This is a genomic window from Ruegeria aquimaris (assembly GCF_025751555.1).
In the GTDB taxonomy this organism is placed as follows: domain Bacteria; phylum Pseudomonadota; class Alphaproteobacteria; order Rhodobacterales; family Rhodobacteraceae; genus Ruegeria_B; species Ruegeria_B aquimaris.
In genome coordinates this window covers 390,099-446,061 of sequence record NZ_JAOWLB010000001.1, presented here as the reverse complement: position 1 = coordinate 446,061, position 55,963 = coordinate 390,099, and the positions used below count along the sequence as shown (strand labels likewise).

At 65.6% G+C, this 55,963-nt stretch carries 54 protein-coding genes and 1 riboswitch (2 of these 55 only partly in view); of the genes, 33 read left to right on the top strand and 21 right to left on the bottom strand.

The genetic code is table 11. The features are described 5' to 3' along the window. A protein-coding gene (locus OE747_RS02225; RefSeq protein ID WP_263826974.1) for a thiamine diphosphokinase crosses the window boundary here: on the top strand, positions 1-674 show its 3' portion. The gene continues 19 nt to the left of window position 1, outside the view; 674 of the gene's 693 nt are visible here — the last part of the coding sequence; its start codon lies off the left edge, out of view; its stop codon occupies positions 672-674. Here the strand turns inward: OE747_RS02225 and OE747_RS02220 are convergent. The 5 genes from OE747_RS02220 to OE747_RS02200 form a co-directional block, all read right to left on the bottom strand. Further along, positions 619-1,533: a DMT family transporter gene (locus tag OE747_RS02220; RefSeq protein ID WP_263826973.1), complete on the bottom strand. Its 915-nt coding sequence runs from the start codon at positions 1,531-1,533 to the stop codon at positions 619-621. The genes OE747_RS02225 and OE747_RS02220 overlap by 56 nt on opposite strands. Positions 1,534-1,668: 135 nt before the next feature. Further along, complete coding sequence (locus OE747_RS02215) at positions 1,669-3,042, bottom strand: L-serine ammonia-lyase (RefSeq protein WP_263826972.1); 1,374 nt, start codon at positions 3,040-3,042, stop codon at positions 1,669-1,671. A 1-nt stretch (position 3,043) separates the two neighbouring features. Beyond that, a complete protein-coding gene (locus tag OE747_RS02210) occupies positions 3,044-3,745 on the bottom strand; it encodes a glutathione S-transferase family protein (protein ID WP_263826971.1) in 702 nt (233 codons plus the stop codon). Between the two features lie 82 nt (positions 3,746-3,827). Further along, positions 3,828-4,604: a methyltransferase domain-containing protein gene (locus OE747_RS02205; protein WP_263826970.1), complete on the bottom strand. Its 777-nt coding sequence runs from the start codon at positions 4,602-4,604 to the stop codon at positions 3,828-3,830. 81 nt (positions 4,605-4,685) lie between these two features. Further along, on the bottom strand, positions 4,686-5,132 hold the full coding sequence (locus tag OE747_RS02200; RefSeq protein WP_263826969.1) for a hypothetical protein: 447 nt from the start codon (positions 5,130-5,132) through the stop codon (positions 4,686-4,688). 75 nt (positions 5,133-5,207) lie between these two features. Here OE747_RS02200 and OE747_RS02195 point away from each other — a divergent pair, with 75 nt between their 5' ends. The 9 genes from OE747_RS02195 (at position 5,208) to OE747_RS02155 (ending at position 13,714) form a co-directional block, all read left to right on the top strand. Further along, positions 5,208-5,639, top strand: a complete 432-nt coding sequence (locus OE747_RS02195) for a MarR family winged helix-turn-helix transcriptional regulator (RefSeq protein ID WP_263826968.1) — start codon at positions 5,208-5,210, stop codon at positions 5,637-5,639. Between the two features lie 81 nt (positions 5,640-5,720). Next, positions 5,721-6,509 carry a ribose-5-phosphate isomerase RpiA gene (gene rpiA / locus OE747_RS02190; protein ID WP_164132394.1) on the top strand — a complete coding sequence of 263 codons (789 nt, stop codon included), beginning with the start codon at positions 5,721-5,723 and terminating at the stop codon, positions 6,507-6,509. Between the two features lie 133 nt (positions 6,510-6,642). Further along, positions 6,643-8,001, top strand: a complete 1,359-nt coding sequence (gene gor / locus OE747_RS02185; protein ID WP_263826967.1) for a glutathione-disulfide reductase — start codon at positions 6,643-6,645, stop codon at positions 7,999-8,001. Positions 8,002-8,075: 74 nt separating this feature from the next. Next, positions 8,076-9,221, top strand: a complete 1,146-nt coding sequence (hflK, locus tag OE747_RS02180) for an FtsH protease activity modulator HflK (protein ID WP_263826966.1) — start codon at positions 8,076-8,078, stop codon at positions 9,219-9,221. Continuing rightward, a complete protein-coding gene (hflC, locus tag OE747_RS02175; RefSeq protein ID WP_263826965.1) occupies positions 9,221-10,096 on the top strand; it encodes a protease modulator HflC in 876 nt (291 codons plus the stop codon). The genes hflK and hflC overlap by 1 nt, the downstream gene beginning before the upstream one ends. Positions 10,097-10,224: 128 nt before the next feature. Next, positions 10,225-11,454 carry a hypothetical protein gene (locus tag OE747_RS02170; RefSeq protein ID WP_263826964.1) on the top strand — a complete coding sequence of 410 codons (1,230 nt, stop codon included), beginning with the start codon at positions 10,225-10,227 and terminating at the stop codon, positions 11,452-11,454. Continuing rightward, positions 11,451-11,648 carry a DUF2065 domain-containing protein gene (locus tag OE747_RS02165; RefSeq protein WP_263826963.1) on the top strand — a complete coding sequence of 66 codons (198 nt, stop codon included), beginning with the start codon at positions 11,451-11,453 and terminating at the stop codon, positions 11,646-11,648. Before OE747_RS02170 ends, OE747_RS02165 begins: the two co-directional genes overlap by 4 nt. A 136-nt stretch (positions 11,649-11,784) precedes the next feature. Continuing rightward, a complete protein-coding gene (locus OE747_RS02160; protein ID WP_263826962.1) occupies positions 11,785-13,275 on the top strand; it encodes a DegQ family serine endoprotease in 1,491 nt (496 codons plus the stop codon). 70 nt (positions 13,276-13,345) lie between these two features. Beyond that, entirely contained in the window at positions 13,346-13,714 is a 369-nt protein-coding gene (locus OE747_RS02155) for a nuclear transport factor 2 family protein (RefSeq protein WP_263826961.1), read from the top strand. Positions 13,715-13,886: 172 nt separating this feature from the next. On the opposite strand, the gene OE747_RS02150 is transcribed toward OE747_RS02155, so the two are convergent. The 5 genes from OE747_RS02150 to OE747_RS02130 all read right to left on the bottom strand — a co-directional run bounded on the left by OE747_RS02150 (position 13,887) and on the right by OE747_RS02130 (position 18,222). Continuing rightward, entirely contained in the window at positions 13,887-14,555 is a 669-nt protein-coding gene (locus tag OE747_RS02150; protein WP_263826960.1) for a Crp/Fnr family transcriptional regulator, read from the bottom strand. 163 nt (positions 14,556-14,718) lie between these two features. Then, complete coding sequence (locus OE747_RS02145) at positions 14,719-15,330, bottom strand: inner membrane-spanning protein YciB (protein WP_263826959.1); 612 nt, start codon at positions 15,328-15,330, stop codon at positions 14,719-14,721. 19 nt (positions 15,331-15,349) lie between these two features. Beyond that, a complete protein-coding gene (locus tag OE747_RS02140) occupies positions 15,350-16,252 on the bottom strand; it encodes a DMT family transporter (protein WP_263826958.1) in 903 nt (300 codons plus the stop codon). Between the two features lie 94 nt (positions 16,253-16,346). Then, entirely contained in the window at positions 16,347-17,522 is a 1,176-nt protein-coding gene (gene ftsY, locus OE747_RS02135; protein WP_263826957.1) for a signal recognition particle-docking protein FtsY, read from the bottom strand. Positions 17,523-17,583: 61 nt separating this feature from the next. Continuing rightward, positions 17,584-18,222 (bottom strand): lysoplasmalogenase, encoded by a 639-nt coding sequence (locus OE747_RS02130; RefSeq protein WP_263826956.1) that lies wholly within the window; start codon positions 18,220-18,222, stop codon positions 17,584-17,586. Between the two features lie 112 nt (positions 18,223-18,334). Between OE747_RS02130 and OE747_RS02125 the strand changes: the two genes are divergently transcribed. Together OE747_RS02125 and OE747_RS02120 are read left to right on the top strand one after the other, a co-directional pair. Further along, positions 18,335-19,333: an alkane 1-monooxygenase gene (locus OE747_RS02125; protein ID WP_263826955.1), complete on the top strand. Its 999-nt coding sequence runs from the start codon at positions 18,335-18,337 to the stop codon at positions 19,331-19,333. 33 nt (positions 19,334-19,366) lie between these two features. Continuing rightward, complete coding sequence (locus OE747_RS02120) at positions 19,367-19,759, top strand: hypothetical protein (protein ID WP_263826954.1); 393 nt, start codon at positions 19,367-19,369, stop codon at positions 19,757-19,759. Between the two features lie 74 nt (positions 19,760-19,833). Here the strand turns inward: OE747_RS02120 and OE747_RS02115 are convergent, their stop codons facing one another. The 3 genes from OE747_RS02115 to OE747_RS02105 form a co-directional block, all read right to left on the bottom strand. Further along, positions 19,834-20,475 (bottom strand): glutathione S-transferase family protein, encoded by a 642-nt coding sequence (locus OE747_RS02115; RefSeq protein ID WP_263826953.1) that lies wholly within the window; start codon positions 20,473-20,475, stop codon positions 19,834-19,836. Beyond that, positions 20,475-21,956: an exodeoxyribonuclease VII large subunit gene (gene xseA, locus OE747_RS02110; protein WP_263826952.1), complete on the bottom strand. Its 1,482-nt coding sequence runs from the start codon at positions 21,954-21,956 to the stop codon at positions 20,475-20,477. Before xseA ends, OE747_RS02115 begins: the two co-directional genes overlap by 1 nt. 210 nt (positions 21,957-22,166) lie before the next feature. After that, entirely contained in the window at positions 22,167-22,553 is a 387-nt protein-coding gene (locus tag OE747_RS02105; RefSeq protein ID WP_263826951.1) for a lysozyme inhibitor LprI family protein, read from the bottom strand. 199 nt (positions 22,554-22,752) lie between these two features. Here OE747_RS02105 and OE747_RS02100 point away from each other — a divergent pair, with 199 nt between their 5' ends. The 4 genes from OE747_RS02100 to OE747_RS02085 all read left to right on the top strand — a co-directional run bounded on the left by OE747_RS02100 (position 22,753) and on the right by OE747_RS02085 (position 27,277). Beyond that, complete coding sequence (locus OE747_RS02100) at positions 22,753-24,513, top strand: adenylate/guanylate cyclase domain-containing protein (RefSeq protein ID WP_263826950.1); 1,761 nt, start codon at positions 22,753-22,755, stop codon at positions 24,511-24,513. Positions 24,514-24,625: 112 nt separating this feature from the next. Then, positions 24,626-25,045 (top strand): nuclear transport factor 2 family protein, encoded by a 420-nt coding sequence (locus OE747_RS02095; RefSeq protein WP_263826949.1) that lies wholly within the window; start codon positions 24,626-24,628, stop codon positions 25,043-25,045. Between the two features lie 164 nt (positions 25,046-25,209). Next, positions 25,210-26,472, top strand: coding sequence for a phosphoribosylamine--glycine ligase (gene purD, locus OE747_RS02090; RefSeq protein ID WP_263826948.1), 1,263 nt, complete (start codon positions 25,210-25,212; stop codon positions 26,470-26,472). Between the two features lie 190 nt (positions 26,473-26,662). Beyond that, positions 26,663-27,277, top strand: coding sequence for a LuxR C-terminal-related transcriptional regulator (locus OE747_RS02085; protein ID WP_263826947.1), 615 nt, complete (start codon positions 26,663-26,665; stop codon positions 27,275-27,277). A gap of 5 nt (positions 27,278-27,282) precedes the next feature. Here the strand turns inward: OE747_RS02085 and OE747_RS02080 are convergent, their stop codons facing one another. Both OE747_RS02080 and OE747_RS02075 read right to left on the bottom strand, forming a co-directional pair. After that, positions 27,283-28,215, bottom strand: coding sequence for an FG-GAP repeat domain-containing protein (locus tag OE747_RS02080; protein ID WP_263826946.1), 933 nt, complete (start codon positions 28,213-28,215; stop codon positions 27,283-27,285). Next, a complete protein-coding gene (locus OE747_RS02075; protein WP_263826945.1) occupies positions 28,215-28,538 on the bottom strand; it encodes a 2Fe-2S iron-sulfur cluster-binding protein in 324 nt (107 codons plus the stop codon). The genes OE747_RS02080 and OE747_RS02075 overlap by 1 nt, the downstream gene beginning before the upstream one ends. 250 nt (positions 28,539-28,788) lie before the next feature. Between OE747_RS02075 and OE747_RS02070 the strand changes: the two genes are divergently transcribed. After that, positions 28,789-29,319 carry a peptidoglycan-binding domain-containing protein gene (locus OE747_RS02070; protein WP_263826944.1) on the top strand — a complete coding sequence of 177 codons (531 nt, stop codon included), beginning with the start codon at positions 28,789-28,791 and terminating at the stop codon, positions 29,317-29,319. A 110-nt stretch (positions 29,320-29,429) separates the two neighbouring features. On the opposite strand, the gene OE747_RS02065 is transcribed toward OE747_RS02070, so the two are convergent. Then, entirely contained in the window at positions 29,430-30,128 is a 699-nt protein-coding gene (locus OE747_RS02065) for a glutathione S-transferase N-terminal domain-containing protein (RefSeq protein ID WP_263826943.1), read from the bottom strand. Between the two features lie 28 nt (positions 30,129-30,156). Next, positions 30,157-31,086 carry a hypothetical protein gene (locus OE747_RS02060; RefSeq protein WP_263826942.1) on the bottom strand — a complete coding sequence of 310 codons (930 nt, stop codon included), beginning with the start codon at positions 31,084-31,086 and terminating at the stop codon, positions 30,157-30,159. A gap of 145 nt (positions 31,087-31,231) precedes the next feature. Beyond that, positions 31,232-31,309, top strand: a riboswitch (SAM riboswitch). Positions 31,310-31,376: 67 nt separating this feature from the next. Between OE747_RS02060 and metZ the strand changes: the two genes are divergently transcribed. Beyond that, on the top strand, positions 31,377-32,561 hold the full coding sequence (gene metZ, locus OE747_RS02055) for an O-succinylhomoserine sulfhydrylase (protein ID WP_263826941.1): 1,185 nt from the start codon (positions 31,377-31,379) through the stop codon (positions 32,559-32,561). A 5-nt stretch (positions 32,562-32,566) separates the two neighbouring features. Here the strand turns inward: metZ and OE747_RS02050 are convergent, their stop codons facing one another. Then, the gene (locus tag OE747_RS02050) at positions 32,567-34,330 is read right to left on the bottom strand and encodes an adenylate/guanylate cyclase domain-containing protein (protein WP_263826940.1); all 1,764 of its coding nucleotides are present in this window, start codon (positions 34,328-34,330) and stop codon (positions 32,567-32,569) included. Positions 34,331-34,412: 82 nt separating this feature from the next. Further along, entirely contained in the window at positions 34,413-35,198 is a 786-nt protein-coding gene (locus tag OE747_RS02045) for a HalD/BesD family halogenase (RefSeq protein WP_263826939.1), read from the bottom strand. 222 nt (positions 35,199-35,420) lie between these two features. Here OE747_RS02045 and folE2 point away from each other — a divergent pair, with 222 nt between their 5' ends. The 3 genes from folE2 (at position 35,421) to OE747_RS02030 (ending at position 38,835) form a co-directional block, all read left to right on the top strand. Then, a complete protein-coding gene (folE2, locus tag OE747_RS02040; RefSeq protein WP_263826938.1) occupies positions 35,421-36,524 on the top strand; it encodes a GTP cyclohydrolase FolE2 in 1,104 nt (367 codons plus the stop codon). 282 nt (positions 36,525-36,806) lie between these two features. Beyond that, positions 36,807-37,334 (top strand): hypothetical protein, encoded by a 528-nt coding sequence (locus OE747_RS02035; RefSeq protein WP_263826937.1) that lies wholly within the window; start codon positions 36,807-36,809, stop codon positions 37,332-37,334. A 52-nt stretch (positions 37,335-37,386) separates the two neighbouring features. Further along, complete coding sequence (locus OE747_RS02030) at positions 37,387-38,835, top strand: TrkH family potassium uptake protein (protein WP_263826936.1); 1,449 nt, start codon at positions 37,387-37,389, stop codon at positions 38,833-38,835. A gap of 93 nt (positions 38,836-38,928) precedes the next feature. On the opposite strand, the gene OE747_RS02025 is transcribed toward OE747_RS02030, so the two are convergent. Then, positions 38,929-40,674: a serine protease gene (locus tag OE747_RS02025; protein ID WP_263826935.1), complete on the bottom strand. Its 1,746-nt coding sequence runs from the start codon at positions 40,672-40,674 to the stop codon at positions 38,929-38,931. Between the two features lie 206 nt (positions 40,675-40,880). On the opposite strand from OE747_RS02025, the gene OE747_RS02020 reads away from it, so the two are divergent. The 12 genes from OE747_RS02020 (at position 40,881) to glmM (ending at position 55,838) form a co-directional block, all read left to right on the top strand. Further along, positions 40,881-41,816 (top strand): glycine--tRNA ligase subunit alpha, encoded by a 936-nt coding sequence (locus OE747_RS02020; protein ID WP_263826934.1) that lies wholly within the window; start codon positions 40,881-40,883, stop codon positions 41,814-41,816. A 24-nt stretch (positions 41,817-41,840) separates the two neighbouring features. Beyond that, positions 41,841-42,527: an FkbM family methyltransferase gene (locus OE747_RS02015; protein WP_263826933.1), complete on the top strand. Its 687-nt coding sequence runs from the start codon at positions 41,841-41,843 to the stop codon at positions 42,525-42,527. Between the two features lie 144 nt (positions 42,528-42,671). Continuing rightward, entirely contained in the window at positions 42,672-43,250 is a 579-nt protein-coding gene (locus tag OE747_RS02010) for a plasmid pRiA4b ORF-3 family protein (protein ID WP_263826932.1), read from the top strand. Positions 43,251-43,393: 143 nt separating this feature from the next. After that, positions 43,394-43,918: a DUF6446 family protein gene (locus OE747_RS02005; protein ID WP_263826931.1), complete on the top strand. Its 525-nt coding sequence runs from the start codon at positions 43,394-43,396 to the stop codon at positions 43,916-43,918. A 19-nt stretch (positions 43,919-43,937) separates the two neighbouring features. Further along, entirely contained in the window at positions 43,938-45,149 is a 1,212-nt protein-coding gene (gene gltS, locus OE747_RS02000) for a sodium/glutamate symporter (protein ID WP_263826930.1), read from the top strand. A 9-nt stretch (positions 45,150-45,158) separates the two neighbouring features. Continuing rightward, a complete protein-coding gene (glyS, locus tag OE747_RS01995; protein ID WP_263826929.1) occupies positions 45,159-47,366 on the top strand; it encodes a glycine--tRNA ligase subunit beta in 2,208 nt (735 codons plus the stop codon). Positions 47,367-47,523: 157 nt separating this feature from the next. Next, positions 47,524-50,142, top strand: a complete 2,619-nt coding sequence (gene ppdK, locus OE747_RS01990) for a pyruvate, phosphate dikinase (RefSeq protein ID WP_263826928.1) — start codon at positions 47,524-47,526, stop codon at positions 50,140-50,142. A gap of 176 nt (positions 50,143-50,318) precedes the next feature. Next, positions 50,319-50,957: a cell wall hydrolase gene (locus OE747_RS01985; RefSeq protein WP_263826927.1), complete on the top strand. Its 639-nt coding sequence runs from the start codon at positions 50,319-50,321 to the stop codon at positions 50,955-50,957. Between the two features lie 95 nt (positions 50,958-51,052). Further along, positions 51,053-52,429, top strand: coding sequence for a multicopper oxidase family protein (locus OE747_RS01980; protein ID WP_263826926.1), 1,377 nt, complete (start codon positions 51,053-51,055; stop codon positions 52,427-52,429). A gap of 101 nt (positions 52,430-52,530) precedes the next feature. Continuing rightward, positions 52,531-53,451 (top strand): dihydroneopterin aldolase, encoded by a 921-nt coding sequence (locus tag OE747_RS01975; protein WP_263826925.1) that lies wholly within the window; start codon positions 52,531-52,533, stop codon positions 53,449-53,451. Continuing rightward, the gene (gene folP / locus OE747_RS01970; protein WP_263826924.1) at positions 53,448-54,446 is read left to right on the top strand and encodes a dihydropteroate synthase; all 999 of its coding nucleotides are present in this window, start codon (positions 53,448-53,450) and stop codon (positions 54,444-54,446) included. Before OE747_RS01975 ends, folP begins: the two co-directional genes overlap by 4 nt. A gap of 39 nt (positions 54,447-54,485) precedes the next feature. After that, the gene (glmM, locus tag OE747_RS01965) at positions 54,486-55,838 is read left to right on the top strand and encodes a phosphoglucosamine mutase (protein WP_263826923.1); all 1,353 of its coding nucleotides are present in this window, start codon (positions 54,486-54,488) and stop codon (positions 55,836-55,838) included. Between the two features lie 72 nt (positions 55,839-55,910). On the opposite strand, the gene OE747_RS01960 is transcribed toward glmM, so the two are convergent. Further along, a protein-coding gene (locus OE747_RS01960) for a DMT family transporter (RefSeq protein WP_263826922.1) crosses the window boundary here: on the bottom strand, positions 55,911-55,963 show its 3' portion. Its footprint extends 862 nt past the window's final position; 53 of the gene's 915 nt are visible here — the last part of the coding sequence; its start codon lies off the right edge, out of view — the gene reads right to left on this strand; its stop codon occupies positions 55,911-55,913.

The following is a 55,963-nucleotide window of genomic DNA, read 5'->3' as shown; positions in this document are numbered from 1 at the left end:
AGGCATCGGAACCAGTAACCCTGGTGGGCGGCGGTGAGGTCGGCGCTGGCGACCTGGAACTGGCGCTGGAGCGCGCCAGCACGCTGGTCGCGGCCGATAGTGGTGCGCTGGCGGCACTGGCGCAAGGGCGGATGCCCGACGCGGTGATCGGGGACATGGACAGCCTGCCGGCGCTGCACCGGGTGCATATCCCCGAGGAGCGTCTGCACCGGGTGGCCGAACAGGACAGCACCGATTTCGACAAGGCCCTGCGCCATATCGCGGCGCCGCTGGTGCTGGGCGTGGGGTTTCTGGGGGGACGCGTGGATCACCAGCTGGCGACGTTCAATGCGCTGGTGCGGCATGCGGATCGGCCTTGCGTGCTGATCGGCGCGGTCGAGGTGGTCTTTCATCTGCCGCCCCGGCTGGAGCTGGACCTGGTGCCCGGCGATGTTGTGTCCTTGTTTCCGCTGGCGCCGGTGACGGCGCGGTCCGCGGGACTGTTCTGGCCGCTGGAAGGGCTGAGGATGGCGCCCGACGGCCAGATCGGCACCTCGAACCGGGCGACCGGGCCGGTGGTGATCGAGGCGGACGGGCCGGGATTGCTGGCGATGGTGCCGCGCGGCGCGCTGGACGGGGTTATCCGCTGGTTCCTGTCGCCGCGCTGCGGGCGGTGGCCTGTTCGCGCAGAATGACATAGAGGCCCGCCGCCATGGTGATCAGGATGCCGAGCGCCGCCAGCCCGTTGGGCAGGTCACGGAAGATCAGCCAGCCGATGGCGGTGGCAACCGGGATTTCCAGATATTGCATCGGTGCCAGCGTGGCCGAGGGCGCATAGCGCAGCGACCAGGTCATCAGGAGATGCGCCGCCGTGCCGAGTACGCCGATGGCCAGAAGCAGCCAGAGTGTCGTGCCCGAGGCTGTTACCAGGGTCAGCGCCTCGACCCCGGCGGCGTGACCGATCAGCAGCACCGGCGTCAGCACCACGCAGGCCATGACGCCCGAGACCGCCTGAAGCGCGATCGGGTCGGTGTCCTTGGCCAGTTGCCGTGTGACCAGCATGAAAAGGGCAAAGACCACCGCCACTACAAGCGGCAGCAGGGCGGGCAGGCCGACCTCGGCAAAGCTGGGCTGGATCACCAGAAGCGTGCCGACAAAGCCCACGATACAGGCGCCAAGGCGGCGGGGGCCGACCTCTTCGCCCAGAACGTATTTGCCCAGCAGAAGCATGATGAAGGGCATGACAAAGGCGATGGCGATGGCATCGGCGAGTGGCAGATAGCGCAAGGCGGTGAACATCGCCCAGATGCCGGTGATATGCAGCGCGGTGCGCAGGGCGGTCAGGCGCAGGAGTCGCCCGCGCAACTGCCAGGGCCGCCCGGTGGCCTGGACCAGCGGGATCAGGACCAGCGCCTGAATGGCAAAGCGCACCAGCAACAGCTGCATGGTGGGCATGGTGCCGCCCAACAGTTTGGCCAGCGCATCGCCCATCGGGGCGAGCACGCAGAAGCCAAGCATCAGGACGATGCCCAGAAGGGGGCGGTCGGCGGTCATTGTGCGACGCTAGTTTCCCGGTCCGGGGGATACAAGCGCAACGTTTCTCACAGGAAGCGGAATTTTTGCAAAATTCCGCAACAGAAAATCTCAGATTTTCTGAGACATTTTCTGTTCCAGAAAATGGTGCCCGGCTCAGCAGTTGGGCACGTTGACCGCCAGTCCGCCCAGAGAGGTTTCCTTGTATTTCTCGTGCATGTCGGCGCCGGTCTGGCGCATGGTCTCGATCACCGCATCGAGCGGCACGAAATGCTTGCCGTCGCCGCGCAGGGCAAGGCTGGCGGCTGACACCGCCTTGATCGCGGCCAGACCGTTGCGTTCGATACAGGGCACCTGCACCAGACCCTTGACCGGATCGCAGGTCATGCCGAGGTGATGTTCCAGCGCGATCTCGGCCGCGTTTTCCACCTGTTCGGGCGTGCCGCCCATCACCGCGCAGAGACCCGCCGCCGCCATGGCGGCGGCGCTGCCGACCTCGGCCTGACATCCAGCCTCGGCGCCCGAGATCGAGGCGTTGTACTTGACCAGCCCGCCGATGGCGGCGGCGGTCAGCAGGAAATCCTCGACATGGCTGGGCGAGGCACCCGGCACGTGGTCGAGATAATAGCGCAGCACCGCGGGCAAGGTGCCCGCCGCGCCGTTGGTGGGGGCGGTCACCACCTGGCCACCGGCGGCGTTTTCCTCGTTCACCGCCATGGCATAGACGCTCATCCAATCGTTGATAGTGTGCGGCGCGTTCAGGTTCATGCCGCGTTCGGCCAAGAGTGAGTCATGGATGCCCTTGGCACGGCGGCGCACGTTGAGGCCGCCGGGCAGGATACCGTCGGTGGCCAGCCCACGTTCGATACAGTTGTTCATCACTTCCCAGAGCCGCGCGGTGCCCTTGGCGAAGGAGGTCTCGCAACCGCGCGCAATCTCGTTGGCGCGTTTCATCTGGGCGATGGATTTGCCCGAGGCGGCGGCCATCTCCAGCATCTCGGCGGCGGATTTGAACGGATAGGGCACCGGCGGGCCGTCATTGCTGTCCTTTCCTTGGGCCAGTTCTTCTTCGGTCAGGACAAAGCCGCCGCCGACCGAATAGAACACCTGCCGCAGGATCACGTCGCCCTGTGCGTCGGTGGCCATCAGGATCATGCCGTTGGCATGGCCCGGCAGGGCGTGGTCGTAGTCGAAGACCAGGTCGCGCTTGGGATCGAAGGCCAGCACCGGCAGCCCCTCGGGCGTCACCGTATGGGTGGCGTGGATCGCGGCCAGCGCCGCTTCGGCCTTGTCGTTGTCATAGCTGTCGGGGACAAAACCCGCGAGGCCGAGGATGGTGGCGCGGTCGGTGGCGTGACCCACACCCGTAAAGGCCAGCGAGCCATGCAGCGAGCCCTTGACCCCGTGGAAGGCGAAGGGCGACGCGCGCATCATGTCGAGAAAGCGCGCGGCGGCCACCATCGGCCCCATGGTGTGCGACGAGGACGGGCCGATGCCCACTTTGAACATGTCGAAGACGGAGAGGAACATATCAGGTAGCCGAACCTTCTGGCGGGTTTGCGTGACGGGGTGCGGTGAAGGGGGTGTCGCCCAGCCCCTCGGCCACTTGCGCGGCACGGGTGGCGGGACGGGTTTCCAGTGTCGCAAGGATGCGGTGCAGATGTGGCGTGTCGGTGGCGGCGAACCAGGAGCGGCCGCTGTCCTGGGGATAGAGCGCCAGCCAGCGCATCAGGCAAGCCAGATACCAGCTCAGAATGGATGGGGTGGCGGGCGACAGCCAATCCGGCGCCTCGGCGGCCACCGCGTCGAGCAGGGCCAGATGAGCGCGCAGGCGCGGGCGCAGGCCCGCGCGCAGGGTCTCGGTCTGCGCCTGGGCGATGTATTTGTCGGGATAGAACAGCATCCGCATATCCGCATGCAGCGTGTTCGAGGCGAAGAACAGCCATTTCAGGAAGGCACCGCGCGCCGGGTCAGCAGGCGCGGGGGCAAGTTTGCCATGCGTATCGGCAAGCCAGAGCAGGATGGCGGCGGTTTCAAAGATCGGGCCCTGTGGGGTTTCCAGCACCGGGATCAGCCCGGCGGGGTTGAGCGCGCGATAGGCGGCGCTGTCCTGCGCCCGGCTGGTGCGGTCCACCAGCATGGTTTCATAGGGCAGACCCATATCCTCCAGCGCCAGCCGGATCACCAGCGAGGCGTTGTCGGGGGCGTAATGCAGGCGATAGGGCGCGGTCATGCCCCCGATATAAGATGCACGGGCGATTCTGCATTCGCCGATTGCGACGTTTCCCATCGGAAACGCGTAAGCTTGTCGGGTGTCAGGGCTTTTGCGCCTGACAGACGAAATGGGTAAGCGAAAAGAAGAACCGCCCCGCGCGCGCCAGATCCTGTTGCTCCTGTGCCCAGGCGTTTGCCTCGACCTTTGGCATTGCACCGGTCTGGACGGCATAGGCGGTCATCAGGCGGATCATCATCGCGGCCAGCCCGTCCGGGCGCAGTTGCGTGTCGCAAAAGGCCAGCGGCGTCGTGCTGATCGCGCGAAACCCGGCCTCGGCCAGCAGCGCCGGGAGGCGCGCCGGAACATCGCGGCAGGCGATGTGGCGGTCCCAGATGCGGCACATCTCGACCATGTGCGCGGGTCGGTCGCTGTGCCAGGTCAGCGTATCCCAGTGCATGTCGCCGATCACCAGCCGTCCACCGGGTTTCAGCGCGCGAAAGAGTGCGCCGAGCGGCGGGCGCATGTCATCGAAATACTCGAACACCTGAAGCGAGACCGCGCCGTCAAGGCTCTCGTCGGCGCAGGGCAGGGCCTCGGCACGGCCCTTGAGGACCTCGACATTGGAGCGACCCGCGCAGCGGGTCCGTGCGAGGTCGAGCATGTCGGCGCTGGGATCGAGGCCCAGTACATGGCCGGTGTCGCCCACGGCGCGGGACAGGTCGAGTGTCAGCATCCCTGTACCGCAGCCCAGATCCAGCAGCCGGTCGCCCGGCGATGGCGCCAGCGCGTCGAAGCTGGCACGGCGGCGGCGGGTGATATCGGCGCCCTGATAGGCATCTTCCAGAACGCGGGCTGTGTCTTCGTCGAATTGCAGCATGTGCCCTGTCCCCGCTTCTGTCCTGTGCGATCATAGCATGGAAAGGGCGCGGGGCGGGAATCGGAGAGTGTTCCGACAGGTTCACCTGCCACGCGCGGAGCGGCGGCGGCGCAAGGCCAGACCGGCGCGCAGGTTCAGTGTTAGCAGGGTGATGTTGGTGGCACCCGCCAGAAGTTCCAGCGCCTGCACGACATAGAAGAGCGTGTCGAACTGACCGGCATTGGCGCGGATCGCGAGGAACACGGCGCTGGGCAGCAGGATCAGCAACCCGTTGGCGGCGATCATCTTCATCCGGGCGGATTTGGCGGCGACCTCGGGCAGGCGCCAGGCCTTGCCCAATGCGGCACCGGTGACGCCAGCGGTGGCCATGGCCGGGATCAGCAGCGCCATGCCGTAAAGGATCGCCGTCTTGACCTGCGCGATCTGGGCATGCGTTCCGAACAGCTCGACCAGCGCGGTCGAGGTCCAGAAACAGGTGATGGTGAGCAGGGCGATGGCACCGCTGAGCGCGTGCAGTTTGAGTTTCATCCTGGGTATCCAATTAAATAGCGTGCTATGTAAATAATGTTGCATAGCACGCTATGCAAGAGGTAGGTCGCAGGCATGGATCAGTTTCAGCACAATTCGGCCGGGTATCTGGCCAATCACATGGCACGGCTCTTTGCGGCGGGGCTGGCGCGGCGCATCCAGCCGATGGGGCTCGCCCCGGCACAGTTCATGGTGCTGCTGGAACTGTGGCACAGCGACGGGCGCACCCAGGCCGACCTGACGGCGGCGCTTGATGTCGAACAGGCGACCATGGCCAATACGCTCAAGCGGATGGAGCGGGACGGGCTGATCCGTCGCTTGCCATCCGAGGAGGATCGCCGCGCCCGGCTGATCCATCTGACCGACCGCGCTCGGGCGCTCGAGGCAGAGGCCAAGGCGGCGGCGGGGGCGCAGAACGCGCTGGCGCTGGCGGGGCTGGACGAGGCCGAGCGCGCGACATTCACCGCACTGATGCGCCGGGTGATCGGCAATATGCAGCGGGGCTGAGGCGCGGGGGGCCGGATTTGGTCTCGCAGTCGGGCGGGGCGTTGCGTATAACGCTGGCAATCATCGACAGGGGATGCTGCCATGACCGGAGAACTCTCGCCCATCGACAAGGCGAAATTCGTTGCCGCTAAACGTGCGGCAGACATGGTCGAGGATGGGATGCGCGTGGGTCTGGGCACCGGCTCGACCGCGGCCTGGCTGGTGCGCTGCCTGGGCGACATGGTGCGCAAGGAAGGGTTGAAGATGCGCGGGGTTCCGACCTCGACCCGGACGGCGCAGCTGGCGCGCGAGGTGGGGATCGAGATCATCACGCTGGACGAGGCGCGCTGGCTGGATATCACCATCGACGGGGCGGACGAGTTCGATGGCGACCTGAACCTGATCAAGGGTGGCGGCGGCGCGCTGCTTCAGGAAAAGATTGTGGCGACCGCGTCCGACCAGATGGTGGTGATTGCCGATGTCGGCAAGGAGGTGAGCCGCCTGGGCGCCTTTCCCCTGCCGGTCGAGGTGATCCCCTTTGGCTGGCAGACCACCCAGGCGCTGATCGAGGAGACGCTGATCTCGATGGATGTGCTGGGGCGGACGGCGACCTTGCGGATGAACGGCGACACGCCGTTCATCACCGACGAGGGCAATCATATCCTGGACCTGCACCTGCAACGGATCGGCAATGCCCGTCAGGTGGCGCTGGTACTGAACCAGATCCCCGGCGTGGTGGAAAACGGCCTCTTCATCGACATTTGCGATACCGTGGTGTTGGGCCATGGCGACGGGCGGGTGGAAATCCGCGACATCAACCAGGGCACGGTGGAACATGACCGGCTGGATTTTGTCGAAAGCGACAACCTGTTCACCGATCTGGCGGACTAGAGACGCGCTCACGCGGACGTGAGCCATGTTGTTTTGGGGCCGAGGGGCCATATCTGAACGGTTCACCGCGCCGCGACGCGCAAGAGACAAGCGGCCCCGCGAACAGGCGGCGGCAGGAAAGCGAGACAGGCTCATGAGTTTTGATTACGATCTTTTTGTCATCGGCGGCGGTTCGGGCGGCGTGCGCGCGGCACGCGTGGCGGCGGGCGAGACCGGGGCAAAGGTGGCGCTGGCCGAAGAGGACCGCTATGGCGGCACCTGCGTGATCCGGGGCTGCGTGCCGAAAAAGCTGATGGTCTTTGCCAGCGAATATGCCGGCATGGTCGAGGATGCGCAGGCCTATGGCTGGGACATCCAGCCGGGCGCGTTCGACTGGGACGTGTTTCGCGGCAAGCTGTACAAAGAGCTGGACCGGTTGGAAGGCGTCTATCGTAACATCCTGAAGAACAACGGGGTCGAGACCTTCGACACCCGCGCGCGGCTGGTCGATGCCCATACGGTCGAACTGTCCGACGGCATCCGCAAGAGCGCGAAACACATCCTGATCGCCACCGGTGGCCGTCCGGTCAAGCCCGAGATCAAGGGCGCCGAGCTGGGCATCACCTCGAACGAGATCTTCCATCTGGAGAAGCTGCCCGAGCGGATGCTGATCGTCGGCGGCGGTTATATCGCCTGTGAATTCGCGGGCATCATGAACGGTATGGGCGTCGAGGTGACCCAGTATTATCGCGGCGCGCAGATCCTGCGCGGCTTCGATGACGAGGCGCGCGGGCTGGTCAGCGAGGAGATGTGCCAGAACGGCATCAAGCTGCATCTGGGCACCAATGTGCTGGAGATGGAACGCGAGGGTGACCGGATCCGGGTCAAGGCCACCAATGGCGACGAAGAGCTGTTTGACCAGGTGATGTTCGCCACCGGCCGGGTGCCCAATGCCGACGATCTGGGGCTTGAGGGGCTGGGCGTCGAGCTGGGCCGCAAGGGGCAGATCGTGGTGGATGAGTACAGCCAGACCGCCGTGCCCTCGATCTATGCCATCGGGGATGTGACCGACCGGGTCAACCTGACGCCGGTGGCGATCCGCGAGGGCATGGCCTTTGTCGATACTGTGTTCCGAGGCAAGCCGACGCCGGTCGATCACGCGCTGATCCCGACCGCGATCTTTACCCAGCCCGAGATGGGCACGGTGGGCTTGAGCGAGGAGGAAGCGGCGGCGCAAGAGCCGGTCGAAATCTATGCGACCTCGTTCAAGCCGATGCAGACCGCCTTTGCCGGTCGCAGCCAGCGGGTGCTGATGAAACTGATCGTGTCCAAGGCCAACCGCCGCGTTCTGGGCTGCCATATCGTGGCGCCGGGCGCGGGCGAAATGATCCAGTTGGTCGGTATCGCGGTAAAAATGGGGGCGACCAAGGAAGATTTCGACCGGACGGTTGCGGTTCACCCGGTAATGGCCGAAGAACTGGTCACCCTGCGGCAACCGGTCCGCAGCGCTTGAATTGACGGGCAAAATGCTCACGTTAGGGGCAATGCCGGTAACGGTAGTTTGAACAACAAGGGGAAAAACGACATATGGCGGGCAACTCAGGTGGCCCCTGGGGGGGCGGAGGCTCTTCCGGCGGCGGCGGCGACAGAGGAAACAATGGCGGCAAGAGGCCGCCCGACGGCGATGGCCCGCAGATCCCCGAGATCGACGAACTGATGAAAAAGGGTCAGGAGCAGCTGCGCGTGCTGATGGGCGGGCGTGGCGGCAGCGGCCGGGGCGGCAATGGCCGTGGCACCGGTGGCGGTGGCGGTCCGGCCTTTACCCGGGGTACCGTGGGCCTGGGCCTGGTGGTTGCGCTTGGCCTTTGGGGCATGGCGAGCTTCTATACCGTCAAACCCGAAGAACAGTCGGTCGAACTGTTTCTGGGCGAGTTTTCCGGCATCGGTACCGAGGGTCTGAACTTTGCCCCCTGGCCACTGGTCACCGCCGAGGTGATCCCGGTCAAGGTCGAGCAGACCGAGACCATCGGCTCGGGCGGGCGCGGCAGCGATGCCGGGCTGATGTTGACCGGGGACGAGAACATCGTCGATATCGACTTCCAAGTGGTGTGGAACATCAGCGATCCGGCCAACTTCCTGTTCAATCTGCGCGACCCGCGTCAGACCATTCAGGCGGTGTCGGAATCGGCCATGCGCGAGATCATCGCGCAATCGGAGCTGGCGCCGATTCTCAACCGTGACCGTGCGGTGATCGCCGAACGGCTGGAAGAGCTAATCCAGCTGACGCTGGACAGCTACAATTCGGGCATCAACATCGTCCGGGTCAACTTTGACGGGGCCGACCCGCCAGAGCCGGTCAAGGATGCCTTCCGCGAGGTGCAGTCGGCGGGTCAGGAACGCGACCGGCTGGAGAAACAGGCCGATGCCTATGCCAACACGGTTCTTGCCGGGGCGCGCGGTGAAGCGGCGCAGGTGCTGGAAGAGGCCGAAGGTTATCGCGCCCGCGTGGTGAACGAAGCGCAGGGTGAGGCCAGCCGTTTCTCGGCGGTTCTGGAGGAATACCTCAAGGCGCCGGATGTCACTCGCAAACGTCTGTATCTGGAGCGGATGGAACAGGTGCTGGGCGATATCGACAAGGTGATCCTGGATAGCGACGGTGCGGGCAGTCAGGGCGTGGTGCCCTATCTGCCGCTTAACGAGCTGCGCAAATCCGGCGACAAGGAGAACAACTGATGCGGAAATCGACCTTTCTCCTGCCTGTTGTCGTGGTGCTGATCGCGCTGGGCCTGTCGTCGCTGTTCATCGTGGACGAGCGTGAAAAGGCGCTGGTGCTGCAATTCGGCCGGGTGATCGACGTCAAGGAAGAGCCGGGACTGGCCTTCAAGATCCCGCTCATTCAGGAAGTGGTGCGTTATGACGACCGCATCCTGAGCCGTGAGGTTGGGCCGCTGGAAGTCACCCCGCTGGACGACCGCCGTCTGGTGGTCGACGCCTTTGCCCGCTATCGCATCACCGATGTGCGGCAGTTCCGTCAGGCCGTGGGTGCCGGTGGCATCGCCACCGCCGAGACGCGGCTCGATTCGATCCTGCGCGCCAAGACGCGCGAGATCCTGGGTTCGGTCAGCTCGAACGACATCCTGAGTTCGGACCGCGCCGCGCTGATGCTGCGCATCCGCAACGGCGCCATCGCCGAGGCGCGCGATCTGGGGCTCGAGGTGATCGACGTGCGGTTGAAACGCACCGACCTGCCCGAGGCCAACCTGAACGCCACCTTCGCCCGGATGCGGGCGGAACGTGAACGCGAAGCCGCCGACGAGGTGGCGCGCGGGAACGAGGCGGCGCAGCGGATCAGGGCGCAGGCCGACCGGACCGTGGTCGAGCTGGTGTCAGAGGCACGCCGCGAGGCCGAGATCGCCCGAGGCGAGGCCGACGCGCAGCGGAACGCGATCTTTGCCGACGCCTTTGGCAAGGACCCGGAGTTCTTCGAGTTCTACCGCTCGCTGTCGGCCTATGAAAAGGCGCTTCGGGGTGGCAACAGCTCGATGGTGATGAGCCCGGATTCGGAGTTCTTCAACTATCTGAATTCGCCTTTGGGCGCCTCGAACTAGGCCGCAAGGGATAGACATGGAAAGGGCCGGTACGATGTATCGGCCCTTTTTGCATTCTCCCGACAGTTGTCTTGATCCAGAGGCGCGAATGCCGTCAAATGCCCTGAAACCGGAATTTGGGGTCTGAAATGCGATTGATTTTTGCCTGTTTGACTATCCTTGCTCTCGGTACTCCTGCGCTGGCGGAACCCGTGATCGTGCTGGGCGATACCACCTACAAGACCTTTGGCAAGCGGGTCTCGGTCAGCAGTATCGTGCGCCTGGCCACGATCACCGGCGACCGCGCCAGCATGAGCGCCACACGTGCCTATCTGCCGGCGGGCAAGATCCTGCTGGTGGCGCGCAACCCGCTTTGCGCCAAGCCATCGCTCGATCAGTGGTGCTTTGCCGTCACCCAGGATGGTCTGCCGGTATTTGCGCGGACCGACGGCACGGGCTTTTTCAATGCCGACGCCTATGAAGGGTTCATCGCCGTGGCGCTGCGCGAGGGTGTGGTGGAAACCACCGACGGGCGGCAGCTGATATACAGCAGCTCGGAGCGCTATCAGGTGGTCGATTACAGCGAGGATACCGTGACGCTGGCCGTCGGCCCGGAAAATCAGAAGCCGGGATTCGATGCCGCGACCACGGTCGAGATTCCGCGCGAGGACAGCGATTTTGTCTTTGTCGATACCGACGAGTTGCGCAGCGACACCAGCTATGCGCCGATCCGGCCGCTGAGCCGGGGCGATGCACTGGCCCGGCTGGCGCAGGATATCATCGATCTGGATATCGACGCGCAAAGCTTCAGCCAGGCGCGCGATTTCTTCGAGCGGCTGCTGGTCGAGGAGAAGAATTGCAGCGACGAGATCACCCTGGAGCAGACCGCCGGTGCCGAACTGGCGGTGGAAGTGGGGGGCATGCTTTCGGCCATTGACGCCAAGTTGCAGATCACCGCGTCTTATTCCAAAAGCACCAGCTATCCCAAGGGAACGCAGATGCGCGCGCTGCGCTATGTGCAGGATCTGCACGGCGAGGGCGCGCGTTTCTTTGAGATCTGGGAGCGGCTGAACCATGAGGACGAGAGCTGCAAGGGGGTGATCTCGGCCCGGCTGACCGGGTCAGACGATGCCGAACGCGGCGGCGAAAGCGGCGAGATCACCTCTGAATCGGCGCGTCAGCTGGGGCTGGGGGTCAGCGAGAGCCGCAAGTTCCCCTCGTATTCCTGCGACCGGGAGTATTTCACCGCGCTCGATCACCTGACCTCGGCGGATGGGCGTCTGTCGCAGGCGGCAGCCGAACTGCTGGTGACCTATGTGATGCGATATCAGAGCAAGGGAGGCATCAAGACCTGCCTCAATGAAGGTGGTACGGGATGAGCGGATTGGTGCTGTTGGCGCTGGGTCTGGTGCTGATCGCCGAGGGCGCGGTCTATGCGCTGGCGCCGGGCATGGTGGAACGGCTGCTGGAGATCCTGCGGAGCCTGCCGCTGGCGGCGCGGCGGCAGACCGGTCTCTTGAGCATGGTTCTGGGGCTGATACTCGTCTGGGGCGCCTATCGGATCGGGTTTTGACCGATTGCCGGAGCTATGAGGTCATTTCTCTGCGATCCCGAGTTGCGGGCGGTCTGAAACCGACTACATTGTGCGCGAGAAACAATCGGCCCGGACCCGTGGGCCGACAAGCAGGTTGGTGACAAGGAGGCCTCCAGTGCAGCCAAAGGCACGCAGTATTTCCGTGGCGCGGGACAACAGGATCACCAACGCAAGGCTGATGGCGCTTGCGTTGCTGACTGTCTTGTTCGTGCTGGTGCAGACGCTCATGGCCGTGGCGCGGCCTGAAAGCCTGGCGCCGCTGGCCGAGAAGGTCAGCCCGGCGGTGGTCAATATCACCACCTCGACCCTGATCGAAGGCCGGTCGGGGCCGCAGGGGATCGTTCCCGAAGGCTCGCCCTTCGAGGACTTTTTTCGCGACTTTCAGGATCGCAACGGCGACAACAACCGGCCGCGCCGCAGTTCCGCGCTGGGCTCGGGGTTCGTGATTTCCGAGGACGGCTATATCGTCACCAACAATCACGTGATCGCCGAGGCCGACGAAATCCTGATCGAGTTCTTTCCTGGTGATGGGCAGCCCGCCAAGGAACTGCCCGCCAAGGTGATCGGCACTGATGAGAAGACCGATATCGCCTTGTTGAAGGTCGAGGCATCGAACCCGCTGAAATTCGTCAAGTTCGGCAATTCAGACACCATGCGCGTGGGCGATTGGGTGATTGCCATGGGTAACCCGCTGGGTCAGGGATTCTCGGTGAGTGCCGGGATCGTCTCGGCCCGCAACCGGGCGCTGAGCGGCAGCTATGACGATTACATCCAGACCGACGCGGCGATCAACCGGGGTAACTCGGGCGGGCCGCTGTTCAACATGGAGGGCGAGGTGATCGGGGTGAACACCGCGATCCTGTCGCCCAATGGCGGCTCGATCGGCATTGGTTTCTCGATGGCCTCGAACGTGGTGACCAAGGTCGTGGACCAACTGCGCCAGTACGGCGAGACCCGTCGCGGCTGGCTGGGCGTCCGCATTCAGGACGTGACCGATGACATGGCCGAGGCGATGGGCCTGGCCAAGGCCGGTGGCGCGCTGATCAGCGACGTGCCGGATGGCCCGGCGAAAGAGGCGGGCCTGAAGGCGGGCGACGTGATCGTGAGCTTTGACGGCGCCGAGGTCAGCGATACCCGCGATCTGGTGCGCCGCGTGGGAGAGACCGAGGTCGGCAAATCGGTGCGCGTGGTGGTGCAGCGCGACGGCAGCACCCAGACGGTGCTGGTCACGCTGGGTCGGCGCGAGGATGCCGAGCGGAGTGAAAACGCCCAAACCGGTGGTGAAGAGGCCAAGCCGGAAGCCAGTGAACAAGTGTTCCTGGGCCTGACCGTCAGCACGCTGACCGACGAGATGCGCGCGGAACTGGGCCTTGCCGAAGATGCCACCGGGCTGGTGATCACCAATGTCGACGAGACCGCGGAGGCCTTTGAGAAAGGCCTGCGCGCGGGCGATCTGATCACCGAGGCGGGCCAGCAGAAGGTCACCACGCTGTCCGATCTGGAGGCGCGCATCGACGAGGCCCGCGAGGCCGGGCGCAAGTCGCTGTTGTTGCTGGTGCGTCGCGGCGGCGAACCGCGCTTTGTGGCGCTGGGTCTCGGCAACTGAGCCAGAGGGCAAGGCAAGTCAGGGACGGCCGGGGATTTCCCGGCCGTCTTCCGTTGTGAGGGAGGGCAGGATGCAGGTGGATCTTCTGAACGAGGTGCTGGAGCAGGAAACGCGGGTCTGGCAGGCGCTGGTATCGGGCGATGGCGCGGCGGATGCGGCATTGCTGTCGCCCGAGTTCCTGGGGGTCTATTCCGATGGCTTTGCGGGGCGCGACGCCCATGCAGGTCAACTGGCGGATGGCCCGACCGTGGCCAGCTTCGAGCTGTCGGACGCGCGGGTGATCGAGCTGGGCCCGGATTGTGCGGTGCTCAGCTATGCGGCGCGGTTCCGGCGTGTCGGACGTGATCGCGACGAACGGATGTATGTCAGCTCGATCTGGCGGCGGCAGGCGGGGGGTTGGATCAACCTGTTCAGCCAGGACACACCGGCGGTTGACTGACCGGTAAGGAAAAAGAGCCATGTGCCGAGGCACATGGCTCAAGTCAGGTAAGAGGCGGGTATAGGACGGAACACTGGGGATGCTCCCCCGACCTCAGGACGGTAACCACGGACACTTTGGCCGCTCGGGCCGAGTCGGTGCTGTGATCCATGTCACAACCTGCGGAAATTTTTCAGAACCGGTCGAGATCGGCCAAGGCTTCGAGCGTCGGGACATCCCGGATCGAGACATGGCCGCGGGTCACGTCGACAATGCCCTGGCGTTTCCACACCGCGAGCGTCTTGGACACCGCCTCGCGGGTGGCACCGACATATTCCGCCAGTTCCGCCTGCGACAGGCGCACCGCGCCGGTCTGCGCGCCCTGGCGGGGGGCGAGGTGCAGAAGCTTGCGCGCCACCCGCGTGGAGACCGGAAGGAACACCTGTTCGTTCAACTGCCGTCCCATCCACCGCATCCGCTGACCGGCCAGGCGGATCATGTCGATGGCCAGTTCGGGGTGATGGCACAATTCGCGCAGGACATCGGCACTGAGAACCCGCAGCAGCCGCGCGGGCTCGGTGGCGGTCACCGTGGCGGTGCGGGTGCCCGGATCGAACAGGGCGATCTCGCCAAAGACGGCACCGGGTGCGAGCAGGTCGAGCGACAGCTTGCGCCCGTCGAACGACAGGATGGAGACCTCCATCGCCCCGTCGATCACGGCATAGAGCGCATCGCCGGTATCGCCCTGCTCGAAGAGAACTTCCCCGCGCGCAAGCCGCACCTCGCTGGCCTGGGCGGCCAGCATCTGCCGCAGCCGGGGCGATGCTTCGGCCAGAAAACCACTGTAGGGCAGGGATATCATGGGTACCGGATCTCCTCGACCATTGGTCTAAGAGGTGGCCGCGTCACAATCAAGTGAGGACGGGGCGGTGGCGGCCTGCGGGGGCGGCCGCGACCGCCGAGCCCAACGGGCGCCGCGCCGCCGCAGGCGGTTCGGCAACGGGCGGGAGCACCCCGCCCGAGGGTCAGTTCTCGCCCTCTTCGGGGTCGATCATGTGGCTCTGGAGCAGCCCGAATTGCAGCATGATGAATCCCATCAGAGCGATGGGAAAGCCAAAGGTCTCGATCTTGACCCAGAGGTCGGTCGACAGCGTGCGCCAGACCGCCTCGTTGGCCAGGGCCAGCAGGGTGAAGGCGGCGCAGAGGCGGCGGGTCAGGATCATCCAGCCTTCGTCGCGCATCGGCAGCACGTCGCCCAGCACATAAGCCAGGTAAGAGCGCCCGCGCATGAGGCCGATCCCCAGCAGGATGGCAAAGACACCGTAGACCAGCGTTGTCTTCATCTTGAAGAACCGCTCGTCATTGAACCAGGCGGTGAGCCCGCCGAAAAAGATCACCATGAAGGCGGTGAAGATCTGCATCCGGCTGAGCTTGCCCGTCAGTCCCCAGAGCACGGCAATGGCCACCAGCAGGATCGGGACAAAGAGCAAGGTGGCGACGATGAAACCCGAATACTCGGTCCCGCCCAGGCTGAACGTGTCCTCCCTGAGCCGCAGGTAGATCAGGAAGAAGGCCACGGTAGGGCCCAGTTCCAGCACCTGCTTGATGATCGGGTTGATATCCTTTTGCGCCGTCATTCTGCCCTTGTCCGTTCTTTCAGCTTCCAAACTCAACTATCACCGCACCGGCTGCGATCAACCCCATCAGGGCAATCCGGCGCGGTCCAACCGTCTCTTTCAGCACCAGCCAGCCGATCAGCGCGGCAAACACGGTCGAGGTTTCGCGCAGCACGGCGGCCTCGCCCACCTTGTCGAGCCTTGTGGCCAGCATGATGGCGCCGAAGGAGAGAAAGGCGGTAATGCCTCCGGCAAAGCCGCGCAGGATCAGAGGGCCGGGGGCGGGCCGGTGGATCATCGACCGCCAGCGCAGGCCCGCGATGACCGGAAACACCAGCCCGTCGATCAGAAAGAACCAGGCCAGAAAGGTGAACGGGTCGGCGGTGGCGCGGATGCCATAGGCGTCATAGGTGGTGTAGAGCGCCACAAAGAGGCCGGTGATCGCCGCCAGACCCAGCGCGGGGATCAGCGTTTCTCGCGCGGTGTCGAGAAAGATCATATTGTAGACTGCCAGCCCGAAGATCCCCGCCAGGAGCACCGCCACGCCCAGCCATTGCAGCCCGGTAAAGGTTTCGCCAAACAGCAGGTAGGCGCCGATCACGGTAAACAGCGGCCCGGTGCCGCGCACCACCGGATAGACCACCGTATAGGCGCCCCGGGTATAGGCCATGGCCTGAAACAGCTTGTAGAAGACATGGATCAGCCAGGCGGTGGCGAAGATGAGCCACATATGCGGTTCCGGCCAGGGCACGACGAAGAGCGCAAAGGGCGCGGCCATCAGCGCATAGGCGCCGTCGATGGCGCCCCGGCTGAGCCAGGGATCGTGCCGACCCTTTTGAAGCGCGCCAAAGACCGCGTGCAGAAAGGCCGCCATCAAGGCCAGCCCCAGCGCCAGATCGTGACCGGCGGCGGTACCTTCGAGCGAGACGAGCCAGCTGCTCATGATCGCGGGGGAGTGTTCCGGGGCCAGCGCCGGGGGGCTGTCTGCCCCCCGGACCCCCCGAGAGTATTTCTGGCGAAATGAAGGGGGAGGGGCGTCATGCCTGTGTATCGAGCCCGGTCAAGGCGGCGGCGAAGTCCTGAGGGTCGAAGGGGGCCAGATCGTCGATCTGTTCGCCCACTCCGATGGCATGGATCGGCAGGCCAAAGCGGTCGGCCAGCGAAACAAGAATGCCGCCCTTGGCGGTGCCGTCGAGCTTGGTCATCACCAGGCCCGAGACATCGGCCAGTTTCTGGAAGGTTTCGACTTGGCTGATCGCGTTCTGGCCGGTGGTGGCGTCGAGCACCAGGAGCGTATTGTGGGGGGCGGTGTCGTCCTTCTTGCGGATGACGCGGACGATCTTGGCCAGTTCCTCCATCAGGTCGGCGCGGTTCTGCAACCGGCCCGCCGTGTCGATCAGCAACAGGTCGGCGCCGTCCGCCTGCGCCCGGGTCATGGCGTCGAAGGCGAGGGAGGCGGGGTCCGAGCCTTCGGGCGCGGTCAGCACCGGCACGCCGGCGCGGTCGCCCCAGACCTGGAGCTGTTCGACAGCGGCGGCGCGAAAGGTATCGCCCGCGGCGATCACCACCTTCTTGCCGGCCGCCTTGAACTGGCTGGCGAGCTTGCCGATGGTGGTGGTCTTGCCCGAACCGTTGACGCCCACCACCAGCACCACCTGCGGGCGTTTGGGGTAGAGCGGCATCGGGCGGGCGACCGGCTCCATGATGCGGGTGATTTCCTGCGCCAGCAATTCCTTGATCTCTTGCGTCGAGAGTTTGCGCCCCATCCGCCCCTCGGCCATGTTGGCGGTGACGCGCAGGGCGGTGTCGACGCCCATGTCGGCGGCGATCAGCAGCTCTTCGAGCTGTTCCAGCATGTCGTCGTCCAGCGTGCGGCGGACCACGGTCGCGCCGCCGGGGCGGGCGAAAAGGCGGCCGAGCAGGCCACGGCCTGGGGTGCTTTCCGCGGGCGGGGCCGGGTCGATTGGTTGTGGCGCCTCGGGCGGCATCGGCGCCGGGGCGGGGTCAACCGGTTGCGGCTCCGGCATCTCGGGCGTGTCGGGCAGTTCCGGCACCGGTTGCGGTTCCGGGTCGGGCTGGGGGATCACCGGGTCGGGTTGAGCGGCGGTAACCGTCTCCTCGACCCCGCCATCCTCGACAATCGCATCGAGCCCCTGTTCGATTTTCGAGGACGATTTGAACAGACGGTCCTTGAGTTTCGAGAAAAACGCCATGTCCGGCCCTCCGCTTGCGATCCTGTCTCACCTAATGCGGATTGGCGCCGGTTGCAAAGGGTCAGGTGAGCGCAAGGGCAAAGCCCATCTGCGCGCCCCAGTAGAGCGGCCAGACCAGATAGGGGGTGAGGCGCAGGGCGGGGTGGTCGGGCGGCAGCAGGAATTTCTCGGTCGCGAGGATCATGTCGGAGGCAATGAACGCCGCTGCCGCAGGCAGCACCCAGGCCAGCATGCCCGACTGTGGAAGGGTCAGCGCGGCCAGACCCATACCGAGGATGATGGGGATATAGGCCAGCACCGGCGCCCGCAGGGCGCCCGCACGGGGGCCGAGCAGGCTGGCCATCACCAGCCCCAGCACCGCGAGGCCCGCCACCAGTGGCCACACTGAGGCGAGCCGCGCGGTCTCGCTGGCGGGATGGGTCAGGAACAGGGCGGCATAGGCCAGGTGACCGGCGGCGAAAGCGCCGACACCGGCCATGAAGGTGGCCTCGGTCTCCCGCGAGAGCAGCCAGTCGCCCAGCGCGCAAAGGGCCAGCGCCAGCACCAGCAGCATGGGGCCGCCCGCGACCAGCGCCATCAGCGCCAGCAGCGCCACCGAGGCGGTCTTGATCGCGCTGCGCATCAGGCTGGCGGGGCGGGCGGTCAGCGCCAGATAGGCCAGCGCGCAGGCGGCGGCGATCCAGAACAGGGTGTGGCTCATGGGGTCCTCCGGTCTTTGGGTCCAGTTGACGTGGGCTGCAGCGGACGAGCAAGGGGATTTTCGCGCGGCTGACGCGATGTTAAGCAGAAGCACCGGTACCGAGGGAGCCCGCATGTATCGCTATATCCTTGCCAGCCTGTCGCCCTATGCGGTGCTGGGTGCCGCCTGTCTGCTCGGAGGCGGCTGGGCTTGGGGCGCGCTGATCTGGATGACCGTCTATGTGGCGGTGATGGACAAGCTGCCGGTGCGGCCGCTGGCGGCGGCCGACTGGGCGGCCGCCCGGGACTTGCCGATGGTGCTGGCGGGGGCGCATTTCGCGCTGCTGGTGCTGGCGATCCCGGCGCTGGCGCAGGGGCCGCTGAGCGGCGTGCAGGCTGTGGCGCTGGGTGTGGCGGTGGCGCTGTGTTTCGGGCAGGTGTCGAATTCGAACGCGCATGAACTGATCCATCGGGGCGAGCGATGGCAGCACTGGCTGGGGGCGGCGATCTATGTCAGCCTGCTGTTCGGTCACCACAGCTCGGCCCATATGCGGGTGCATCACCTCTGGGTGGCCACCCCGCGCGATCCGAATTCGGCCCGTCTGGGTCAGGGGTTCTGGGCCTTTCTGCCGCGCGCCTGGGTCGGGTCGTTCCGGGCCGGACTGGCGGCCGAACGCGCATTGCGGCAGGGCCGGGGCGCGACCCCCTATCGGGCCTATCTGGCAGGGGCGGCGACGATGCTTGCGGTGGCCTGGTTGCTGGCGGGCGGGCGCGGGGTGCTGGTGCTGCTGCTGTTGGCGGGTTACGCGCAGATACAGTTGCTGCTGGCCGATTACATCCAGCATTACGGGCTTCGGCGCGAAACGCTGGCCAATGGCAAATACGAACCGGCCCGCGCGCAGCATTCCTGGAATGCGCCGCATTGGTACAGTTCGGCGATGATGCTGAACGCGCCCCGCCATTCCGATCACCACCAGAACCCGGCCCGCGATTTCGCGGCGCTGCGGCTGGATCCCGAGATGCCGCAATGGCCCTATGCGATGCCGATCATGGCGGTTCTGGCCACCGTGCCGCCGCTCTGGCGGCGGGTGATGGACCCCCGGGTTCACGCGGTCACAGGGAAGTGTGAGTAGCCCCCGGCGGCGGCTTCTGCCAAACTTGAACGCATGATGCGATTGGCCCTGATTCTTGCGATGCTGGCGCCGCCGGTGCTGGCGCAGCCTGTCATGTCGGCGGATGAGTTCGACCGCTATACACAGGGCAAGACGCTGTTCTATGGTTTTGACGGCACCGCCTATGGGGTCGAGCGGTACATGTCCGGGCGGCGGGTGATCTGGTCGTTCCTGGATGGCGAGTGCAAGGAAGGCGTCTGGTACGAACAGGCGGGGCAGATCTGTTTCGTCTACGAGGACCGGTTCGACCCGCAATGCTGGGTGTTTCGCGATACCGGCCGTGGGCTGGTGGCGCAGTTCGAGGGCGATCCGACCCAGACCGAACTCTACGAGGCCGAGGAGATCGGCGAAGAGATGCTCTGTTACGGGCCGGATGTCGGGGTCTGAGGCCGGGCAGGGGGGGCGCTGCCCCCATCGCCTGTGGCGATTCCCCCGGAGTATTTTCAGCGAAATGAAGGGGCTCAGGTGACCCGAAGCTCTTCGTAGGAGATCATCACGTGTTGGCGGAAAGCCGGGCGCGCGCAGAGGCGTTGATAGTAGAGTTGCAGATGCGGCAGCGGTGCGCGGGTGATGTCGATGTCGTAGTAGCGATAGAGGATATGGCCGAGCTGGATATCGGCCAGGGTAAAGGCGTCTCCGGCAAGATGTGCGTGGCGCGACAGCTGGGTGTCGGCGAGGGCAAGTTTCGCCTCCAGCTCTTGCAGGGCCTGGGCGATGGCAACGGGGTCACGCTGCTGTGGGGCGGTGCGGACCACGCGCCAGAAGACAGGGGTGGTGAAGGCCTGGGCCACGTTCAGCTTGGCCCATTCAGCCCATTGATCGACCCGCGCGCGGCGGATGGGATCGGCGGGCCAGAAGCTGTCCTTGCCATAGCGGGCGGCGAGATAGCGCAGGATGGCGCCGGTTTCCCAGATCGGCGGGTTGGTCCCGTCCTGAAGCACCGGGATGGTGCGGTTGGGATTGAGGCGGCCGAACTCGGGCGTGTCGAGCCCGCCATAGCGGTGGCCTGCGTCATGGCGGATATGGGGCAGGTCGAGTTCACCGACGCACCACATCAGCGCCTGCACGTTCGAGGATGTCTTGCGGCCCCAGATCGTCAGCATCAGAAAAGCGAGCCCTGTTCGGGCGGTTTCTGTCTTGATCTGGGGGCTTTTGCCGGGGCGGCGCCGGTGTCGAGCGTGCCATCGGCGAATTCGATCTGGAGGGCGGCGGCCTTGGCCGCCTCTGCTCGGGTGGTGAGAAGCGTGCCCTGATCGTCGCGCACGACGGCGTAGCCGCGCGCGAGCGTGGCCTTGTAGCTGAGCTGGATGCGCAGACGGTCGGTGGCGTCGAGCCGCTGGCGCAGGCGGTCGACGCGGGTGGTTTGGGCGGCCTGCAAGCGATCGGACAGACGGGTCAGCCGGTCGCCCTGCGCCACGATCTCGCGGTCCAGCGCGCGCGGCGACAGGCGGGAACCGAGATGGGCGAGGTGGTCGCGGCGGGCGGTCACCAAGGCGCGCAGGCTGGTAGGGCGCAGCGGAGCGGAGAGCTCGGCCAGGCGCAGGCGGCGGCGCTGAACCCCGGTCACCAGGGCGCCGTCGAGCTTGTCGGCGATCCGGTCAAACCGTTGTCTTGGAACGGAAAAAAGGCTTTCTCCGGTGGGCAGGGCGCGCGACAGGTCACGCAGGCGCTGGGCGCGGCGCTGCACCGCATCCGAGGCCGCGCGCGACAGGCGGGCGCCCTGTTCGCCGGTCCAGGCCAAGAGTTCGAGGCGGACGGGGACGGCCATCTCGGCGGCGGCGGTGGGGGTGGGGGCGCGGCGGTCGGAGACATAGTCGATCAGCGTGGTGTCGGTCTCGTGCCCCACGGCCGAAATCAGCGGGATCTGGCTAGCGGCTGCCGCGCGGGCGACGATTTCCTCGTTGAAGCCCCAGAGATCCTCGATCGAGCCGCCACCGCGCGCCACGATCAAGAGGTCGGGCCGGGGCAGCGCGCCACCGGGGGTGAGCCGGTTGAACCCGTCGATGGCGCGGGCCACCTCGGGGGCGCAATTGGCGCCCTGCACGGCCACGGGCCAGATCAGCACCTTGCGTGGAAAGCGGTCGCGCAGCCGGTGCAGGATATCGCGGATCACCGCCCCCTGCGGCGAGGTGATCACGCCGATGATCTGTGGCAGATAGGGCAGGGGCCGCTTGCGCTCGGGCGCAAAAAGTCCTTCGGATTCAAGGGCTTTCTTGCGTTTTTCCAGAAGCGCCATCAGCGCGCCCTGACCGGCGACGGCGACCTCGTCGACGTTGAGATTGTATTTCGACTGGGCGCCAAAAGCGGTCAGGCGGCCGGTCACGACGACCTCCAACCCCTCTTCTGGCACCACCGAAAGGCTGGCGACCTGGCCTTTCCAGGTGGTGCAGGCCAGCACGTTACGGTCGTCCTTGATGTCGTAATAGAGATGGCCGGAGCGGGCCTGGAACACGCGCCCGACCTCGCCGCGCACCCGGATGCGGCCAAAGCTGCTTTCCAGCGCGCGTTTCACCTCGCCCGAGATCTCGGATACGGTGAATTCGGGCATGTTCTGTCCCGGTTGGGGGTCGTCGAGAAGGTCCATGTCCGTGTCCTGATTTGCCTGCCCGGACAGATTAGACCGGTCGGGGGAGAAGGCCAAGCGGATCGCGCGAAGGCTGTGTTTTGACCGTTTTGTACAGGGTTCCAGAGGGCGATTGACCGTTTTGTACACCGGTTGTTGGCGGTGGTGGAGGTGATATCGGACGGTCGGAGGTGGGCAGACTGCCCACCCTACGGGGCCTGTCCTCTGGGGTTATTGGGTGTAGCGGATCAGATCGCGGGCGCGGTCGCGGCCCAGTTCGATCCGGCAGGAATTGATCCCGATGCCGGTGCCCGACCCGCCGCCGAAGGTTGCGCCGACATATTCGCAATGGGCATCGCGATAGGCAGCCCAGGCGTCTTGCGCGGCGGTCAGCGCCGGTGCGGCGACCTTGCGGCCGGTCACCTCGTCCAGCTCTTGCGCGGCGGTCATGGCAAAGCCGAGATAGAGCTCGACCGTCGCATCGACGCGGGTCAGCGTGTCGGCCACGCAGGCGCCGGTCTCGACCTGGCTGCCGCCGCCACATTCAGAGGCGGGGTCGGCGAATGCAGGGAGGGGTGTACAGAAGAAGAACGTAAAGATCGCGACCGTCTTATTCATTGGGGAACCTCTTTTGAGCCTATGGGGAGCAGAGTATCGAAAACCTTCGCCTGTGTCTTGGAGGGCATGCAGTATCCCGGTCGCGGTTGTGGTGAGTGGCGGGCGTCTTGCCATGCGAGAATAGGGCTTTGAATGCCAAGCCGGTCAAATGTACCATTCGACGTGGATTTCACGCTTGATGGGAAATAAAGGTTTTCAGGTGTCACGCCGGCTTGCAGCAATCTTCGCCGCCGATATGGTCGGGTATTCGCGGTTGATGGCGACAGACGAGGCCGGGACGATTGCCCGGTTGAAAGATATGCGCCGGGATGTTTTTGACCCCGCGATCCTGCGGGGGGGTGGCAAGATCGTAAAGCTGACCGGGGACGGGTTGCTGGTCCTTTTCGCGAGTGTCGTGGAGGCTGTCGAGACCGCAGCCCTGATTCAAGACGCCGTGGGCAGGATAGAAACCGGCACCGTGGAGGAGCGCATTCGCTACCGCATCGGTATTCATGTCGGGGATGTCGTCGTCGATGATGGAGAGATCTACGGTGACGGGGTGAACATTGCGGCGCGCCTCGAGGCACAGGCCGAGCCCGGCGGTATCGTTGTTTCGGCGGATGTTCAAAGCCAGGTCCGGGGCAAGGTCGGGCTTTCGTTTGTCGATCTGGGCAAGCTGAGTCTGAAGAACATACCGTCGCCGGTACATGCCTATGCCATCGACCTGGAAGGCACTGCGCCGTTCGTTCAGGCGCAAGCGCCCGGTCCGGTCCAGAGGAAACCCTCGATCGCGGTTCTCGCATTCCAGAACATGTCCGCCGACCCGGAGCAGGAATACTTTTGCGACGGGGTCTGCGAGGATATCATCACCGAGCTGTCGCGGTTCCCCGACTTGTTCGTGATAGCCCGCAATTCATCATTTTCCTACAAGGGTCGGCCCGTCACGCATAGCGAAGTGGCCCGGGGTCTCGGTGTACGGTACATGCTGGAGGGCAGCTTGCGCCGCGCGGCTAGTCGTGTGCGCATCACGGCCCAGCTGATTGATTGCGAAACCGGCGCTCATGTCTGGGCGGAGCGCTATGACCGCGATATCGAGGACGTATTCGAACTCCAGGACGAGATCACCAGCAGCGTCGTCGGCGCGATCGCACCGCAGATCAACAAGGCCGAACTGGAGCGCGCGGGGCGCGCGCGGGGTATCGACATCAGTTCCTACGATCTGGCGCTAAAGGCGCAGGCAACGTTCCAGGAAGGTGCATTTTCCGACAGCGAGGGCCATGATAAGGTTCTGGAGCTTACCCGGCGGGCGCTGGAACTTGATCCGCGCAACACGCAAGCGCTTTGGATCCAGGCCTATGTCTATACAATCCGGTACCTTTACCAGTTTGGTGAAGCGCCCGAGGAATCGTTGCGACATGCGGAAGCCGCAGCGGATCGGCTGTTCCAGAACAACAGGTCCGATCCGAGAGCGCTGGCGGCGCGGGGTATGATCCGCCATTTTCGACATGACTATGATGCGGCCACCGCCGATTTCAGACGTGCCTTTGAGCTCAACCCGAACTTTGCGCTGAACCTCTTCTTCATGGCCTGGCATGAGTCGCTGGTAGGGCGCACCGAAGACGCGAGGGAACACGCGTTGCTGGCGCTGCGGCTCTCGCCGAGGGATGCCGATATCTGGGTTGGAGACGCATACCTGGCGCTGGCCCAGGCCAGTTTTGCCGAGGGTGATTTTATCGAGGCCCGCCGGTGGGGCGAACGGGCGATCGAGATGACGCCACGTGCCCCGATCAGGCGGGCCCTGATGATTGCGGCGGCGGCCCATCTGGGCCGGCCCGAGGAGGCGCGGCCCCATGCCGAGGCGCTTGCCGGTTTCGCGCCCGCCTTTCTTGACAGTATCGTTGCCGGGCGCCTGACGCTTTACCGGTTTCCCGAGCATAATGCGCTGCTGGTGGCGGGGCTGAGGAAATCGGGGCTGTTCTGAAGCGGTTCCGCGGGAGTGGGCCAAAAACGGAGCTTTCAGGTGCCGGGTGCTGCGAGAAAATGCGGTTTCGTGATAGTGTGGCCCGGAACGTATTCCTGCCGGAGGTCATGATATGGATGACGAAGCCGAAATCTGCGCGCTCGTCGGGTCGCATTTCGAGGCAATGAAATGGGGTAACGAATCGGCGCCCGATTGGGACCGTTTCCGGGCGGATTTCCTGGAAGGCGCCATCCTGGTGGGGGCCGCGCGCCCAGCTGTGGCGCGGTCGCTTGACGCCTTCATTGATCGTATGGAGACCGTAGCGCGCAAGAACCTTCATGCCTTCGAAGAGCATACGCGCGGTATGCAGATCCTTCGTTTCGGCAATGTTGCCGTGGTGCTTGCGATGTCGGAACTGCTCGAGAACGGCGAGGACGTGAACCACGACATAAGTGGTTACCTGTTGGTGAAATCGGACGGGAACTGGTCGATCGCGGCGCATGCATGGGATCAGGCCGGGGCGGACAAGCCTGTTCCGGAGGAGTTGCGTTGAATGCTGCCGACGTTCCGGTTAACGCCGTCGTAGCGGATTTCGTGCGGAACGGATCGCCAAGTACCTTGGTTCTGGCGGGGTGGCGCGGGGTGTGACGGTGTCGCCCTTGCAGGGGGCGGTTCCGGGGGGTAGACCGCGCGCGACGGCAATGCGTGGAGATCCCGATGAACATCCTCATTCTCGGCAGCGGCGGGCGCGAACATGCGCTGGCCTGGGCGGTGATGCAGAACCCCAAATGCGACAAGCTGATCGTGGCGCCGGGCAATGCGGGGATCGCGCAGATCGCGGAATGCGCCGATCTCGACATCATGAATGGCGGGCTGGTGGCGACATTCGCCGAGGAGAACGCCATCGACTTTGTCATCGTCGGCCCCGAGGCGCCCTTGGCCGTGGGCGTGGCCGACCGGCTGCGCGAGGCGGGTTTCCTGGTCTTTGGCCCGTCCGAGGCGGCGGCGCGGCTGGAGGCCTCGAAAAGTTTCACCAAGGAGATCTGCGATGCCGCCGGGGCACCGACGGCGGGTTATGCGCGGTTCACCGAGGCGGGGCCTGCCAAGGATTACATCCGGGCGCAGGGCGCGCCCATCGTGATCAAGGCCGATGGGCTGGCCGCCGGCAAGGGCGTGATCGTGGCAATGGACGAGGCGACCGCGCTGGCGGCGATCGACGACATGCTGGGCGGCGCCTTTGGCGGCGCCGGGGCCGAGGTGGTGATCGAGGAGTTCATGGAAGGCGAGGAAGCCTCGCTTTTCGTGCTGGTGGATGGCGAGACGGTGCTGTCCATCGGCACCGCGCAGGACCACAAGCGGGTGGGCGAGGGCGATACCGGCCCCAATACCGGCGGCATGGGCGCCTATTCCCCGGCACCGGTGCTGAGCGCCGAGGTCGAGGCGCGCGCGATGGACGAGATCGTGCGCCCCACCATGGCCGAGATGGCACGGCGCGGCATGCCGTTCCAGGGTGTGCTCTATGCCGGGCTGATGATCAAGGACGGGGCGCCGCGCCTGGTGGAATACAATGTGCGCTTTGGCGACCCGGAATGCCAGGTGCTGATGCTGCGATTGGGCGCGCAGGCGATGGATCTGATGCATGCCGCCGCCGAGGGGCGGCTGGGCGAGGCGCAGGTGAACTGGTCCGACGATCATGCGATCACCGTGGTGATGGCCGCAAACGGCTATCCCGGATCTTATGAGAAGGGCAGCGAGATCAAGGGGTTGGATGCGCTTCCCGAGGATAGTCGCAACATGGTGTTCCATGCGGGTACCGCTGCGCGGGAGGGCGCGATTGTGGCCACCGGCGGCCGGGTGCTGAATGTGACCGCGCGCGGCGATAGCCTGGGTGAGGCGCGCGACCGGGCCTATGCCATGGTCGCGGCGATCGACTGGCCGGGCGGGTTCTATCGCCGCGACATCGGCTGGCGCGCGCTCTGAGGTAAGTTGGGGGCTCTGCCCCCGCCGCCCGTTCCGGGCGCCTCCCCCGGGATATTTTCGGCAAGAGGATGGGGCTGGTTGTGCTTTTGGCCCCGTGTGTTTCGTGTGCCTTTCGCGTGCGTCTCGGCTGCGGTGAGAGGTTTTCATTTGCCGCGGTTGCGACGTATGGTTCCGGGCGAGGAGAGCGAAGATGCCGGGACCGATCGACAAGCAGGTGTTGGACGAGGCCTATGCCACGCGCGATCTGCGCGGGCTGGCCTTTGACTGGGTGCCGGTGGGCATCGTGGTGACCGAGGCGCGGGTGATCCGCGAGGTCAATCACCGGTTCTGTTCGATGTTCGGCTATGGGCGGTCCGAATTGCTGGACCGGCTTTTCGTGTTTCTCTACCCCTCGGACGAGGAGTTCCAGAATGTCCTGCACCGGGGCGACAAGGAGCTGGGCGAGGGCAACCTGTATTGGGACGAGCGGGTGATGCGGCGGCGCGATGGCGAGCTGTTCTGGTGCCGGGTGCGAGGCCAGACCTTTACCCCCGAGGATCCACTTGGCCGCGCGGTCTGGACCTTTGCCGACCTGTCGGAGATCCGCCGGTACCAGCCGCTGACCCGGCGCGAGCGCGAGGTCTATTCTCTGCTCGGCGAGGGCAAGACCAGCAAGGAGATCGCGCGCGAGCTGGAGCTGAGCTATCGCACGGTCGAGGTGCATCGGGCGCGGCTGCTGAAGAAATTCGGGGTCAGCAATACCGCGGCGCTGTTCCAGTCGCTGGGCGATATCGAGGGGCAGCATATCGTTCAGTCGGGGCCGTAGGGCGATCAGGACCCCTTGCAGGCGAGCGCGGCGGCCATGGCATCGGCGCTGAAGCTGGCCAGCGGCTGGACCTGCCAGCCAACCGCGTGGCGCACGCGCATGACCTGGCGCCAGTCGCCGCTGGCCAGCACCAACTCGGGGCCGGTGCCGCAATTTCGGAGGCCGCCGGTGATGAATTCCTCGCCGATACGGTGGTTGCTGAGACCGGGCAGGGCAGCGAGTTCGGTCAGCGCCCCGTCGCGGTAGCGCCAGATCCGCAGGGTCTTGGACAGGTGCGGGCGGTCGACATAGGCGATTTCCATGTATCCGTCGCCGTCAAGGTCGCCGATGCCAGCGGGGGCCAGCCAGCGGAACCGGGTGCCGATATGGGGGGTGGCTGCCACGAGCCGGGCGCGCCGGTCGTAGATTTCGAGTCGGGCGCCTTCGCTGGCGCTGCTGCGGACAACGATCACCTCGGGCATCCCGTCGCCGTCGAGATCGGCCAGACGCGGCGCGATGTCCTCGAAGACATGGCCGGGAGGCAGGGTGACCTCGGCCGGACAGGTGATGCGGGGGTCGCCGGGGCGGGAGACATGGATGGTCAGCGCCTTGGCGTCGCGCAGCCCGCCCAGCACACCGTGGCCGTATTCGTCGGTCTTCACCGCATAGGCGGCAAAGAGGCGCAGGTCTGCGTCGCGGGGCGCCCAGGCCTCGTGCCGACCGGTGGCGCTGCGGTTGGAGAAGGCGGCCTCGACCGCGCGGCCTGGCAGGCTGCGCTCGGGATAGCGGGCTTCGCAGGCGGTGGCCGCCTGCCCGGCCAGCCACAGGCAAAACGCCAGCCCCGCGCCGCGGGCCCGCGCGGGCCACGGGCGCGACGGTGGGCGCGGCGCCTTGCCAAACAGGCGTGCGATGCCGGAGGGGACGCGCGCGAGCGCCGGGCCGGGCATCGCGCCGCGCATCAGATCTGCTTTTCGGGCATCTGCACCACAAGGCCATCGAGCGCATCGGTGACCTTTACCTGACAGGTCAGACGCGAGCGGGCCGGGTCGGGCTCGTAGGCGAAATCAAGCATGTCCTCTTCCATGTCGTCCTTGGCGGGCAGCTTCTCGACCCAGTCGGGATGGACATAGACATGGCAGGTCGAACAGGCGCAGGCGCCGCCGCAATCGGCCTCGATGCCAGGAATGTTGTTGTCGCGCGCGCCTTCCATCACGGTCAGGCCATTGGCCACCTCGACGGTGTGCTCGGTGCCGTTATGCTCGATATAGGTGATCTTTGCCATCGCTCGGGTGTTCCTCTGTGACGTTCCGCAAACTCCTTAGACAAGCCATTTAGGGCGCGCCAGCCTCATTTGCGACCTCTGGTGGCGTGTCTGGGTTTTCTGCCTGTTTGTTCGCCTTATGTTCCGATTGGTGGATGTGATGAGGCACAGAATGACGCCAATCCGCTCCCTGCCCGCGCGGCGGGCGGGCTTTGCGTGGCGGGTGGAAATGCGCTAGAGTGTCGGCAAAACGCCCCTCAGAGGCCCGAGCATGATCCGAGTGTTTCCCGTTCTCTGCGCGCTTGCGCTGGCCGGTTTGGCCGCCTGTTCCGGTGCCCTTCCCGATGTCGAGGCGCTGGCCGAGCCCGAGGTCAGCCGGTTTACCCAGGTGGCGCCGCCGGGCGCCGCGCCCGGCACTTGCTGGGGCAAGCAGGTGACACCCGCGATCATCGAGACGGTCACCCATCAGGTGCTGATGCAGCCGGCCGAAGTGCAGAGCGACGGTACCGTGCTGCGCCCGGCGATCTACAAGACCGAGACCCGGCAGGAGATCGTGCGCGAGCGCAAGGAGACCTGGTTCGAAACCCCCTGCCAACAGGACATGACGCCGGAATTCGTGGCCTCGGTGCAGCGGGCGCTGTCCGCGCGTGGGATGTACCGGGGGCCGGTGAGCGGCGAGATGGACAGCCGCACCCGCGCCGCCATCCGCCGCTATCAGAAGCCGCAGGGGCTCGATAGCGGTATCCTGTCGCTGGCCGCCGCGCGCAAGCTGGGGCTGGTGGCGGTGCAGGTCGAGGGTTAGCCGGGATGTGCTGAGGGGGCAGGGGGCGCTGCTCCCTCTTGGCCTGCGGCCAATTCACCCCCGGAGTATTTTCAGCAAAGTGAAGGATGCGGGGCGGGTTTGCGGGCCGGTCAGCGCCGGAACAGCAGATCCTGGGCCTGTTTGTCGCGGTGGTCGGCGCGCAGCTCGATCATCAGGCCGCGGCCCTCTTGTACCGCGGGGCGGGCGCCGACCGCGTCGAGCCAGCGGGCGAAATGCGGCTTGTCGTCGAGCCTCTGCTGCTGGCCTTTCCACAGCGAGGCCCAGGGCCAGATCGCCATGTCGGCGATGGAGTAGAAATCGCCCGCCACGTATTCGTTTGCGGCCAGCCTGCGGTCGAGCACGCCGTAGAGGCGGGCCACCTCGGCGCGGTAGCGGTCCTTGGCATAGGGCAGGTCCTGCGGCGGGTCGAGCTGGGGGGCGTATTTAAGGAAGTGATGTGCCTGGCCCGCCATCGGGCCGACGCCGCCCATCTGCCACATCAGCCATTCCTCGACCGCGATCCGGTCGCGTTCGGTCTGGCCATAGAAGCGCCCGGTCTTGCGGGCGAGATACATCAGGATGGCACCGCTTTCGAACACCGGGATGGGCGCGCCGTCCGGTCCACCGGGGTCGATGATGGCGGGCATGCGGTTGTTGGGGGCGATCTTCAGGAATTCGGGGTCGAACTGGTCGCCCTTGCCGATATTCACCAGGTGCAGGTTGTAGGGCAGGCCCATTTCGGCCAGCGCAATGGCGATCTTCCAGCCGTTCGGTGTGGGCCAGTAGTAGAGTTCGATGGGCTGGGTCATGGATCCTCCGTGCGCTCTGCACAGGGGATCATGAGGCATTTGGCGCAAAGGGCAAGGCCGGGCGGGCCGGGACGGGCGCAAGGATGCGTGACCAGCGCGGCGCGGGCTGCGCGGGCAGGCCATGGCGCAGCCGGTCGAGGGTAAGCCAGTGCGGCTGGCGCAGCAGGTGGCGATAGAGGCTCAGGGCGCCGGGCCGCAGATAGCCCGACCAGTGGCAGACCCGGCTCTGGGGGGCGGCGACCGCGAGGCCCAGCCGCGCCAGGTGGGTGAGCGTATCGGCGCAGTCGAGTTGCAGGGTCACCGCGTTGGGCAGGTCGAGCCCGGCGCCGATGGCGCGGTCGCGGCGATGGGGCGGTGCGACCGCGCGCTCGAAAAGCCAGTCGAAGAGGTCGTTCTCGCGGCTGGTCACGTTGATGAACTCCGCCGCCTGTCCGGCGGGGCTCTGCAGAGCCTGTTGCGCCTGTCCCGCATAGACCGCGCCGGAAATCGAGATGATCCGGGTCATGGCGCCGGGGGGCAGCAGGGGCAGGGCGGCGAGCGCCAGCTCGACTCCCATGGAGTGACCGATGAAATGGATCGGTCGGTCGGGCCGTTCCCGATGGATCTGGATCAACAGTCCAGCCAGCGCCTGACCGGCAAGAAGCGCGCGGCGGCGCGCCTGCCAGAGCGTGCCGGACCCGTCCCAGCCCAGCGCGATGGCGAGGCCGGGGGTGTCCTCGGCCGGGCCGAAGCCCAGACCGCCGGGCCAGCTGGGCGCCGGATGCGGCTGCGGTTCCGGGTCGAGCGACAGGATATGGCGGTGGGGGCAGATCCTGGGGTTGCCGGGTTGGTACCGGTACCCGTGCGTCATCACGATCACCGGCCCGTCGACCCGGCTTGCAGACCGGAGCACCGGGGCCAGGGGCCGGGGGCTGTCGTGCAGATGCGCACCGCTCTGCGTCAGATTGATCCTGATCATCGGCATCGGCCTGCCTCGCACCCAAGATATTGTGGATATGCCTTGGCAAAAGCCTATGAAGCGCGGATGAAGCAGCGATTACATCTGTGTGACGGTGCCGTTGCGGGGCTTGACGGAACCGGGCGGCGGGCGTAAACGCCTTGCCCAGGAACCACGTGGCGATTTGTTACCGGATTGCGGGCCACGCTAAACATCACCGCTAAAAGGTCAGGATGAAAGACCCCCTTTCGCTTGACCCGCGATTGGGGTTTTTCTTTGCCCTTCTGGTTCCGGGGCCGAAAGGAACGGATATGAGCACGGATTGGAGCAAGCGCACACAGGCGGTCCATGGCGGCACCCGCCGCAGCCAGTGGGGCGAGGTGAGCGAGGCGATCTTTCTGACGCAGGGCTTTGTCTACGAGACCGCGGAACAGGCCGAGGCGCGGTTCATCGAATGCGGGCCGGACGAGTTCATCTATGCCCGCTATGGCAACCCGACGGTGGCGATGTTTGAGGAGCGCATCGCCGCGCTCGAGGGGGGCGAGGATGCCTTTGCCACTGCCTCGGGCATGGCGGCGGTCAATGGCGCGCTGGTGTCGATGCTGAAGGCGGGCGACCATGTGGTGTCGGCCAAGGCGCTGTTTGGCTCGTGCCTCTATATCCTGGAAAATATCCTGACCCGCTACGGGGTGGAGGTGACATTCGTCGATGGCACCGATCTGGAGCAATGGCGGGCGGCGGTGCGGCCCGGCACCAAGGCGGTGTTCTTCGAGAGCATGTCGAACCCGACGCTGGAGGTGATCGACATTACCGCCGTGGCCGAGATCGCGCATGCGGTGGGCGCCAAGGTGGTGGTGGACAACGTGTTCTCGACCCCGGTCTTCTCGCGCGCCATCGAGCAGGGCGCCGATGTGGTGGTCTATTCCGCGACCAAGCATATCGACGGGCAGGGTCGCGCGCTGGGCGGGGTGATCATCGGCAGCCGCGAGTTCATCCGGGGCACAGTGGAGCCCTATCTGAAACATACCGGCGGCGCGCTGAGCCCGTTCAATGCCTGGATCATGCTGAAGGGGATCGAGACCATGGCCTTGCGCGTCAATGCGCAGGCCGAGACGGCGCAGAAGCTGGCCGAGGCGCTGGAGGGGCATCCGGCGCTGGCGCGCACGCTCTATCCGGGGCTGAAGAGCCATGCGCAGAACGCGCTGGTGCAGACGCAACTGGGCGGCAAGGGGGGCACGGTTCTGTCGTTTGACCTCAAGGGCGGCAAACCGGCGGCGTTCCGCTTTCTGAACGCGCTGACGATCCCGGTGATCTCGAACAACCTGGGCGATGCCAAGTCCATCGCCACCCATCCGGCGACCACGACGCATCAGCGGTTGAGCGAGGAGCAGCGCGCGGCGCTGGGGATCACGCCGGGGCTGATCCGGTTTTCGGTCGGGCTGGAGGATGTGGGCGATCTGCTGGCGGATCTGCGGCAGGCGCTGGAGCAGGCCTGAAGTGCCTAAGCCCGAGGCAAACCCATCTCGACCAGGGTTTCCTGATGGGAAGCCCATCGAGATGCGGAATTGGCGAAGAACTGTCCCTTCAACCCTGACAGCCAGCCCTCCAGCGTGAGTTCCGGGTATCTGGTCAAGGCGGCACTCAGGTATTCCCGGGCCCGATCTGGTCTTTCGTTCGCGATGTTGGCAATGGCGGCTTCGACAAAGGGGAACACTTCGGCGTTTTCAAATCCCGCGGCGGTTTCAAACGCCTCGCGAACGCCCGGCGCCGTTAGGTCGGCCTCGGGCCCGGCCAGCGCGTACCCGCGCATCAGCCAAAAGGACCAAAGATTCGGATCGCGCGGGCTGAATTTTATCGCATTTTCCGCGGCTTCCAGTAGCTTATCATATTGCGGATTCCTGGAGCACAGGTGCAGGATCATGCGCGCAAGCAAGACCACAGGACTGTTGCGGTTCAGCGCTTCGGCCCGTTGAAACGCGACATTGGCCTCCGCTTCGCGCCCGGCGACACTCAGGACCACTGAAAGGCCGGCGAATCCGGCCTCTTCGCGATTGTCGAGGTTGATCGCCCTTTGCGCAAAAGCCAGGCCGGCTTCGACCTCTGCTTCGTCGTTTTCGGCAACCCGTGTCAGCACACGATAAAAGTGCCAACGGGCCAGAACCGCATAGGGGAGCGGAAATTGCGGATCGGCCTCGATCGCCTGTGCGAACAGGGCGTATGAGCGGGCATATCCACTGGGGGTCGCGGTAAAATATTCGGCGTTCCCGCGCTGGTACAACTCCCACGCGGTCAGGCTGTCCGTTGGTTTCGCACGCGCCATGGCGCGTTCGTGCGCGCCCAGTTCCGGCTCGACGCAGGACACGATGGCGCGGGTCAACTCGTCCTGCAGGTCGAAAAGGTCTTCCATCGTGCGGTCCCAGCGGTCGGCCCAGATATGCCGTCCGCTCTCGGCCTCGATCAGCTGGGCGGTGACCCGCAGCCGGTTGCCGGCACGGCGGACCGAACCTTCGACCACGTAACGCACGTCCAGTTCGCGGGCGATCTGGCGGATATCCTTGTGGGTGCCCTTGTAGGCGAAGGTCGAGTTGCGGGCGATCACGAAAAGCGAGCGGAAGCGGCTGAGTTCGGTGATCACATCCTCGACGATGCCATCGGCCAGGAACTCCTGGTCGGGGTCCGAGGACATGTTGTCGAAGGGCAGGATGGCGATGGTGGGGCGCAGGGTTTCCGTTTTCGGGACCGGCGCGGTGGTTTCGAGTTCGGCGCGCCATACCTCGACCGGGTCGGGGATGTTCTTGACCATCTGCGGACCGAGCGAGGTGAACTCGGCCTCGACCTTGCCGCGCACCTGGTCATGGACGCTGCGCGAGATGCAGAGGCCGCCGGGCGGGGCGAGGCTTTCGAGCCGCGCGGCGATGTTGACGCCGTCGCCCAGCACATCGTCGCCGTCGATGATCACGTCGCCGAGGTTGACCCCGACCCGGAACCGCATCCTGCGGTCCTCGGGCTGGTCCGCCTCATGGGCGGCAAGCTCGGCCAGCAGGCCGGTCACCGTCCGCACCGCCGCGACCGGCGAGGGGAACTCGGCCAGGAGTCCATCGCCCATGGTCTTGATAAGGCGCCCTTCGCCCGCCGCCAGACCGGGCAGGATCACGCTGTCGCGCAGGTGGCGCAGGCGGTTTGCCGTGCCTTCCTCGTCCGCGGCCATCAGGCGCGAGTATCCGACCAGATCGGCGGCGACGAGGGTGGTCAGGCGGCGTTGCATGGATAACCCGTTGGACGCTGAGGTATCGCAAGTTTGCAAACAACCTGCCCTGCGGCAAGGAAATCTTTGTTCTGGCTTGGTGCTAGCCCGCGCGCCCGTAAAAGCCCGTCCGCTCGGCCTCGGTAAAACTCACGCCGGGCTGTTCGAAATAGGAAAACACCGCGATGACGCGGGCGCGGGCACCTCTTACGGGCGTGACGCGGTGGGCGGTGTTCTTGCCCTTGAACACGTTCAGCGTGCCGGGGCTGAGGGTGATGGTGCGGGCGTCGGGGTCGTCCCCGGCCAGCAGGCGGGCGACGCCGTCGTAATTGGGATCGGCATCGCTGCGCAGGTCGGTGCGGTATTCGAAGCCGCCCCCGGCCTCGGGCGCCTGCAACAGGAGCGTCGTGGTGAACTCGGACCGGTCGAAATGCCAGTTCAGCGCCTGGCCCTGCTGATAGGACATCACGTTCACCCGCGCGAGCGGGTCGTCCATCGGGTAGAGCGCGGGCTTGTCCATGGTTGCGGCCAGGAACCGGGCGAATTCGGGCCATTCATAGAGCCGCAACAAGGCCGATCCGGCGATCTGGTCGGCGCAGAGGGTGCGGTTCGAGGTCTGGAACCGGCGCAGCGCCGGGTGGTCGGAGGGCAGGTCCGCCACCGCACGGAAATAGATGTTGTGGTCGCGCTCGTGCAGGAAGGCCTCGGTCGCGAAGCGCGGCAGCAGGGTGGCGGTTTCGGCCGCGGCCGCCTCGGGCCGCATCAGGCGTTCGAGGTTGAACATGCCGCTGCGCGCCAGGTCGTCGCGGCAGCGGGCAACCAGCACCCTCCATTCAGGGCTGTGCGGGCGATCCAGCGGATAGCGGTCGAGATCGAGGATATCATGCATCTTGGCTGTCCTGTGGTCTTTGCCCAAGCTTGCCGGTCGTTTCCCGTCTGGCCAAGCGGATTTTGCCGGGGCACCTGCCGGTCCCAACGCCGGTTTCGGACATCGACGCGGTGGATTTCGGGGGGAAAATCAGATCCACCCTGTTATGTTGCGCGTAACAGGGTGGATTGGAACCCTGAGCGGCATCATATATAGGTCCGCGAGCAATCGAGGAAGCACGGCATGAACATTCACCCTCGCGATGTGAATACCACCCCGGACCGGGACGAGGCCGAGGCGGCGCTGGACGTGCTGCGGCGCTGGGCGGCCAGGGCCAGCGCGACCGAGATCAGCCTGCTTGATCCGGCGGTGGCCCGGTTGCTGCCAGGATCCGTGCCGTCGAACTATCCCGACCTGTCGCGCCGCTATCCCGAGGATTTTGTGGCAGACGAGGCCTATCGCGACACGCTGCCCGATTTGCAGAACGGCCCGGCCAGCCTGATCCGGGGGGCAAAACAGCAGATCCAGCATGTGGGCATCTCGAATTTTCGCCTGCCGATCCGGTTTCACCGCAAGAACGGTGACGATCTGACGCTGGAAACCTCGGTGACAGGCACGGTGAGCCTCGATGCCGAGAAGAAGGGCATCAACATGTCCCGCATCATGCGGTCGTTCTACAAACATGCCGAACGCACCTTCAGCTTCGAGGTGATGGAAGCGGCGCTGGACGATTACATGACCGATCTGGACACATTCGACGCGCGCATCCAGATGCGGTTTTCCTATCCCGACAAGGTGCGCAGCCTGCGTTCCGGGCTGGAGGGATACCAGTATTACGACATCGCGCTGGAACTGGTCGAAACGGACGGCGAGCGGCTGAAGATCATGCATCTCGACTATGTCTATTCCTCGACCTGCCCCTGTTCGCTGGAATTGAGCGAACATGCGCGCTCGGCCCGAGGTCAGCTGGCCACGCCGCATTCGCAGCGCTCGGTGGCGCGGATTTCGGTGGTGGTCGATTGCAACGCGGACTGCCTGTGGTTCGAGGATCTGATCGCGCTTTGCCGCCGGGCGGTGCCGACCGAGACCCAGGTCATGGTCAAGCGCGAGGACGAACAGGCCTTTGCCGAGCTGAACGCGGCCAACCCGATCTTTGTCGAAGATGCGGCGCGGCTGTTTTGCGCCGAACTGTTGGCCGATCACCATATCGGTGATTTCCGGGTGATCGCCAGCCATCAGGAAAGCCTGCACAGCCATGATGCGGTGTCGGTGCTGACCGAGGGGCCGACATTTGCCTCGGCCAGCCTGGACCCGCGCCTGTTCACCACCCTGTTCCACGTCGGCTGAGCCGGACGGCTCAATTCGCAGGCAGATTTGCCAGGCAATAGGGCGATGCGGCGCATTTTTGCCGCATCGCGGCATTTCTCTGCACATGCAAACGGAACCACCCTATACTGGATCCGAGCGAAGATTCGGCATCCGGCGGCTTTGTCCGTGGTCCGGGCTGAAAGGGACCGTGAGTGTGACACAGGGCCTATCAACTCTGAACGATCCGGGCAGGGGCATCGCCTGTGCCGCAATATGCTTTCGCTTACCGCTTTCCACCCCCGTGTTTCCCGGAGTGATATCATGATGCTTTCGATCCTTTCGCCGCTGCATGCCCAGGCCGCCGCGATCCGCGCGCTTGGCTATGCCGTCAGCACCCAGTTGCGCGTGGCGCAGATCTTTGCCTGCTCGGCCATCAACGCGCCGATGGCGCAGGTGCGGGCGATTCAGGCGGCCGCCTCCTTGCCCTCAGAGGTGACGCGTGCCGTTGCGGCCGTGCGGGCAGAGGACCGTCCGGGCAAGGTGGCGGTCCTGCCCAAGGCGCCTGTTGCACCCAGGGTGGAAGAGACGGCCGTTGTGCCCGCAGAATCGGCGCCGGTTGCCGACACGCCGAAGGCTCCCGCGCCAACGGTTGAGCCCATCGTCGCGACCGACGAGGCCGCGGCGTCGGTTGTCGCCGAGGTCAAGGCATCGGCGCCCGAGGTCCCGGAGACCGTGGTCAGCCACCCCGCCAAGGCCGCGGCAAAACCGGCGTCGGCGCAATCGCGGCGCCGCAAGGCGCCCTCGGCCCCGGCTCCGATGCCCAAGGCAACAGCGAAAACCGACGGGTGACAGGGCCGCGCCCGCTTGACTCCGACCGTGGGGCGCGCCAACCCTGCGCCCCATGTTGGACATTCGCCCCGTCGGATATGTGATCGGTCTGCTCGTCGCCATTCTGGGCGCGACGATGGTGTTCCCGATGATTGTCGATGTGATCGACGGGCGCGGCGAGTGGCATGTCTTTCTGCAAAGCGGCATCATCAGCGTGCTGACCGGCGGGCTGATGGCGCTGAGCTGCGCCAACGGGGTGCGCGAAGGGCTGACGATCCAGCAGACCTTTCTGCTGACCACCCTGGTCTGGGTGGCGCTGCCCATCTTTGGCGCGATCCCCTTTGTGTTCGGTGCGACCGAGCTGCGCTTTGTCGATGCGTTTTTCGAGGCGATGTCGGGGTTGACCACCACCGGTTCGACGGTGGTCTCGGGGCTCGACGCCCTGCCGCGCGGGCTCTTGTTGTGGCGCGGTATCCTGCAATGGCTGGGCGGTATCGGCATCATCGTGGTGGCGATGGTGTTCCTGCCCGAGCTGCGGGTGGGCGGGATGCAGATCTTCCGCTCCGAAGGGTTCGATACGATGGGCAAGATCCTGCCCCGCGCGCAGGAGATCGCGGGCCAGATCACCGTCATCTATGTGGCGCTGACCGTGGCCTGCCTGACCGTCTATGCCGCGCTGGGGATGAACTTCTTCGATGCGCTGGTGCATGCAATGACCACGGTGTCGACCGGGGGGTTTTCAAATTACGACGCCTCGTTCGGCACGTTCTCGGGCCCGGCGGAATATGCGGCCTCGGTCTTCATGATTCTCGCGGCGCTGCCCTTCGTGCGCTATGTGCAGCTGGTGAACGGCCATTCCGCCCCGATCCTGAAGGACAGCCAGATCCAGACCTTCCTGATCGTCATCGGCGTGCTGGTGGTGGCGACCACATTCGTGCTCACCTCGATCTTTCCGCATCATATCGAACAGGCCTTCCGCGAGGCGCTGTTCAACATCACCTCGATCATCTCGGGCACCGGCTATGCCAGTGTCGACTACATGAACTGGGGGCCGCTCCTGATCACCATGTTCTTTGTGATCGGGCTGATCGGCGGCTGCGCCGGGTCGACCGCCTGTTCGGTCAAGATCTTCCGCTATCAGCTGCTGTTTGCGTCGATCAAGGCGCAGCTACAACGCATCCGCTCGCCGCATGGCGTGTTCCAGCCGCGCTACCAGGGGCGCGCGGTGGGACCCGATGTGCTGAGTTCGGTGATGAGCTTCTTCGTCTTCTTCATCGTGTCGCTGGGCATCCTGTCCTGGGCGCTGTCGCTGACCGGGCTGGATTTCATCACCTCGCTGTCGGGCGCGGCCACGGCGATTGCCAATGTTGGCCCCGGTCTGGGCGACCAGATCGGCCCGGCCGGCAATTTCAGCGGTCTGAACGACACCGCCAAATGGCTGCTGAGCGTCGGCATGCTGATCGGCAGGCTCGAGGTGCTGTCGGTCTATGTCCTGTTCACCCTGCAATTCTGGCGCGCCTGAGGACTGACCCAAGCACCGGTCCTGCTTCTTTCTGGTTGGAAATACTCCGGGGGTCTGGGGGCAGCGCCCCCAGCCTTCGAGCCTGGACAGACCTCAGTTCCAGCAGCTGACCAGAACCGTCATCGCATCCGCCCGGCGGCTCATCTCGTCGGGGGTGACGGTGCCCGCGCCCGCCGCGTCGCGTGCCCCGATGCCGGACACGCTCAGCACATCGCGCAGTGCCTGCGCCTTGGCGGCAAAGCTGACATCGCGGGGCAACTGCTGGTCGCCTGCCGGTTCCGCCAGCAGCATGCCGATCACCGCGCCGCTGGAGTCCAGGACCGGCCCGCCGGCATCGCCGGTCTGAGCCTTCAGGCTCAGTCGCGCCAGCTCGGTCTCGCCACGCAGGCCGGAGACATCCGCCACGGTGCCAAAGCTCAGCGTCGGCGCGCCCAGCACGCCCTCGTAGGAGAAGCCCGACAGCACCACCTCGGCGTTGATGCGCGGCGCGTCGGTGGCCAGATCGGCCACCTGCATCGGTGCCAGTGGCTGCACCGGGCGCAGCACCGCCACCCCCAGCCCGGCATCGGTGTCGATCACCTGCGCCTCGTAGTCGTGGTCGAGCGTCACCCTTGTGCAGCCGGTCACCGCCTCGGCCACGGTCATCACGGTGCCCTTGCCGTCGACATAAAAGCCAGAGCGCGACAGGCGCGGTTTGCGGATCTGGAGGCCCGACACCAGGTCGACGCGCTGTTCGGCATCGCCGCCCGCGCCCGCGTCCAGCACGCCCTCGGTGCGGGTGAAGCTCTCTTTCATCGCCGCCAGAACGCGGGCGCGCCGGTCCTCGTCGCCTTGCGGCCAGATCAGGGTAAAGCCCTTGATCTCGCCATTGGCGAGCGCCGCTTCGGTGTAGGAGACGATGCCGTTGCCGCGGCCTTCGAGCGTGAAACTGTCGCTGCCGCGTTCGCGGGGGCCGTCGAGCGGCACGATTTCCAGCGTCTGCATGATGTCGTAGAGGCCGAACAAAGTCGCCTTGTCGCCCGGCTGGCTGATCAGCAGCACCCGGATGCCGTCGTCGCCGCTGGCCTCGTAATGGGCAAAGGGAGGCTCGTAGCGGCTGAAGCGGACCGCGCCAAGGGGCATGTCCATCTCGATTCCGGCCTGCGAGTCGTAGCGCCGCGCCATGCCGACCGAGATCAGCGGCGCATTGTACTGGTCCATCAGCGCCTTGCGCTGGAGCGTGGTGAGCACACCGGTGGCCTCATAGCCGTTGAAACTCTGCCAGTCGGCCATGGACCGGCGGGTGCCGGCGCCGAAGGCGCCGTCGATGGCGGCGTTGTAGAAGCCCGCCGCCTGAAGCGCGATTTGCAGGCCCTGGCGTTCCTCGCGGCTGAGCGCCTGTTCGCTGCGGCGCGCTTCGGCCGGGGTTTCGTCGGCCGGTTCCGGTTGCGCAATCGGGGCGGCGGGGGCGGCAGGTTCCGCCGTCTGCTCAACCGGGGCGGTGACCGCGCCCTGACCCAGGACGTTGGTTCCTACCGGCCAGAATTGCTGTCCCAGTCCGGCGCTGAGGGCGATGAAACTATCCGAGGGGATACGGCCCTCGGCGCGGTAGACGCGCAGCACTTCTTCGGCATCGGGGCGCAGATAGGGGCCCAGCACGATACCGTACCAGCCGCCGCCCAGCGAGAACCCGGCCACGTCTCCGAGACTGCCTGCATAATCCTGTGCCCGTGCCTGGGCGGTGCTCAGATTGGGCTGGGCCTCGATCTGGACCCAGACGATATCGGTGTCGGATTGGGCGAAGACGGGCGTGGAAAACAGCGCAACAAGGGAAAGGAGTGCGGCAAACAGTCTGGTCATTCTTTGGTTCCGTACCTTCAAATACGTATCGTGCGAGCAGGTTATGCAGGTATTTGGCCCAAATGCCATGCCCGGCAACAGGGGAAAATCGGGTGTGGCGCAATCATCGCAGCCCTTGCGGGCCCGCCGCCACAAGCGCCGTTGACGCTGCGCGCCCGCTTGCATAGGAAAGGCGCGACCCGTTTTCCAGCGCCCGAGGCCGCCCGATGACCGACACGACCCGCACCGCACCGCGCTCTTTCCAGGAGATCATCCTGCGGCTGCAAAGCTATTGGGCCTCGAAGGGCTGCGCCATCCTGCAACCCTATGACATGGAGGTGGGCGCGGGCACGTTCCATCCGGCCACGACGCTGCGCGCATTGGGCAGCGCGCCCTGGGCCGCCGCCTATGTGCAGCCCTCGCGCCGCCCGACCGACGGGCGTTATGGCGAGAACCCGAACCGGCTTCAGCATTACTATCAATACCAGGTGCTGATCAAACCGAGCCCGCCCGATCTGCAAGATCTGTATCTGGGCTCGCTGGAGGCGATCGGCGTCGACATGGCGCTGCATGACATCCGGTTTGTCGAGGACGACTGGGAAAGCCCGACGCTGGGTGCCTGGGGTCTGGGCTGGGAGGTCTGGTGTGACGGCATGGAGGTGAGCCAGTTCACCTATTTCCAGCAGGTGGGCGGGCATGACTGTGCGCCCGTCTCGGGCGAGCTGACCTATGGGCTGGAGCGTCTGGCGATGTATATTCTGGGCATCGACCACGTGATGGACATGCCGTTCAACGATCCGCAGTCGCCGATTCCGCTGAGCTATGGCGATATCTTCAAGCAGACCGAAGAGGAATACGCGCGCTGGAACTTCGATGTGGCCAATACCGAGGTTTTGCTCAGGCATTTCGAAGAGGCCGAGGCCGAATGCGCCGCGATCCTGGCGCAAACCCATGACGACCCCAAGACCGGCAAGCGCATCGTGATGGCGCATCCGGCTTACGACCAGTGCATCAAGGCCAGCCATATCTTCAACCTGCTCGATGCGCGCGGCGTGATCTCGGTGACCGAGCGGCAGGCCTATATCGGCCGGGTGCGGGCGCTGGCCAAGCAATGCGCGGATGCGTTTGTGCAGACGACCGCCGGGGGCTATGCTGCCGCCTGAGGACATCAGGGCAGGGGCAGGGCGATGGAACAGGCGACGCGCGAGCGCTATGAGGAGAAGCTGCGCAAGGCGCGGCGACAGCTGAAACGGCAGGTGCGCACGGCGCAGAGCGAGGGGTTCATGACCGGGGCGGCGGCCATGCTGCGGCCCGGTGACGTGGTGATCGACTGCGGCGCCAATGTGGGCGACGTGACCGAGGTCCTGTCGGCGACGGGCGCCACCGTGCATTGTTTCGAGCCCGACCCTTATGCCTTTTCGCTGCTGGAACGCCGGTTCGGGACCGCGCCCAACGTCATCCTGCACAACAAGGCGGCGGGCGTCGCGGCGGGCCATATCGGTCTGATGCGCGCCGAGAGTTTTGGCGAGGATCCCAAGAAGAACACGGTGATGAGCACCACATTGCCGGGCGGGCGCGGCATCAGCGCGGAAGCGGGCGACGTGATCGAGGTCGAGATGATCGACTTTCCCGCCTTTCTGGAGGGGCTGATCGCCGAGCATGGCGATATCGCGATGCTGAAGATGGATATCGAGGGGGCGGAGCTGGATATCCTCGAAGCGATGGACGCGCGGGATCTCTTTGAGCCGATCCGGGTGACGCTGGTCGAGACCCATGAGCGCAAGTTCCCCGATCTGCGCGACAGGTTCCGGGCGCTGAAATTGCGCATGGCCGCGCGGTTTTCGCCGTCTAAGGTCAATCTCGACTGGATCTGAGCGGGTTGTGGCGAAAGGGCGCAGAGCAGACAGAGCGACCGTCGTCGACCCGTGCCAGGTCGACCGCAACCGCAGGGCCATACGCGATCCGGGATCGACGCGCTGTTGTCCCGGAGATGCTGAGACCGGACAGAAGGGCGAGCCATGCGCATCATCGAACTGACCATCACGCTTGAAGACATCGACCCCGCAGTGACACGCTCCTTGCAGGTGCCCGCCGACATTCGCCTTGACCGTCTGCACCTGACCCTCCAGGCCGCCATGGGATGGACCAACTCGCATCTTTACATGTTCGAGGCGGGCGGTACGACATGGGGGCTGCCCGACCCGGATTTTGGCGGCGATGATCTGCCCGCGAACAAGACCACCCTTGCCAGGGTCATCGAGGACACCGGCGCAAGCACCATCACCTATCTCTACGATTTTGGCGACAGCTGGGAGCACAAGATCAGGATCGGCGCGACCGGCGAGCCTGTCCCCGGCGCGCTTTACCCACGTCTCACGGATATCGCGGGCCGTTGTCCGCCCGAGGATGTGGGCGGGGTCCCGGGATATGAAGCGTTTCTTGAGGCGATCGGCGATCCCGGACACCCGGAACATGCCGATCTCAGGACATGGTACGGCGGCGAGTTTGATCCGAACATTCCCGAAAGCGACGAACTCCGCCTCGACGTTCTCAAACTCGCCAAACGTTGGCAGCCGAAGAAGAAGCCGATCAACTGATCAGCGTGGAACCGGAACAGGATCTGCAAAAAATATCCCGGCAAAGCTGGTATCCCGGGGCGCTGTCCTACATCAAGGCGCAGACGGCAATCGGCCCGATTCTGCCCATGTGAATACTGGCGGAGCGGGAAAAGGAGAGAGACATGACCGGCAAAGTTCTTGTCATCCTGCTGGCGCTCTGCGCCATAAGCGCGGGCCTGTCGATGTATTACCTTCAGGTTTACGGCTATTATTACGAGGTCGAGCCGCGCCCGGGGCAGGATGTGACGCTGGTGCCGCAGGGCGGCGACAAGGCGGAGGTCATCGCCTATGACGGGTTCCAGGCCATCGACGCCGACAGTTCCCCCATCCGTTATCGCGCCTGTTTCACCACCACGCTTGATCTCGACACGCTGAGCGCGGCCTATACCCCGGTCGAGAACCCCGAACCGCTGACCGCGCCCTCCTGGTTCGACTGCTATGATACAGGCCAGATCGACGAGGCGCTGAAAAGTGGCCGGGCGCGGGCCTATCTGGGGGCCAAGAACGTCCATTATGGCGTCGACCGCATCGTTGCGGTGACCGAGGACGGGCGGGGCTATGCCTGGCATGTGCTGAACAATTGCGGGCAAAAGGCCTATGACGGCACCGTGGTTGGCGAGGAATGCCCAGCCCGGCCCGAGAGTTGAGCGGAGCAGGCGCGGACAGGTGACCGGGACACTGGAGATATCCGCCTTCATGACCGTGACCCTGGGTCTTGCGGTCTATCTGATCGGTGTGCGGATCAACGACCGGCTGCCGTTTCTGGAGCGCTTCAGCATTCCCGAACCGGTGACGGGTGGGTTGCTGGCCTCGCTGGTGGTGCTGGGGCTGTATGCCGGGTTCGGGATCGAGCTGGACTTTGACCTGGCAGGGCGCGATTTCCTGCTGGTGCTGTTCTTTACCGGGATCGGGCTGAACGCGCGGCTTGGCGATTTGGTCGCGGGCGGCAAGCCGCTGGCGATCCTGTTGGTGCTGACCCTGCTGACCATCGTGGCGCAGAATGTCATCGGGGTGCTGGGCGCGGTGATCTTCGGGTTTCCGGCACAGGCGGGGGTGCTATTTGGCTCGGCGTCGCTGATCGGGGGACATGGCACCGCCATTGCCTGGGCGCCCGAGGTGGCGCAGGCCACGGGCCTGACCTCGGCCACCGAACTGGGGGTCGCGGTGGCGACGCTGGGTCTGGTGATCGCGGCGCTGATCGGCGGGCCGATTGCCACCTGGCTGGTGGACAGCCGCCAGCTGACCCCGAACCGCCCGGACGAAGAGCTGACGGTCGGCATCCCCAATGAGGCGGACGAGGAGCCGCCCCGGATCGACCACAAATCGCTGATGCGGGTGTTGCTGACGCTGAATGTGGCGATCCTGCTGGGATTTGCTCTGCATGAAACCATCGACCAGATGGGGCTGAAACTGCCGCTCTTCGTGCCCTGCCTGCTGACCGCCATCGCGGTGGGCAACCTGCGCACGGCGCTGTTTCCACGCGCCCCGCGCGTGTCGCGCACCCCGACGCTGGCGCTGATCTCGGAATTTGCGCTGGGCGCGTTCCTGGCGATGTCGCTGATGAGCCTGCAACTCTGGACCATTGCCGAGACCGGGCTGGCGCTGGCGGTGATCATCGCGCTTCAGACACTGTTTGCGGTGGGCTTCATCCTGCTGGTCCTGTTCCGCGCCATGGGTGGCGGGTATCGCGCGGCGGTGCTGGCGGCAGGGTTTGGCGGCTTTGCGCTGGGCGCGACGCCCACCGCGATTGCAAATATGACCGCCGTGACCAAGCGCTATGGCCCGTCGCCTCTTGCCTTTATCGTGCTCCCCCTTGTATCCGCCTTTTTTGTGGATATCGCCAATGCGGTCGTCATCCAGATGATCGTCAATTTCTAAGGACCGACCATGCCCGACCTGCTGATCGAACTGTTTTCCGAGGAAATCCCCGCCCGCATGCAGGCGCGTGCCGGTGAGGACCTGAAAAAGCGGATCACCGACGGTCTGGTCGAGGCGGGCCTGACCTATGCCCATGCCGCAGCGCTGACGACGCCGCGCCGTCTGACATTGGCGGTTGAGGGGCTGCTGGATGCAAGCCCGACCCTGCGTGAAGAACGCAAGGGTCCCAAGGTCGGCGCGCCCGAGCAGGCGGTCGAGGGTTTCCTGCGCGGCGCCGGGATCACCCGCGACCAGCTGGAAGAGCGGGAAACGCCCAAGGGCGCGATTTACTTTGCCACCGTCGAAAAGCCGGGCCGCCCGGCGGCGGCGATCGTGGCCGAGGTGCTGGAAGACACCATTCGCAACTTTCCCTGGCCCAAGTCGATGCGCTGGGGCGCGGGGTCCTTGCGCTGGGTGCGGCCGTTGCAGTCGATCCTGTGCATCCTGACGACCGAGGCCGGGGCCGAGGTGGTGCCGCTCGATATCGACGGGATCACGGCGGGCGACAGCACCGCCGGTCACCGTTTCATGGCGCCCGCGCGGTTCTCCGTCACCTCGTTCGAGGACTATCAGGCCAAGCTCAAGCGCGCCTTTGTGGTGCTGGGCCCGGCCGAGCGGGCCGAGCATATCTGGAACGACGCTCAGAACCTGGCCTTTGCCGCCGGGCTGGAACTGGTCGAGGACAAGGGGCTGTTGGCCGAGGTCGCGGGCCTGGTCGAATGGCCCGTCGTGCTGATGGGGCAGATCGGGGCGGAGTTCCTGGACCTGCCGGCGGAGGTGCTGCAAACCTCGATGCGCGAGCATCAGAAGTTCTTCTCGGTCCGCAATCCAAAAACCGGCCGGATCGAACGGTTTGTCACCGTTGCCAACCGTGAGACTGCTGATAACGGCGCCACCATCCTGGCGGGCAATCAAAAGGTGCTGTCGGCGCGTCTGGCCGATGCCAAGTTCTTCTGGGACAACGATCTGCGCGTGGCGCGGGCGGGCATGTCCGACTGGACGGACGCGCTGGAAAACGTGACCTTCCACAACAAGCTCGGGTCGCAGGGCGACCGCATCCGCCGCATCGCCGCGCTGGCGCGCGATCTGGCCCCGATTGTCGGCGCGGATGCCACACAGGCCGAACAGGCCGCGACCCTTGCCAAGGCCGACCTGAGTTCCGAGATGGTCTTCGAATTCCCCGAACTTCAGGGGTTAATGGGCCGCTATTACATCGAGGCCGCGGGCCATGACGCCACCATCGCCGCCGTGGCGCAAGAGCATTACGCGCCGCTTGGTCCCTCGGATGACGTGCCCACCGCGCCTCTTTCTGTCACCGTGGCGCTGGCCGACAAGCTGGATACGCTGACCGGCTTCTGGGCCATCGACGAGAAGCCCACCGGTTCGAAAGACCCCTTCGCGCTGCGCCGCGCGGCGCTGGGGGTGATAAGGCTGGTGTTGACAAACGACCTGCGCCTGCGGCTCGATCGGCCCATCGACGCGCAGCTGGTGCGGCACAAGTACCATGCCAGCAATGGCGCGGCCGCGCTGTCAGACCTGCTCGACGAGATCGCCGACCATGGCGTGTTCGGCGCCGCCTTTGAGACCATCAAGGGGAAGCTGGGCGATCCTGGTGCATTGGAGGCGCTGGCCGGGGATGTGCCGGATCTTTCCGCCGATCTGCTTTCCTTCATCCACGACCGGCTCAAGGTCTTCCTGCGTGATGAGGGCATCCGCCACGACGTGATCGACGCCTGTATCGCGATGGAGGGCAATGACGACCTCAACCTGCTGGTCAAACGTGCCCGCGCGCTCAACGCCGTGATCGCGACCGAGGATGGCGAGAACCTGGTGCAGGGCTTCAAGCGCGCCAACAACATCCTGACCCAGGCCGAGGAAAAGGACGGGGTCGAATACTCCTTTGGCGCCGATATCAAATTCGCCGAGGCCGACAGCGAAAAGGCGCTGTTTGTCGCGCTGGAGCAGGCCGAGGCCACCATCGATGTCGCGCTCAAGGCAGAGGATTTTGCCGCTGCGATGACGGCCATGGCCGCCCTGCGCGCGCCGGTCGATGCCTTCTTTGATCAGGTGCAGGTCAATTCCGACAATCAGGTGGTGCGCCGCAACCGCCTGAACCTGCTCAGCCAGATCCGCAAGGTCTGTTCCAGCACCGCCGATTTGACCCGCATCGAGGGGTGAGGTGCGCCCGGATATCGGTCCGGTGGACCGATATCAACGCCGAACGGGCGGAGCCCCGGGGGATCCCTGATCTTGGCAGGCGGGCGCCGGGCCGGGCACCCCCTGCTGCTTCTTTCTGGACACAAATACTCAATTCCCCGGTCGCCACTGGCGCGGCATGCGGCCAGAACGCGCTTGCGCCAGCCCCAAACGCCCTTATTCTGCACCCAAACCAAAAGGTGCCGCAGTGCAGAATAATCCCAACACCACGCTGATCACCGCCACCGCGCCGGTGGCAACGGCAACCCATGGCGGGCGCGCGAAATGCCTGCAACGGCTGGTGCGGCTCGACCTGCCGGTGCCGCGCACGGTGGCGCTGTCGTTTTCGGCGGTGCATGACATTGCGCAGGGACAGCTGCCCGATATCGGCGCCATCGTCAGCCAGTTCGAGCCGACCGCGCTTTTGTGCGTGCGGCCCAGTTCCGAGGATCCCGACTGGGGCGGACCGGGGGCGGTGCTGAACATCGGCATGAACGATGCGCGTTTTGTCGAACTCAGCGACAAGATGGGGGCCGAGGCGGCGGCGGCGCTCTACCTGCGCTTCGTGCAGACCTTTGCCATTCACGTGGCCCGGCTCGACCCGGATGTGTTCGACGAGATCGAGGCCGACGGCCGCGAGGGGCTGCGCCAGAGCTTGCGCGCCTATGAGGACGAGACCGACGAGAACTTCCCGCAGGATCCGGGCGAACAACTGGCCGCGGTGCTGCGCTCGATGGCGCGGGCGTGGGAGGGCACCTCGGCCCGCCTGCTGCGTCAGGCCAAGGGCGCTCCGGCCGATGCGGGCCTGGGTCTCGTGGTGCAGGAGATGATCCCGGGTCTCGGCCAGGGCGAATGCGGATCGGGCGTGCTGCAACTGGTGGAACCGGCCACCGGGCTTCCACAGATCACCGGCCGGTACCTGAGCCAGAGCCAGGGGCGCGACGCGCTGGGGGCAGGGGCCGAGGCGCTTTATCTGGAAAAGGATCCGCGCGGCGTCGCGCTGGAAGATGTGGCGCCCGAGGCCTTTGCGGCGCTCAAGCAGCATGCGGCGCTGATGCGCGAGAAGCTGCGCGAGGAGATGCAGGTCGAATTTGTGATCGAGAATGGCCATGTGCATATTCTCGACGGGGTGCGGGTGCCGCGCAGCGCGCGTGCGGCGCTGCGCATCGCGGTGCGGCTGGCCGAAGACGGCATCATCCCGCCGCAAGAGGCGGTGATGCGGATCGACCCGCATTCTGTGAACGAGTTGCTGCACCGGCAGGTGCATCCGCAGGCCAAGCGGGATGTGCTGACCACCGGCATCGCCGCCAGCCCGGGGGCGGCCACGGGCAAGATCGTGTTCACCGCGGCCGAGGCGCAGGCCAGCGCGGCGCGCGGCGAGCCTTGTGTGCTGGTGCGGCGCGAGACCGCGCCCGAGGATGTGCGCGGCATGCATGCCGCCGTGGCGGTGTTGACCGAACGGGGCGGCATGACCAGCCACGCGGCGGTGATCGGGCGGGGTCTGGGCCTGCCCTGCATCGTTGGCGCCTCCGAGATGGAGTTCCAGACCAAGGTGCGGATGATCAAGGCGCCCGACGGGCGGGTGTTCCGCACCGGTGACATCCTGACCATCGACGGCAGCACCGGGCAGGTTCTGGCGGGCGAGCCTGCGATGATGGAGGCGGCGCTGGACGACAGTTTCCAGACGCTTATGGCCTGGGCCGATGCCGAGCGCGATATCGGCATCCGCGCCAATGCCGACACGCCGGCGGATGCGCAGACGGCGCGCAATTTTGACGCGCAGGGGATCGGGCTGTGCCGGACCGAGCATATGTTCTTTGATCCCGGCCGGTTGACGGTGATGCGCGAGATGATCTTTGCTGCCACGCCCTCGGGGCGCAAGGCCGTGCTGGAACGGCTGCTGCCGATGCAGCGGGACGATTTTGTGCAGCTTTTCCGCATCATGGAGGGCAAGCCGGTCTGTATCCGCCTGTTCGACCCGCCACTGCACGAGTTCCTGCCGACCACGCGCGCCGGTCAGCGTGAGCTGGCCGAGGCGCTGGACATTCCGGTCAGCGATGTGACCCGCCGGGTCGAGGCGATGACCGAGTATAACCCCATGCTGGGCCTGCGCGGCGTACGTCTGGGCGTGACCGTGCCCGAGATCTACGACATGCAGGCGCGCGCCATTTTCGAGGCGACGCTGGAGGCCAGCCGCAAGGGTAAACCGGTGGTGCCCGAGGTGATGATTCCGCTGGTTTCGGCCAAGCGCGAGGTGGAACTGGTCAAGGCGCGCATCGACGCGGTGGCGGCGGCCGTCGCCTCGGAGCGGGGGCAGGAATTCGACTATCGCCTGGGCGTGATGGTCGAGACGCCGCGTGCCTGTCTGCGGGCCGACGAGATCGCGCATTGCGCCTCGTTCCTGAGTTTCGGCACCAATGACCTGACGCAGATGACCTATGGCCTGTCACGCGACGATGCGGGGCGGTTCATGTCGGTCTATGTCCGGCAAGGGGTATTCACCGAAGATCCGTTCCATGTGCTGGACCAGGATGGCGTGGGCGAATTGCTGAAACTCGGGGTGGAACGGGGCCGCAAGTCCAAGCCTGAAGTAACCGTTTCAGTCTGTGGCGAACATGGCGGCAACCCCGAATCAATCGCCTTTTGCAGGGCTGCCGGTTTTGACTATGTGTCCTGTTCCCCCTTCCGTGTACCGGTCGCGCGCCTGGCTGCGGCACAATTGGCCATATCGGATAAACTTGGTATGAGTGAGGGGTAAGATCACTGCATGTTGTGGTGATGTACAGACTCTGCGGTGTAAAAATCTCTGTGTTTTCAGTCGTTACACCCTTGCAATTTCGCTAAAACTGGACCTTTGCGAAACTCTGAGGTATTGGCACCCCTGCGCCGACATGGGGAGGAACCGGCGCGGATGCCTTGTGTGGGGTTTTGGATATGAAACGATTTCTACTGACAGCCTTGCTGTCGGCTGCGGTCGCGGTGCCGAATATTTCCATGGCAGACCGTGGGCCAGAGCGCCCGGAAGCCGAAAAGGCCGCCGTTTCCGCGCCGAAAGGCAAGCGGTTTCGCGACTATCTGAACGCCTTCCGGCCACAACCCGACGCGGGCCCGGTCGAGGTGTCGTTCTCGCGTACCTGGATCGACGAACAGCCCAAGGCGCAGGGCGGCGAGCAATGGGCGTGTCTGGCCGAGGCGCTGTATTTCGAGGCGCGCGGCGAGACCGTAAAGGGTCAGTTCGCGGTAGCCGAAGTGATCCTGAACCGGGTTCAGAGCGAGCGGTTTCCCGATACCCCCTGTGGCGTGATCAAGCAGGGGACGGGCCGCAAGTACCAATGCCAGTTCACCTATACCTGCGACGGGCGCAAGGACGTCATTGCCGAGAAGGCCGCTTATGAAAGGGTTGCCAAGGTTGCCCGGCTGGCGCTGGACGGGGTGGCCGAGGAGTTGACGGGCGGCGCCACCTATTACCACACAACCGCAGTAAAACCCAGCTGGGCGCGGCGGTTCACCCAGACCGCCAAGATCGGCGTTCACCTGTTTTACAGCCCGGGTCAGCGCACCGCCAGCAACTGATCGGGTGACCACGCGAACAGGTTGGCGCATGCCTGCCGAAAGCCTGCTGGCAGAGGCGCAAACCACGTCTATATTGCGGGTCACGGAGGCCCGCGATGAAACTTACCCGTAGACAGATTCTGACAACTGGCGCAGCACTGGCATTGTTGCCGCGCCGCGCCTTTGCCGCCATGCCCGAGCTGGTCGCGGCCGAGAGCCGCCAACAGATCGCGCCCGGGGGATATCCCGAGACCGCGATCTGGAGCTATGGCGGCGGCACCCCCGGCACCGAGATCCGGGTGCCGCAGGGCGGCAGGGTGTCCCGCCGACTGGTCAACCGCCTGCCGCAGCCGACGGCGGTGCACTGGCACGGCATCCGCATCGACAACACGATGGACGGCGTGCCCGGCCTGACGCAGGAGGCGGTGCCGCAGGGCGGCAGTTTCGACTATGATTTCGAGTTGCCGGATGCCGGTACCTATTGGTACCATTCGCATAACCGCTCGATGGAGCAGGTGGCGCGCGGCCTGTATGGGCCGCTGATCGTGGACGAGCCGAAGGCCCCCGATATCGACCGGGATATCGTGCTGATGCTGGATGACTGGCGGCTTGACCCGGAAACCGCCGCGCTTGATGGGAACTTCGACAACGGCCATGACCTGAGCCATGCCGGGCGGTTTGGCAACCTGCTGACGGTGAATGGTCGCTTTGACCCTGCTTTCGAGGTGAAGAACGGCGAGCGGTTGCGCCTGCGGCTGGTCAATGCCGCCAATGCGCGGGTGCTTGAGGTCGGGCTTGACGGGCTGGAGGGCTGGATCGTGGCGCTGGACGGGATGCCGTTGGAGTCACCGCTGGTGGTCAGCGGTGCCTTTCCGCTGGCCCCGGCACAGCGGGCGGACCTGTTTGTGGACGTCACTGCCGAGAGCGGCGCCGCGGCCAGCCTGCTGAGTATCGAGCGCGATGGCGGCTATGGTCTGTGCCGGTTCGACGTGACCGGGCAGGCGGCACAGGCGCGCCGGACCGCGCCCGAAGCGCTGCCGCCCAATCCGCTGCCCGAGATTGGCGATCTTGCGGCGGCGCCGCTGCACGAGATGCGGCTTCAGGGCGGGGCGATGCGCTGGCTCGACAGCGCGATGCTGGGTGACACCGAGATGGGCGGGCGGGAGCTTGCGCAACTGGGCAAGTTCTGGGCGCTCAACGGGCGGGCCGACCGGCCCGAGGCGCCGTTTCTGGATGCCGCGCGCGGCAGCCTGCACAGGATCGCCTTTGTCAACGAGACCAATTTCGACCACGGCATGCATCTGCATGGTCATCATTTCCGCCTGATCGGGGCCAATGGCACGCCCGGCCCCTGGCGCGATACGGTGCTGGTGCCGCCCGGTGAAACCCGGCAGATCGCGCTGGTGGCGGATAACCCGGGCAAGTGGCTGTTGCATTGTCACATGCTGGGTCATGCCATGTCGGGCATGACAAGCTGGTTCCGCGTCGCCTGATGCCGCATTCGGCGACTGGTATGGCGTTTGTCACCCTGCTATAGGCGGGGTTCGCGCCTATTTAGGCTGGACGTGACCCACGAACCCGAAAGGCCCGCTCGATGGTTTCCGAAATCCGCCTCGCCTTTGCCCACCCCTCGGAGCGGTCCGAGGCGACGGCGACCCGCGGCCCGCTGGACCGTATCTCGCTGCGCGACCATGTGGTCGCGGTCGAGATTGGCGCCTTTCAGGCCGAACGCGGCACCACCCAGCGCATCTGTTTCAACGTGGTGGTCGAGGTGATGCCGCTGACCGGCCCGATCGACGACGACGTGGACCGGATCCTGTCTTATGACCGGGTGACCGAGGCGATTGCCCGCGCCCTGGCGGAAGAGCGGCTGAACCTGCTCGAAACCCTGGCGGAGCGGGTGGCGGAACTGATCCTGCACGAGCCGCAGGCGGTGCGGGTGTTTGTCCGTATCGAGAAGCTGGATCGTGGCCCCGGCGCGCTGGGGGTCGAGATCGTGCGCGGCCGCGACAAGCTGCATGTGGATCAGACCCAAGACCTGCGCCCGCATCCGCGCCTGGTCTACCTGTCGAACGCGGCGATTGACTCGGGCCATCTCAAGGGCTGGATCGACCAGCTGGAGCATCGCGACCGTCCGCTGATCATCTGTGTCGGTGCCTCGGGTCTGGCGGTGCCACGCACCGGTCACGCGATGACCCAGCGGCGGATCGACCTGCTTGCCATCGAACAGAATGCCTGGCGGCTGGCGGCGCGCGATCTGCGCTGCAAGGTGGTGTCGACGCGGACCGAGCTGGACTGGGCGATGAAGAACGGCCAGATCTGCGTCTGGGCGCCGTCCAAGATCGTGCTGGACGCGGTGGATGGCCCTTCGGCCAAGCCCTCGGACGCGGTGGCGCTGGCGGCCTGGTTCGCGGCGACCTTCGAGGCGGGCGAGATGCTGGTGATCGGGGCGGAATTGCCGGGCGATCCGGGAGTGCCTTTGCGCGCGGTGCCGGTGGAACAGGCCGAGCTGTGAGCGACTATTTCCGACCGCTGGTGCAGCAGGGAACGGCACGGCCCAGGGGCGCGGTGCCGCTGGGTGGTGGCACGTTGTGGTTCACCCATGCCGAACGCCTGTGCCGCGACGGGACATCCGAGGTGGTCCCGGCCGGGGATGTTCCCGCTGGGGTGCTGGACCGGCTGACGGGTGCGCGCGACGCCATTGCCGGGCTGGAGATGTCCCGCCCGCATCTGATGGGGATCCTGAACGTCACGCCCGACAGTTTTTCGGATGGCGGGCGGCACTATGCCGTCACCGATGCCGTGCAGGCGGCACTGGCGATGGCGGCGCAGGACGTCTCGCTGCTGGATATCGGCGGCGAGTCCACCCGTCCCGGTGCCACCGAAGTGCCGGTCGACGAGGAAATCCGCCGTATCGAGCCGGTGATCGAGGCGATCCGGGCCGAGACCGGCACCGCGATTTCCATCGACACCCGCAAGGCGGCGGTGGCCGAGGCAGCGCTGGCCGCCGGTGCGAGCCTGGTCAACGATGTGTCCGGGTTTACCTTTGACGCCGGGCTGGCGCCGCTCTGCGCCGAGACCAGCACGCCGGTCTGCATCATGCATGCGCAGGGTGATCCGGCGACGATGCAGCAGGACCCGCATTACGACAATGTGCTGCTGGATGTTTACGATTTCCTGTCGACGCAGGTGGACCGGCTGGTGGCGGCGGGTCTGTCGCGCGGTCAGATCGTGATCGACCCCGGCATCGGGTTCGGCAAGACGCAGGCGCATAACCTGACGCTCTTGCGGAACCTGTCGCTGTTCCACGGTATCGGCTGTCCGATCCTGCTGGGGGTCTCGCGCAAGCGGTTCATCGGCACCATCGGCAAGGAACCGCTGGCCGAGGCGCGCGCGCCGGGTTCGATTTCCGTTGGGTTGTCGGGGCTTGCGCAGGGCGTCCAGATTTTGCGGGTGCATGACGTGGCCGAAACCGCGCAGGCCTTGCGTCTGTGGGCTGCGGTCCGCTAAAGCTGCTCTTTACAGGATCAGAACGACAGCGAGGCGGCGATGCGCAAGCTTTTCGGAACCGACGGGGTGCGGGGCACCGCCAATACCCACCCGATGACCGCCGAGATGGCGCTGAGGATCGGGGCCGCCGTGGGCCGCTATTTCCGCCGCGACGCCAGCGGTGTGCACCGGGTGGTGATCGGCAAGGACACCCGCCTGTCGGGTTATATGCTGGAAAGCGCGCTGACCGCCGGGCTGACCTCGACCGGCATGAATGTGCTGCTGCTGGGCCCGGTGCCGACGCCCGCCGTTGGGCTGATGACCCGCTCGATGCGGGCCGATCTGGGGGTGATGATCTCGGCCAGCCATAACCCGGCCGAGGACAACGGCATCAAGTTCTTTGGCCCGGACGGGTTCAAGCTGTCCGACCAGGCCGAGATCGAGATCGAGGCGTTGATCGAAGAGGGCGTGCGCCCGGCGCAGGCGCAGAATATCGGCCGCGCCAAGCGGGTGGATGACGCCCGGTTCCGCTATGGCGAGCGGGTGAAATCCTCGCTGCCGCGCGATCTGCGGCTCGATGGGCTCAAGGTGGTGGTTGATTGCGCCAATGGCGCGGCCCACCGCGCCGCACCCGAGATCCTGTGGGAACTGGGCGCCGATGTGATCCCTGTGGGCATTGCGCCCGACGGGCTGAATATCAACCGGGGCTGCGGCTCGACCCATCCGCAGACGGCGGCAGAACAGGTGGTGGCGCATGGCGCCCATGTCGGTATCGCGCTGGATGGCGATGCGGACCGGGTGATCGTGATCGACGAGACCGGCACCCCCGCCGATGGCGACCAGTTGATGGCGCTGCTGGCGGCGCGCTGGGCGGCCGAGGGGCAGCTGAAAGGCGGCGCGCTGGTGGCGACAGTGATGTCGAACCTGGGGCTGGAACGGTTCCTGGCCGGGCAGGGAATCGGGCTGGAGCGCACCGCCGTAGGCGACCGTTATGTGGTCGAGCGGATGCGCGAGGGCGGCTTCAACCTGGGCGGCGAGCAATCGGGTCATATCGTGATGAGCGATTTTGCCACCACCGGTGACGGGCTGATGGCGGGGCTGCATTTTCTGGCCGAGATGGTGCGCTCGGGCCAACCTGCCAGCGCGCTGGCGCGGCAGTTCACCCCGGTACCCCAACTGTTGAAGAATGTGCGCTATGCCGCCGGGCAGGCGCCGCTGGAGATGGCGCCGGTGCAGCAGGCGATTGCCGAGGCGGAAGCCGCGCTCAACGGGTCGGGCCGGTTGCTGATCCGCAAGTCGGGGACGGAACCGCTGATCCGGGTGATGGCCGAATGCGAGGATGAGGCGCTGCTGACCCGGACCGTTGACAGCGTGGTCGAGGCGGTGGCCGACGCGGTATCCGCGCCGGCCTAGGGGGCGCTGCCCCCGTCGCGCGGATGCGCGACTCCCCCGGAGTATTTTTGGCGAAATGAAGCGAGGGTCGGTTCAACGGCCGCTGAACAGCCGACGCAGCGCGCCATATTGGCTGAGCGCGACGC

Excerpts from the sequence above, each read along its gene's own strand:
- OE747_RS02155 (WP_263826961.1), top strand. The coding sequence starts at position 13,346 with ATGCAGGTGGATCTTCTGAACGAGGTGCTGGAGCAGGAAACGCGGGTC.
- glyS (WP_263826929.1), top strand. The coding sequence starts at position 45,159 with ATGCCCGACCTGCTGATCGAACTGTTTTCCGAGGAAATCCCCGCCCGC.
- OE747_RS02020 (WP_263826934.1), top strand. The coding sequence starts at position 40,881 with ATGACCGACACGACCCGCACCGCACCGCGCTCTTTCCAGGAGATCATC.
- hflK (WP_263826966.1), top strand. The coding sequence starts at position 8,076 with ATGGCGGGCAACTCAGGTGGCCCCTGGGGGGGCGGAGGCTCTTCCGGC.
- OE747_RS02030 (WP_263826936.1), top strand. The coding sequence starts at position 37,387 with ATGTTGGACATTCGCCCCGTCGGATATGTGATCGGTCTGCTCGTCGCC.
- OE747_RS02075 (WP_263826945.1), bottom strand. The coding sequence starts at position 28,538 with ATGGCAAAGATCACCTATATCGAGCATAACGGCACCGAGCACACCGTC.
- OE747_RS02070 (WP_263826944.1), top strand. The coding sequence starts at position 28,789 with ATGATCCGAGTGTTTCCCGTTCTCTGCGCGCTTGCGCTGGCCGGTTTG.
- OE747_RS02065 (WP_263826943.1), bottom strand. The coding sequence starts at position 30,128 with ATGACCCAGCCCATCGAACTCTACTACTGGCCCACACCGAACGGCTGG.
- purD (WP_263826948.1), top strand. The coding sequence starts at position 25,210 with ATGAACATCCTCATTCTCGGCAGCGGCGGGCGCGAACATGCGCTGGCC.
- hflC (WP_263826965.1), top strand. The coding sequence starts at position 9,221 with ATGCGGAAATCGACCTTTCTCCTGCCTGTTGTCGTGGTGCTGATCGCG.
- OE747_RS02220 (WP_263826973.1), bottom strand. The coding sequence starts at position 1,533 with ATGACCGCCGACCGCCCCCTTCTGGGCATCGTCCTGATGCTTGGCTTC.
- OE747_RS02125 (WP_263826955.1), top strand. The coding sequence starts at position 18,335 with ATGTATCGCTATATCCTTGCCAGCCTGTCGCCCTATGCGGTGCTGGGT.
- OE747_RS02105 (WP_263826951.1), bottom strand. The coding sequence starts at position 22,553 with ATGAATAAGACGGTCGCGATCTTTACGTTCTTCTTCTGTACACCCCTC.
- OE747_RS02085 (WP_263826947.1), top strand. The coding sequence starts at position 26,663 with ATGCCGGGACCGATCGACAAGCAGGTGTTGGACGAGGCCTATGCCACG.
- OE747_RS02165 (WP_263826963.1), top strand. The coding sequence starts at position 11,451 with ATGAGCGGATTGGTGCTGTTGGCGCTGGGTCTGGTGCTGATCGCCGAG.
- OE747_RS02195 (WP_263826968.1), top strand. The coding sequence starts at position 5,208 with ATGGATCAGTTTCAGCACAATTCGGCCGGGTATCTGGCCAATCACATG.
- OE747_RS02050 (WP_263826940.1), bottom strand. The coding sequence starts at position 34,330 with ATGCAACGCCGCCTGACCACCCTCGTCGCCGCCGATCTGGTCGGATAC.
- glmM (WP_263826923.1), top strand. The coding sequence starts at position 54,486 with ATGCGCAAGCTTTTCGGAACCGACGGGGTGCGGGGCACCGCCAATACC.
- ftsY (WP_263826957.1), bottom strand. The coding sequence starts at position 17,522 with ATGGCGTTTTTCTCGAAACTCAAGGACCGTCTGTTCAAATCGTCCTCG.
- OE747_RS02205 (WP_263826970.1), bottom strand. The coding sequence starts at position 4,604 with ATGCTGCAATTCGACGAAGACACAGCCCGCGTTCTGGAAGATGCCTAT.
- ppdK (WP_263826928.1), top strand. The coding sequence starts at position 47,524 with ATGCGGCCAGAACGCGCTTGCGCCAGCCCCAAACGCCCTTATTCTGCA.
- OE747_RS02140 (WP_263826958.1), bottom strand. The coding sequence starts at position 16,252 with ATGAGCAGCTGGCTCGTCTCGCTCGAAGGTACCGCCGCCGGTCACGAT.
- OE747_RS01980 (WP_263826926.1), top strand. The coding sequence starts at position 51,053 with ATGAAACTTACCCGTAGACAGATTCTGACAACTGGCGCAGCACTGGCA.
- OE747_RS02025 (WP_263826935.1), bottom strand. The coding sequence starts at position 40,674 with ATGACCAGACTGTTTGCCGCACTCCTTTCCCTTGTTGCGCTGTTTTCC.
- OE747_RS02010 (WP_263826932.1), top strand. The coding sequence starts at position 42,672 with ATGCGCATCATCGAACTGACCATCACGCTTGAAGACATCGACCCCGCA.
- OE747_RS01975 (WP_263826925.1), top strand. The coding sequence starts at position 52,531 with ATGGTTTCCGAAATCCGCCTCGCCTTTGCCCACCCCTCGGAGCGGTCC.
- OE747_RS02005 (WP_263826931.1), top strand. The coding sequence starts at position 43,394 with ATGACCGGCAAAGTTCTTGTCATCCTGCTGGCGCTCTGCGCCATAAGC.
- rpiA (WP_164132394.1), top strand. The coding sequence starts at position 5,721 with ATGACCGGAGAACTCTCGCCCATCGACAAGGCGAAATTCGTTGCCGCT.
- OE747_RS02080 (WP_263826946.1), bottom strand. The coding sequence starts at position 28,215 with ATGCGCGGCGCGATGCCCGGCCCGGCGCTCGCGCGCGTCCCCTCCGGC.
- OE747_RS02095 (WP_263826949.1), top strand. The coding sequence starts at position 24,626 with ATGGATGACGAAGCCGAAATCTGCGCGCTCGTCGGGTCGCATTTCGAG.
- OE747_RS02170 (WP_263826964.1), top strand. The coding sequence starts at position 10,225 with ATGCGATTGATTTTTGCCTGTTTGACTATCCTTGCTCTCGGTACTCCT.
- OE747_RS02015 (WP_263826933.1), top strand. The coding sequence starts at position 41,841 with ATGGAACAGGCGACGCGCGAGCGCTATGAGGAGAAGCTGCGCAAGGCG.
- gor (WP_263826967.1), top strand. The coding sequence starts at position 6,643 with ATGAGTTTTGATTACGATCTTTTTGTCATCGGCGGCGGTTCGGGCGGC.
- OE747_RS02210 (WP_263826971.1), bottom strand. The coding sequence starts at position 3,745 with ATGACCGCGCCCTATCGCCTGCATTACGCCCCCGACAACGCCTCGCTG.
- OE747_RS02115 (WP_263826953.1), bottom strand. The coding sequence starts at position 20,475 with ATGCTGACGATCTGGGGCCGCAAGACATCCTCGAACGTGCAGGCGCTG.
- OE747_RS01985 (WP_263826927.1), top strand. The coding sequence starts at position 50,319 with ATGAAACGATTTCTACTGACAGCCTTGCTGTCGGCTGCGGTCGCGGTG.
- OE747_RS02035 (WP_263826937.1), top strand. The coding sequence starts at position 36,807 with ATGATGCTTTCGATCCTTTCGCCGCTGCATGCCCAGGCCGCCGCGATC.
- OE747_RS02215 (WP_263826972.1), bottom strand. The coding sequence starts at position 3,042 with ATGTTCCTCTCCGTCTTCGACATGTTCAAAGTGGGCATCGGCCCGTCC.
- folE2 (WP_263826938.1), top strand. The coding sequence starts at position 35,421 with ATGAACATTCACCCTCGCGATGTGAATACCACCCCGGACCGGGACGAG.
- xseA (WP_263826952.1), bottom strand. The coding sequence starts at position 21,956 with ATGGACCTTCTCGACGACCCCCAACCGGGACAGAACATGCCCGAATTC.
- OE747_RS02060 (WP_263826942.1), bottom strand. The coding sequence starts at position 31,086 with ATGATCAGGATCAATCTGACGCAGAGCGGTGCGCATCTGCACGACAGC.
- OE747_RS02145 (WP_263826959.1), bottom strand. The coding sequence starts at position 15,330 with ATGACGGCGCAAAAGGATATCAACCCGATCATCAAGCAGGTGCTGGAA.
- OE747_RS02045 (WP_263826939.1), bottom strand. The coding sequence starts at position 35,198 with ATGCATGATATCCTCGATCTCGACCGCTATCCGCTGGATCGCCCGCAC.
- OE747_RS02120 (WP_263826954.1), top strand. The coding sequence starts at position 19,367 with ATGATGCGATTGGCCCTGATTCTTGCGATGCTGGCGCCGCCGGTGCTG.
- OE747_RS02150 (WP_263826960.1), bottom strand. The coding sequence starts at position 14,555 with ATGATATCCCTGCCCTACAGTGGTTTTCTGGCCGAAGCATCGCCCCGG.
- metZ (WP_263826941.1), top strand. The coding sequence starts at position 31,377 with ATGAGCACGGATTGGAGCAAGCGCACACAGGCGGTCCATGGCGGCACC.
- OE747_RS02200 (WP_263826969.1), bottom strand. The coding sequence starts at position 5,132 with ATGAAACTCAAACTGCACGCGCTCAGCGGTGCCATCGCCCTGCTCACC.
- OE747_RS02130 (WP_263826956.1), bottom strand. The coding sequence starts at position 18,222 with ATGAGCCACACCCTGTTCTGGATCGCCGCCGCCTGCGCGCTGGCCTAT.